The organism is Micromonospora sp. NPDC049366, assembly GCF_044466625.1.
GTDB lineage: Bacteria > Actinomycetota > Actinomycetes > Mycobacteriales > Micromonosporaceae > Micromonospora.
In genome coordinates this window covers 115,344-173,014 of record NZ_JBITMV010000018.1, presented here as the reverse complement: position 1 = coordinate 173,014, position 57,671 = coordinate 115,344, and the positions used below count along the sequence as shown (strand labels likewise).

Here is a 57,671-nt window from a genome sequence, read left to right as displayed (position 1 = left end):
GGCGGAGGGCGTGTAGACGTAATGGTTGTCGCCGAGCTTGAACCACGGTGTGTGCGGTGGAAGCTCCGACGGATTGCCATTGCTGTCGTACGTCACCCGCTTGTTGTAGTCGGCGACGAGTTTTTCGTAGCGTGCCTTGGTGCGCCTGGCGCCCTCGTGGTTGAGACGGATGATGGCGTTGATGGCATTGTGCAGCCCCAGACCGGCTTTGTTGAGCTCCTGGATCCAGCTGACGCGGCCGTTGATCAGCCGCTGGTTCGCGGTGACCATGCGACGGAGGCTACCGAGCACCCCGTCGAACTTCTTGGCCGCGTCGCCGGTCCAGGCACCGTCGGCGATGAGTTCACGCCGCTGCCGCAGCACCTCCTGGTACACCTCGTGGAGGGCGAGCCCGATGTTGAGCATCCGCTGCGCGTGGTCGAACAGGTGGCGCGGGTTGGTCGCCGACAGGGTGTTGATCTGCGTCCAGTTGTCGCGTTTGATATCGCCGATCAGGACCTCTTGGACCTTGCGCCAGTCCCACGAATCCCACTCCGGCATCGCCGCACCTAGCTCACGATCTCATTGATGTCGTCCAGCACGAACGGGTCGTTGCTCTCGTCGGCGTCGCGGAGCAGCATCTTGGCGTTGGACACCGCCCCGCCGGCGGCGACACAGGCGTCGCCCAGGTTGGCCAGCGCCAGTTCCCAGTCAGTGGTACCGCTCTCGATCACGGTCCGCAGGCTGTCCCCCGCGCTGAACGCGCCGATGCTGAACGTCAGCGGGTAGAGTTCAGCACGCGGCTTCGCCACCACGTCGAACAGACTGTCGAGGACCCGCGACGCGGCGTCCATCTTATCCGGGTCGATCTTGACCCCTTTGGCCGGCATGATCTGCTCCTTCGGGGCGGACTGCCTCAGATCTGCGCCGCGCGGCGGTCGGCGTCCTGGTAGTTGGCAACCCGCTGCAGCAATCGCTGAATGCTGGCCTCCAGGTCGGCGTGCATGACCCCGGCCTGGCGGCCCCACGTGTTCGCGACCTGGACGTAAGTGCCCTCGCTCATCGCGCTCCAGCCGGCGAAGCGGGCTCGGGCCGTCGCCTCCATCCGGTCGACGACGCCGTTGAGGCGCGCGTTCTCGGCACGCAGGCGGTTGGCCGCATCGAGCACGACGTCGTAGGTGATTCCGAAACCTTCGGGCATGGCAGTCTCCTCTGATGAACCGGCGTCAGGAGTTCGAGGCTTCGACGTCCTGCATGATCACGATCATGCTCTGGAACCAGTTGAGCAGCTGGCTCATGGGCTGCGCCACCATGGTCTGGTAGTCGGCCAGCCAGTTGTCGATCTCGGCGTTGTAGGCGGTGCGCGCCGGGCCGTACCAGTGGCTGCCGATCCCGCGCACGCCCTCGTCGACGGCCCGGCGCACCCGCTCGGCCTCCTGCTCCAGCTCGCGGAACTGCTGCAGAGCCGCCTGTAGCTCCGCCACAGGGATGTCAAGTGTGTTGGGCATGACCCCTCGCCTTCCGATAGTGACGGCGCTGCACTGACCGTGCCGAATGTAACCACGTTGTTAACATTGCCCCAGACCCAAACAGGATTAGGTCCGCAGACCTATGGGCTGTCTCATAGGGACAGTCGCGCCGAGGCGGAGCCCGGGCGGCGGTGGCGAAGCGAGACCCCGCAACCGGGGTATCCGTCCGCTGAGGACGGTGAAACAGGATGCCGAGATGCCGGAATGCAGGCGAACACGACAGTCTGCCCCGAGAAAATCTTTCCGTTCACCGGGATGCAGCCCGCGCATTTCCGCACGCTGGTCCGGCGGTCGCCGAGCGTGGCGGCGACGACACCATCATCCTCACCGGCTGCGCAACGGCCCCGCCCCAGGCAACGCCGTCACCCAGTGACGAGATGTCCCTCAGCCGGACGTCGCCTCGGCCGGATCGAGCAGCGGGCCGGACGGCACCAGCGCCAGCAGGGTCGCGGGCACCTCGACCGGCGTGACCTCCGCGTAGCCGAGCGCGGCGACCGCGGCGTCGCTCATCGGATAGCGCAACCCGACGTCGGTGACGAGCCAGCGGGCGCTGCCCGGGCGGCCGGGGGCGGTCAGCGGGCGCACCAGCACACCCCCGCCGGCCGCCACCGCCACCTGGGTGGCGGAACGCTGATCCACCGCACCCGGCGGCGGGGTGCTGACCCGCAGATGCCCGACCCGCGCGGTGACCAGCTCCAGCCGGGCGTCCGGGCCGAACGACGCGCGGGCGCACAGCACCTGGTCGCCGAGCACGTTCGGGTCCATGAGTCGGGGCGGCCGGGCCGGCACACCCTCGCCGCCGACGGTGTGCGCCGAGGCCCGAGCAGCCACCACACCGGCGGCGCTGACCGCGACGGGACCCGGCGCGCCGTCGTACGCGATCCGGCTGCGCGGATCGGCCAGGATCAGCTCGGCCATGGTGGGACTCAGCGGCGCGAGGCCGTCAGCCAGCACGACCCGAAAGCCGGTGCCGTCGTCGCCGGCACCCGACACCCGCAGCACCTGCCCCACCCTGGTGGCCCGGCCGTCGACCGGCGGCCCGGCGGTGCCCCGGCCGGCGATCTCGGGCGGGGCGAGGTCCGGCCCGGCAGGAAAGCCGTTGAGCCAGGTGTCAGCGACCGGCACGGCCCGGATGGCGTCCAGACCCAGGGCGACGGCGGCGGGGTCGGCCACCCGCATCCGACGGTGTTCCCAGATCAGGTGGCGGGTCCCGGCGGTGGTGACCACCAGCGCCGCGGCGTCCACGGCCGGGCCCGCGAGCTCGGCCGGCGCGCCCGCGACCAGCAGCGCGGCCGGTCGGGACTGGCCGGTGACCTCCGTGGTGCTGGTCGCGCACACCAGCCACGGGTCGCGGCTGAGCCGCGCGATGGCCGGCAGCGCGTCGGGCGCGCCGGTGATGCCCACGGGCAGGCCGTGCGGCACGCCGTCGAGCGAGGCGCTGGACACCGTGCGCACGGTGGCGTCCGGGCCGGCCAGCAGCAGCGCCGACGAGTGGTTGCGGACGGGCCGCAGCAGGCCGGCGGCGCTGTCGTAGACGTACGCGGTGCCGGTCTCCTTCTCCACCACGATGGAGCCCGGCTCGCGCCAGGAGGTGTTGCCGCCGGGGAAGAAGAAGCCGTACGCCCCGCAGCCGGCGACGATGAGCGCGCCGATGATCAGGCCGGCGAACGCGGCGACACTCATCCGACGGGTGGGCGTCTCCAGGGCGTCGGGTTCGCCGGTCAGTAGCGCCGAACGGAGCCGGCCGACCACGAAGTTGTGCGCCTGCAACTGGTCACGTTTGGTCTGCACGTCAACCACCCAGGCCGCGGACGAAGCCGTACACCCCGAGCACCGCCAGCACCAGCGGGATCAGCGCGACTGCCAGCGTCGTCTCCAGGATCTCGGCCGACCTTCCCCAGTACGGGCGGGGCGGCCGGTTCTCCGGGGTGCGTGCCGCGGCGAGCAGGCCGATTCCGAGCAGCAGCGCGGCCATCGGCAGGCCAAACAGCACGAATCCCGGTCCGGTCAACCGCAGCGCCAGCAGGAGCAGGCCGATCACGGCGGCGGCGGTCAGCGCCCAACGCGACCACGCGTCGGTCAGCCGGCGGGTGCGCAGCAGCAGCAGCGCGCACACGACCGCGGCCAGCGTCGGCGGCGCCCAGCCCCGGCGGTCGGCGAGCAACCACAGGCCGGCCACGGCGACGATCGCCAGGGCGACATGCCCGGCGGTCAGGTAGCGGTCGACGACAGCGGTGCGTTCGTGCAGGGCCGCGTCGGGAATCGGCTCCACGTCGCGGGTGATGTCGTCGGGCGTGGAAGGCAGGTCGGGCAGCCGCAACCCGGCCAGCCGGAACGCCAGGGACGGCAGCTGCGGGCTGAACAGCAGCACCAGCACGGTCACCACCGCGGCCGCCGACACCGCGTCGAGCAGGCCGCCGGCGGCCAGCAGCGAACCGATCGTCACCGCCGCGCTGGTCGCCACCACCACGAAGACGACCGGACGCAGGTCACCGACCGCGACGGCGACGGCGACGGTCATCGCCGCGGCCAGCGCCGTGGCGGCGGCCAGTCGTGCGGCGAGCACCGGCGGCTGGCCCGCGGTGGCGGTGACCAGGGCGGGCAGCAACACCCCGGCCGCCGCGGCGTACAGCACCGCGGCGGCGCCGAGCACGAGCCCGGCGGGCCGGTCGCCGAGGGCGCGGGCGGCGAGCCCGGCGGCCAGCAGCAGCACGGCGGCCATGGCGCCGGCGACGGCGGCCTGCGCGGGCCCGGCCGCCGCAGACAGCGGTGCGGCCAGACCCGCGGCGAGCGCCACGCCGGCCGCCGCGCGCAGGGTGGCGCGGGCGCGCTGCGGCGTCCAACGCCGGGGGCGCAGCCGCACCTCAGCGGCCACCCCCTCGATGATGTCGTCGTGGGCGAACGTCGGCACCGGATTGTCGCGGGCGTTGAGGTACACCACGTCACCGTCGCGCAGCCCGAGCGCGGCAGCGCTCAACTCGTCGTTCAGGGGCCCGCCGCCGAGCTTCTGGAGCACCACGCCGCGCCCGGCCACGTCGCGGGCGGTCTCCTCGCCGAGCAGGTCCACGATGGCCGGGATCACGTCGGCGAGCAGCATCGTGGCCGGGACGGCGAGGTCGATGCCGCCGTGCGGCCCGACGACCGTTAGCCGGCAGCGCTCGGCCGGGGTGCTCGCGTTCACGTTCACTCTCCACCTGCCACGGGCGTGGCGACGCATGCAGGCTAGCGGCGCTGACCGGGCCGAACATGGGCCCGCGGGCCCACGCCCCAAGTCGCCGTGACACGCAGAATCAGCGGGATCCGACACCCTCCACGTTCCTCTGGGAGTGCCCCTTGACCACGGTGGTCTTCCGCCGGCCGGTACGCCAGCCGGGCCCGCCGCTGCCCCGGGGCGAGATGATCCTCCAGGAGCCGCCGACCCTGCCGGAGCTCAACGGCGTCGACATGTCCTCGATGCTGACCTACCTGCCGATGGCCCTGGGCACCGGCGCGATGGCGCTGATCTTCATGCAGCCGGGCGCGTCGTCGCTGACCTACCTGGCCGGCGGCATGATGGGCCTGTCCGGCGTCGGGATGCTGGTCGCGCAGCTGGGCCGCGGCGGCGGTGACCGCAAGCAGCGGCTGCGCGGCGAGCGGCGCGACTACCTGCGCTACCTCGGGCAGATGCGCCGGCAGGTGCGTCAGCTGGCGCAGAAGCAGGCCGCGGCGCTGTTCTGGAACCATCCGGACCCGGATGTGCTGTGGTCTCTGGCGGGCAACCGGCGGATGTGGGAGCGGCGCCCCAGCGGCGGCGACTTCGCCGAGATCCGGATCGGGCTGGGCAGTCAGCGGCTCACCGTGACGCTGACGCCGCCGCAGACCAAGCCGGTGGAGGATCTGGAGCCGCTGTCGGCGCGAGCCCTGCGCCGGTTCCTGCAGGCGCACTGGACCGTCCCCGGCACCCCGATCGCCGTGCAGCTGCGCAGCTTCGCCCGGGTGCTGGTGCAGTCCGATGACGAGCCGGCCGGCGTGCTGCCGCCGGGACGGCGGCGCGCAGGCGATCACCGGCTCGATCTGGTGCGGGCGATGCTGGGGCAGCTGGTCACCTTCCACAGCCCCGACGACCTGCGCGTGGTGGTCTGCGCCCCGGCGGACCGCCAGCACCGCTGGGACTGGGTGAAGTGGCTGCCGCACGCGCAGCATCCGAGCAGCAGCGACGGCGCGGGGGCGGCGCGGCAGGTGGCCGAGTCGTTCGCCGAGCTGGAGCGGATGCTGGGCCCGAACTTCGCGGACCGACCGCGGTTCGACGACCCGGCGCTGCCGAGCCGGGACGAGCCGTTCACGGTGATCGTCGTCGACGGGGTGCCGATCTCGCCGACCTCGAGGTTCGCCATGAGCAGCGTGCGCAACTGCACGATGGTCGACGTGGCGGAGTCGCTGCGCTGGGCGGTGGACCCGCTGACCCTGCGGCTGTTGGTCCGGCCCGACGTGGTGGAGCTGGTCGGCGCCGACGCGCAGGGGCGCGACACCGCGACCGCGCTGAGCACCCCGGACCGGCTGGGCCTCGCGCACGCGCGGGCGCTGAGCCGCCGGCTGTCGCCGTACCGGCTGGGCTCGTCGGCGGAGACGGCGGACTCCCTCGCCGCGGACCTGGACCTGACGGCCCTGCTCGGCATCGGCGACGCGCAGACCTTCGACGTGGCCACGGCGCGGGGCGGCCGCTCCCGCTGGGACCACATGCGGGTGCCGATCGGGATCTCGTCGAACGGCAGCCCGGTCGAGCTGGACCTCAAGGAGGCCGCGCAGGGCGGCATGGGCCCGCACGGCATGATCATCGGGGCCACCGGCTCGGGCAAGAGCGAGTTGCTGCGCACCCTCGTGCTCGCCCTGGCGGTCACCCATTCCTCCGAGGTGCTCAACGTCATCCTGGTGGACTTCAAGGGCGGTGCCACGTTCCTGGGCCTGGAGACCCTGCCGCACGCCTCCGCGCTGATCACCAACCTCGCCGGCGAGCTGCCGCTGGTCGACCGGATGCAGGAGGCGTTGCAGGGCGAGTTGGTGCGGCGGCAGGAGCTGCTGCGCCAGGCCGGGCACAGTTCGCTGCGCGACTACGAGGCGGCCCGCGCAGGCGGCGCCCCGCTGGCACCACTGCCGACGCTGCTGGTGGTGGTCGACGAGTTCAGCGAGCTGCTCGCCACCAAGCGCGAGTTCCTCGACACCTTCGTGATGATCGGTCGGCTGGGCCGCAGCCTCGGCGTGCACCTGCTGCTGGCCTCGCAGCGGCTCGACGAGGCGCGGATTCACCAGCTCGAGTCGCACCTGTCCTACCGGATCGCGCTGCGCACGTTCTCCGCAGCGGAGAGCCGCAGCGTGATCGGCGTGCCCGACGCGTACACGCTGCCGGCCGCGCCGGGCAACGGCTACCTGCGCGTGGACACCAACACGCTGGTGCGGTTCCGGGCGGCGTACGTCTCGGCGCCGCTGAAGCAGGTCCGCCGCCTGCAGCGGCAGGAGCAGGCGCGGCTGGACCTGGCCCCGTACGTGGTAGGGCACGTGCCGCTGCCGGTGCAGGTCGCGTCGGCGGCACCGGACGAGGTCACCGACGAGGAAGCCGCCGGCAGCGGGGCACGCCTGCTCGACGTGATGGCGCGGCGGCTGCTCGGGCACGGGCCGCACGCGCACCAGGTGTGGCTGCCGCCGCTGCACGAACCGCCCACCCTGGACCAGCTGCTGCCGCCGGTGCGGATCACCGCCGAACGGGGGCTGGGCGTGCTGCCCGCCGCGGGCCTGGACGCCCCGCAGCACGGGTCGGCGGGACGGCTGCGAGTGCCGGTCGGCATCGTCGACCGCCCGGCCGAGCAGCGTCGCGACCTGCTGCTCGCCGACCTGACCGGCGCGGGCGGCCACGTCGGTGTCGGCGGGTCACCGCAGAGCGGCAAGAGCACCCTGGTGCGTACCCTGATCACCGCTCTGGCGCTCACCCACACGCCGGCCGAGGTGCAGTTCTACTGCCTGGACTTCGGCGGCGGCAGCCTGGCGGGCCTGGCCGGGCTGCCGCACGTCGGCGGGGTCGTCGGCCGGCTCGAGCGGGAGCGGGTGACCCGCACCGTGGCCGAGGTGACCGACCTGCTGGCGCACCGCGAGCTGCGATTCTCCGCGCTGGGTCTGGACAGCATCGCCGAGTACCGGCTGCGCCGCGAGCAGGGCACGCTGCCCGCGGGCACAGACGACGGCTACGGCGACGTGTTCCTGGTCGTCGACGGCTGGTCGACGCTGCACCAGGACTTCGACACGCTGGAGTCGGCGTTCTCCGAGCTGGCCACGCGCGGGCTCAACTACGGCATCCACCTGGTGGTCACCGCGTCCCGCTGGTCGGAGATCCGGCCCTGGCTGCGCGACCTGCTCGGCACCCGCTTCGAGCTGCACCTGAACGACCCGGTGGACTCCGAGGTCGGCATGCGCCAGGCGGCCAACGTGCCGGCGATCCCGGGCCGGGGCCTGTCCGGGGAGGCGCTGCACTTCATGGCGGCCCTGCCGCGCATCGACGGGGTGTCCCGCACCGGCGACCTGAACGAGACGGCCCGGGAGCTGGCCGAGCAGAGTGCCCGGTCCTGGCCCGGACCGCGCGCGCCGAAGGTGCGCCTGCTGCCCACGGTGCTTCCCGCGGCGGAGCTGCCCGCGCCGGACTCGCCGCGCCGCGTCGCGCTGGGACTGGACGAGGCCAAGCTCGAACCGGTCTGGCACGACTTCGACGCCCAGCCGCACCTGATGGTCTTCGGCGAGTCGGAGTCGGGCAAGACGAACCTGCTGCGGCTGATCGCCCGCAGCATCGTCCGCAACAACACCGCCGACCAGGCGCGCATCCTGCTGGCCGACACCCGCCGGCACCTGTACGACGCGGTTCCGCCCGACATCCAGGTCGGCTACGCGGTGTCCACCTCGGCGCTGGCCGAGCTGATCAAGCAGGCGGTGGACGCGATCACGCCGCGGCTGCCCGGCCCGGACATCACCCCCGAGCGGCTGGCCCGCCGGGACTGGTGGGCGGGCCCGCACCTGTTCGTCCTCGTCGACGACTACGACCTGCTCGCCGGCGGGTACACCAGCCCGCTGGAGCCGCTGCTGGAGGCGCTGCCGCAGGGCGCGGAGGTGGGCCTGCACCTGGTCCTGGCCCGGACCACGTCCGGGGCGTCGCGGGTGATGATGTCGGACCCGGCGCTGCGGCGGCTGTGGGACCTGGGCACCAGCGCGCTGCTGTTCTCGTACGACAAGTCCGAGGGCACGTTCCTGGGCGAGGCCAAGCCGCGCCGGCTGCCGCCCGGCCGGGCTCAGCTGGTCAGCCGACGCCTGGCGCCGTCGCTGGTGCACACGGCCCTGCAACCGCCCGGTTCGGAATGACCGTGGTGGACGTCAGCCGGTCACCCTACGCGCCTGCCCCGGATCCGCGGCGCGGCCAGTGCCACGACCACCACCAGCACGGCGAGCGCACCGGCGGCAGCGGCGACCGCCGCCGCGATCGAGAAACCCCGGCGGTCCGTCTCGTGGGGACGGGCGACGACGGCCGGTGCGACCGCGGGCGCGGACACCGCCGTGCCGTGCTCGCCGGGCAACACCGCGGTGACGGCCGCGTAGAGGTCGAGCGCGCCGTAGCCCAGCGTCGGATCGGGCAGCCGCCGCGGCACCCGGTCGCTGGTGGCCAGCAGCCGCTGCTTGACCTGCGCGGCGGTCAGTTCCGGGTGGCGGGCCCGCACCAGCGCGGCGGCGCCCGCGACGTGGGCGGCGGCGTAGCCGTTGCCATCGGCGACGACGTGGCCCGGGCCGCGGGGGCCGAGGCTCACGATGCCCGCGCCGGGCGCGACCAGGTCGACGGGCGCGACGGTCCCGGTCAACGGCCCGCCCTGCGGGTCGAAGCCGCCCACCGACACGATCCGCTCGGTCACCCACGGGTCCACCGGCGGCGGCCCGTCCGTACCGGCCCAGGACGCGACGACCACGAGCGCGTCCCGGGCCTCGGCGACCGTGAGCGCGGCACGCAGCCGCGTCCCGGCTCGCACGATCGGGGTGCCGACCAGGATCACGCGGGCGCCGCGTTCGGCGGCCGTCTGGATCGCCGTGGCCAGCGCGCCTTCGGGCGGCAGATCGTCGCGGTCGACGGTCACCCGCACCGGCAGCAGCCGCGCCTGCGGGGCCAGTCCAGCGAAGCCGACGCCGGGCTGGGCGGCCGCGGCCACGATCCCCGCGACGAACGTGCCGTGCCCGGAGCAGTCGCTGTCGGCGCGCCCGCGGCCGTCGCGTGCGTCCAGGCCGGCGTCCACCCGGCCGGCGAGCTGGCGCACCCCGGCGTCGACGCCCGAGTCCACGACCGCGACGGTGACGCCCGCGCCCTGGGTCAGCGGCCAGATCCGCTGCGGGCGCAGCCAGTCCTGGGCCCAGGGCAACTCCCGCACGACGGTGACGGCCGGCGGGGCGCACTCGGCGGCGGCCGCGGGCGCGGGGGCGGGCAGCGTCACCGCACCCGCCAGCAGCGCGGCCAGCGTCCACCGTGTCACCCGTCCCATGTGCCCTCCCGGCCGGCCACGCTGCGCATGCCGCCGCGGGCACGCGGCGGCTGGGCGCAGCGTACGAACCGGACGACACGTGGGCATGGGCCCGTGGGCCCGGCCCCGGCCCGTCTCTCGACCATCTCGCACGGAAGGGTCCTCGAGTGGAACATCGTGTGCTCACCGTCTCCGCAACCGCTCCCGACTCCTACCGCTCCATCGCGGCGGCGTTGCAGGCGGTACGGCCGGGTTGGATCATCAGCGTGCTGCCCGGCACCTATGCCGAGGCGCTGACCCTGCACGTGCCCTGCACCATCACCAGCGAGGAGGGGCCCGGCACGGTGGTGGTCACCGCGCCGGCCGGCAGCGTGGTCGTGCTGGAGGCCGGGGAGGTCACGCTGAGCGGGCTGACCCTCGCCGGCGCCGATCCCGACCTCGCGGCGATCGACGTCCCGGCGGGCCGCCTGCGCCTGCTGGAGTGCGAGATCCGCGCGCAGGCCGGCGCGGCGCTGTACGCGCGGGCGGGCGGCGACGTGACGGTGTCGTCGTGCCATGTCCGCAACACCGGCGGCGCGGGCATCATCGCCGTCGACCACTCCACCGTTCTGGTCGAGGACAGCACCCTCAGCCACGTGCGCACGTCGGCCACCGTGGCGCGCGGATCGGCGGCGGTGACGCTGCGCGACAGCACCGTGGCCGATGCGGGCGGCAACGGCATCTGCGGCATGGATCAGTCGCGCCTCACCGTCGAAAGGTGCACCGTGTCGCGGGCCGCGGGCCCGGCGATCGCCGTCGAGGGCGGCTGCGAGGCGGTCCTGCGGTCCGGCGCCGTCACCGACACCCGCGACACCGGCCTGCTGGTGACGGGTGGGGCCCGGCCGTTGGTGGACGACTGGAGGATCACCGACACGCAGGCCGCGGGCATCGTCGTCGACGGGGGCGCCGATCCGCGGGTCGTCTCCGTGGAGATCACCGCCGCCGGCACCCACGGCCTGGTCGTCACCGGCCAGGCGACCGGCACCTACCTCGATGTGAGCATCGCCGACAGCAACGCCGGAGTGGCCGTCGTCGGCGGCGCCGACCCGGTGTTCCAGCGGCTGGCGGTGACCGGCAGCCGCGGCCACGGCGTCGCCGTCTCCGGCGAGGCACGGGGGCGCTGGGAGGACTGCACGGTGTCGGACTCGCTCGGCGCCAATCTGTACACCGCCGGCGGCGGCGCGCCGCTGCTGCACCGGACCCGGCTGACCAAGGCCGGTGACACCGGTGTGGTCGCCGCCGAGCGCGGCGCGGGCGTGCTGCGGGAATGCTCCGTCGGCGAGTCGGCCCGGCACGGCGTGCTGGTGCAGGGCGACGGCGAGCTGACCCTGGAGGAGTGCACCGTGGCCTCCAACGGCGGCGGGGGCATCCTGGTCGAGGACGAGGGAACGGCCTGGATCACCCGGTGCGAGGTGTCCGGCAACACCGCCGACGGCATCCGGCTGGGACGGGTGCGCGCCTCGTCGGTGAAGGGCTGCTCGCTGCACCACAACGGCGGCAGCGGCCTGCTCCAGTCGGCCGGCGACGTCGACCTGGCGGTGGCCGACCTGGACAGCCACGACAACGCGGCCCCCGACCAGCGTGCCGAGGCGGCCGACCGGGCCACGAGCCCGGTGGCGGCCGAGCCCGACGAGCGGCCGTTGCCGACCGGGGAGTCGGTGCGGGCGGCGCCACCCCCCGCGCTGGAGGCGCTGCTGGCCGAACTGGACGGGCTGGTCGGCCTGGCCGGTGTGAAGCAGGAGGTCAACATGCTGGTCGACCTGCAACTGTTGGCCAAGCGGCGGACCGCGGTGGGGCTACCGCCACCGCCGATGAGCCGCCATCTGGTGTTCGCCGGCCCGCCCGGCACTGGCAAGACCACCATCGCCCGGCTGTACGGGCAGATCCTGCAGGCCCTGGGCACCCTGCGCAAAGGACACGTGGTCGAGGTGGCCCGCGCGGACCTGGTCGCCCAGGTCATCGGCGGTACGGCGATCAAGACGACCGAGAAGTTCGAGTCGGCGATGGGCGGGCTGCTGTTCATCGACGAGGCGTACGCGCTGACCGACGAGGGGGCCGGCACGGGGCCCTCGTTCGGGCAGGAGGCCATCGACACGCTGGTGAAGCTGATGGAGGACCACCGCGACGACATCGTCGTCGTGGCCGCGGGCTACTCGGCGCAGATGCGTGCGTTCCTGTCCTCCAACCCCGGCCTGGCCTCCCGCTTCACCAGGACCATCGAGTTCGAGAGCTACTCCGACAACGAGCTGGTCACCATCGTGGAGAGCCTGTGCCGGCGGCATCGCTACACCCTCGACTACGGCACCAGCCAGGCGCTGCGCCAGTTGTTCGCGCGCATCCCCCGGGACGCGAACTTCGGCAACGGCCGCACCGCCCGCAAGGTCTTCGAGGACGCGATCGGCCGACAGGCGCAACGGCTGTCGCGCGCCGAGGTGGCCTCCGCTCCGGACCTGACCCGGCTGCGCCCGGAGGACATCGGCCCCCCGCCGACCGGCGGCATCCGCCTCGGCGGCGCCGCCGAGCGCCCCGACCTGGCACAGCTGCGCGCGCGGCTCGACGCCATGGTCGGGCTGGCGGAGGTCAAGCGGGAGGTCAACGACACGATCAACCTGCTGGCGACCTCCCGCAAACGGGCGCAAGCCGGGTTGCCGGTGCCGTCACTGGGCCGTCACCTGGTCTTCTCGGGTGCGCCGGGCACCGGCAAGACCACCGTGGCGCGGCTCTACGGCCAGGTGCTGGCGGCGCTGGGGCTGCTGGCCATGGGGCAGATCGTCGAGGTCAGCCGGGCCGACCTAGTCGCCGAGTACGTGGGCCAGACCGCGCAGCGCACCAGGGAGGTGTTCGAGCGGGCCCGGGGCGGGGTGCTGTTCATCGACGAGGCGTACACGCTCGCGCCGGTGGAGCACCCCGGCGGCGACTTCGGCCGGGAGGCTGTCGACATGCTGGTGAAGCTGATGGAGGACCATCGCGACGACGTGGTGGTGATCGCCGCCGGGTACGAAGCGGAGATGGCGGCGTTCCTGCGGGCCTACCCCGGGCTGGCGTCGCGCTTCGCGCAGACCGTGCGCTTCGCCGACTACACACCCGCTGAGCTGGTCACCATCGTGGAGCAGCACGCGGCCACGTTGGGCTACGAACCGACCCTGGAGACGCGGGCCGCGCTGCTCAAGCACTTCACGGCGCTGCCGCCCGAGCGCGGGGCCGGCAACGGCCGCCTGGCCCGACAGGTGCTCGACAAGATGATCATGCGTCAGTCGGGGCGGCTCAGCAAGGTGACCGCGCCGTCCCGCGAGGACCTCGTCACGCTCCTGCCGCAGGACATCGGCCCGCGCTGACGCGTCGCCGCCTCCCCGCGCCCCGGGGAGGCGGCGACGGGGCGGTCAGGCTGTCGTCAGTGCGTGCAGCAGTCATAGACCGCCTGGTGGACAACGCGCGGCAGCAGACGCGGACGGCACCGCCCGCCGAGCGGCGCCGTCCACGAACGCCGTTCACCGCACGGCAAGCTCCCGGTATCGCGTGACGGCGGCCAGGTGCGCCTCCGTGGGCGCCGCGCCGTGCACCTGCTCGGCGATCGCCAGCGCCTCCCGCCACTGCCGGCGCGCCCGATCGGCCTGCCCCGCGTCGCGGGCCAACTCGGCCAGGCGGCCGTGCATCTCCGCCTGCGCCAGGGCAGCCCGCAGGTCCTGAGGATCCAGCGACACCACGCGCCGCCAGCTCGCCATCGCCTTCTTGAACATGGCGCGCGCCTCGGCCCGGTCGCCGCGATCACGCAGCCAGTCCCCCAGACGCCGTCGGCACTCGGCGAGGTCACGGTGCGGGCCACTATGGCGGGTAAGCCGGGCGACGAGGTCCTGAGCCACGTCGACGGCCTGCTCCAGCTGCCCGCGTACCTCCTCGGGCCGACCCTCGGCGACGGCGAGATCGGCCATCCGGTGCCACGCGGCGATCAGGTCGCGCTGCGCCTCGACGGCGGCCGGGTCGGCCTCGGCGAGCTGCTGCGCCACCGACAGCGCCTCGGTGAGGTGCGTGCCGGCCGCCCCGACATCCCCGGCGACCAGCGCCAGGTCACCGAGCCGCCGGCAGGCGGTGAGCCGCTTGCGATGCCACAGATGGTTGCCGCCGTCGGCCTCGGTCAGCTCGTCGGCGATCGCCGCGGCCTCCTCGGCCAGCCGCCGCACCAGTTCGGCGTCGCCGCCGGGCCGCAGCACGTCGGCCAGGGCGCCCACGACATCGAACAGGTCCTCGCGCAGCGCCACGTCGTCCGGGTCGAGCTCGACGGCGCGACGGCGCAGCACCAGCGCCTGTTCGAGCACCTGCCGCGCCTGCCCGACGTCGCCTTCGGCGTGGTGGACGGCGGCCAGCGCGGTCAGGCAGGCGCCGAGGTCCCGCTGGGCCGCGAGGTCGTCCGGGTCGGCGTCGGCCAGTCGGCACCGAATGTCCAACGACCGTTGCACCAGGTCGCGCGCCTGGTCCACGGCCGCGTCGTCGAGCGCCAGGCGGGCCAGCTTCTCATAGCTGAGCGCGAGGTTGGCGTCGAACGTCGCGTTGCCCGGCTCGGCCTGCGACAGGCTCAGGTCGATGTCCAGCGCCCGCTCGTACAGCGCCCGCGCCTCGCCGGTGCGCCCGAGCCGCAGCAGCAGCCGCCCCTGCCCGTCCAGTGCCGCGCTGAGCGCGACCTGGGCCGCGGCGTCTCGGCGCGGAGCCTCGGCCAGCCGTGCGGTCAGGTCGACGAGCTCCTGCCCCTTCTCCGCGGCGGCGGCCGTCCGGCCCGCGGCCGCCAGGGCGTCGCGCTCCCGGCTGAGCAGGCCGGCGTAGGCGGGGTGGTCGTCGGGCAGCACCGACATGACGGCGCTCAGCAGCCCGGCGACGTTCTGTGCCCCGTCGATGGTCGGCAGCACCGCATCGGTCAGCGCGGCCAGCGCGTCGAACCGGCCGGCGGCGCGCAGGTGACGTACGGTCTCCAGCAGGACACCCAGCGTGCCGCGACCGCTGTCGACGATGTGCCCGCACATGGCCGCCGCTCGGCGGTGCCGGTCGGTGCGGCGCGGGCCGTGCAGGTCGTCCAGCGCCACGCGCAGCCAGGCCTGCATCAGCACGCTCTCCGGCGTGCCGGTGAGCAGGGTGAGGTCACGCAGCCGGTCGAGGTGCGCACCGGTGGCCTTCCGGTCCTCCGCCGACGGCGGTCCGTCGTGCATGGCGAGGGCCAGATCGTCGTACGACACGGGAAGCCACATGACCGCCGCCTGCAGCAGCGTCTCCCGCTCCGCGATCGTGAGCGACTCCAGCAGTTCCGCCAGGCGCATGTCCCGGCCGGCCAGCGCGATCGCCTGACCGGCCGCCTCCTCGGCGTCCGGGGCGTCGGCGGCCGAGCGGGCCAGCGCCAGCCCTTCCCGCTTGGCCAGCCCGCGCAGCCGCTCGGTGACCTCCGGCAGCCGCGCCTTGCCCTTCTTGCCCCGCAGCAGCGCGTCGGCGAACTCCAGCAGACGCGGGTGCCCCCCGACGGCCTGCAACACCAGACCGTCGTCGTCGAGCTCGCGCAGCGCGGGCAGCCGCAGCACCAGCCGCATCATCTCGGCATCGCTGAGCACCGGCACCTCGACCCGCAGCAGCGGCACCTCACGCGGGACCGGGTACCGCCCGCTGACGAAGATCTTGCCCCGGGACGCCGCGCGGCACAGCGCCACGAACACCTCGCCGAACACGGCGTCCACGAAGTCGGTGCCGTCGCCGGTGAGGTTGTGCTCGAAGTCGTCGAAGTGGATGAGCAGACGCCGCGCCCGCAGCACCTCAGACAGCGCGATCCAGGCGGCGTCCGGTTCGGCCAGGCCCGCCAGGCCGGCACCCGCGGGGGTCGCCGCCACGTCGGCGAGCAGCCGCTGCGGGTCCCAAACACCGGAATGCACCACGATCGACCACGGGTCGTGGATGTCGTCGCGCAGCCGGGTCAGCACCCGGCCGGCCACGGCGGTCTTGCCGATCCCGGCGACGCCCGTGAGCATGACCCCGTTGACCAGTGACGACGTTCCGTCAGGAGCGATCTGGTCCCGCAGCACGGCCGACACCGTGCGCAGCAGCGCGCGCCGGCCAACCAGGTCGCCCAGCAGGAGATCACGAGCGCCCGCCCCGGCGGGCAGCTCGGTCGGGTTGCTCAGCGGCTCGGGCGCGGCATCCGGATCCCACAGGGGGCCGTCAGTGGCGGCGACCAGCGCCGCGACCGCGTACTCCGGCGGCCAGTACTCGTCGGAGTCCTGCGCCTCCCGAAACATCGCCGCTCGCGCGCGGCCCAGCGCGGCGGCGACCGAGACGTTCTCCTCGACCAGGGCCCGGTAGACGCGAGTGATCAACCCGGTGGCGTAGCGGTCGGAGATCTCGGTCTGCATCGCGATGACGCGGGCGGCACCGTGCTTCACCAGCGTCATCGCCAGGCCGGTGTCGGCGTCGGCGGCGCCGTGGCAACTCGACAGCACGATCAGCGGCACCGGCCGCCCGCCACGGCGCAGCACCCGCACCAGATCCTCGGCCTGCACGTCAACGGCGTTGCCGTCCGCGTCCTCCAACTCCACGCCGTGCGGCGAACCGTGCGCGGACAGGTGCAGCACGTGGTACGCGTCGCGGCGCAGCGCCTCGGCGATCTCGTCCAGGCCGGCGACCTCCAGGATCGTCACCTCCGCCCGCCCGAACGCGCCGACCTCCTCGACGATCGCCTGCATCTCGGCCTCGATGTCCAACGGCGTGTTGTCGGTGTGCTCCGGCGCGCCGACCGCGGCGAGGATCTTGAGCGGCCCCGGCGCGGGCGGCAGGACCTGCGGCGCGACCCCCACCACCGTGCGGGTCACGGTCACCCCGTCGACCGCGGCCAGCACCTGCTGGTCGGCGAGCCGGATCAGCTCGAACGGCAGCTCGTGAGCCGCGCTGTCGGCGTCGACGACCACGTCGAGGGCCGCGCCGTCGACGGCCTTGGTCACCAGGGTCGTCAGGTCGTCGAGCGTGTCCGGGTCGAACAGCGCGGCCGACAGCCGCAGCCCCAGCTGTGCCAGCCGCGCCTCGGCGTCCGGGTGCTCGAGCAGGGTCCACACCTCGTCCCGGCCGAACGGCAGCGGCTCGTCCCGCTCGCACAACACGGTTCCCGCCAGCGTCGCGGTGCACCGCAGGCGGCCGTCGGCGACGGCGACCTCGAGGCGCAGTTCGTGCCGGGGCGCCTGGCCGTCGGTGCCGCACCGCTCACGCAGATCGGCGGCCAGAGCGGCGACGCCGCGCGGGCCCAGTGACCTCAGCCGGTAGATCGGCCCGGGGTGCTCGACGAGGAAGTCGGGCAGGTCGTGCAGGGTATGCGCGGGAAGCACGACGGGCAGCACCGCGGTGGCGGCCGCGTCGCCGGCCTCCACCAGATCCTTGATCGCCCGCGGAACGTGCCACAGGTGCTCCTCGTCGGCGGACGCGACGTCGCGATACCGCGGCGATCCGACGAGCACCACCGCACCCGCCGATCCGATGTCCGCGACGGCGCCGGAGCTCGGCAGCAGGTGCGCGTCCACACCGGACGCCCGCAGCATGATCCACAGATCCCGGACGGCGCTGCTGTGGGCAGCGCCGTCCGGCGCGTGCGAGATGAGAACTCGAGACATCGGATCGTGACTGCTCGTTTGTGCCATGGGGACCCCTAACGACCTTCGGCTGCCCGTGATACCGGGGCCTGCGCCCAAAAGGACTTACGGATCCGGCGGCGTTCGGTTCAATCGACTCAGGAGTACGCGACGTCGCACTACTCGGTGCCACCTCGGCGGGCACCGAGCGAGTCATGGGAGCCGACACCTCCATCAGAGGACGAGCGGATCAAGCGCCTACCCACGATGTGATGATGGCAGTGCGGGCATGCCACTTCGAACGATCAACAAGGCCTAGAAGGCATCGATGATTTTCGAAATTGGTCATGCCCGCCCTGCATCTCCCCACACGGGCACATCTACACCAACCAACTCAAGCCGGAAACGCGCCACGACTTGGCCGGGTCCCTGGGGTTCATTCGGCTCCTGGAACCGCCTGGGGTCACCGGTTCGTCACCACCGCGGCGAAGATGTGCAGTGTCGGCAGACCGGCCTGCACCGGCGCACCGCCGGCGACTGGCAGACGTACGCCCGTCAGGGCCTTTCCGGATGCGAGTGGCACCTGCGCGCTGAATACCGCGCTCGGTGCGTCGTATCGGACGTTGCCCTGCCGGTTCTGGTAGCTCGCGACCACCGCCACGGTGGCCTCGGTGGTGGCGGACACGAACCAATCCGGCGAGTCCAGCCGGTACGTCTGGGTCGTCCCGTCGCTGTAGTGAATCGTGCCGGTGCCGGAGACTCCGCCGTAGCTGGCCGAGTAGAGGAACGCCAACGTGTTCCCCGAGCCCGGCACCGTGATCAGCTGGCCGGTGGCGATGGCGTTGTCCGGCTGGCCCGTTCCGGCGGTCGCCGGCCAGGTCAACGAGACACCGCCGGTCGTCACGCTGCCACCCGGCACGGCACCGCCGGCCGCGAGTGCCTGCCCGGAGAAGCTCGCGCCGCCTCCGTCGAAGTTGCCCGGGCCGGTGTTGGTGTCGCTGGTAACCCCAATGTTGTTGAAGGCCTCGGCGAGGGTGGTCGGCGCCTCCGGGATGGCGGGTCCGAACAGCCCGAGCGCGACCGCGTTAGCCATCGCCGCCATGCCGGCGTTGTTGGGGTGCAGGTGGTCGCCGGCATCGTAGGCGGGCAGGAACCGGGTGGGCGCCGCCGGGTCGTGGGTGGCCCGGTCAAAGTCGATCACCGCGTCGCAACCGGAACCAGCGCTTCGTACGAAGGCGTTGTACTCGCTGCGAGCGACCTCCCTGGCGGGACGCCAGTGCTCGTTGCCCTCGAACGGCGTAAGGGTCGCGCAGAAGAAGCTGACCCCGGCGGCGTGCGCCCGGTCGATCAGCTGGCGAAGGCCACCGATGAGCTGCTCCCCGGTCGGTTCCCGGCCGCTGGCGAGGTCGTTGATGGGGTTGTCGGCGAAGATGACCCACCTGACGCCCGAGCGGCTCAGTACGTCGCGGTCGAAGCGGTCGAGGGCGCTCTGGCCGATGCCGACGCCCAGGAGTTGGTTGCCGGCAACCCCTTCATTCGCAACCCCGACAGTACGCCCCGAGGCGTTCAACCTGGTCGCCAGCAAGTTGGTGTACCGCTGGTTCGCGTTGCCCGAGGAGTTGTGCCCCTCGGTGATCGAAGCGCCGAACGCCACCAACGTTCCGGTTGCCGCGATGTTCAGCACGTCAAGGTCGGAGATGATGATGTACCGCCAGATGGTCTCCCGCACCGCAATATCGGCTGCGCCGGCGACGTCGCCGTCCGCGAGGTAGTTCTCCTGGAACGAAAAGTCGTGGGTGGACACGCCCTGCGCGCGCTCGGGCAGGTAGAAGCTGATGACGACGTCCGACTCTGCCCGCACGGGGAACGGGACGGGGTCGCTGATCACTTCCCCATGGGCCGGGATGGTCACCGAGGTCTGCCCGCCGAAGGTCACGCTGCGATCGGTCGAGGTCACGATCGACGCGCCTGAGGCGCGCTCCGCCAGGTGGAAATCGGACAGCGTCAACGGCTGCTCGCTGAAGGCGTTGCTCAACCGGATCCGCGCCGCGGTGCCGGAAATGCTGGTGCGGACAATCTGCCGGACGGTCGTACTGGCCGGATAGTCGCCTCGCGCATTGTGGTGTGCCGTTGACCAGGTGCTGGTCCACCCATCCGCCGCCGTCGCGTGGACCGGCGCGGCCTGGGCCGGGACACCGGCAGCGGTGGCGAGTAGAGCGGCCAGTGCGGGACCGACAAGCCATCTTGTTGCTCTCATGTCTATCTACAACGGACGTCGGTCCGTATAGTTCGATGACTGTGAATCAGCTCTACTCATGCACTCCTATGTGAACGCCGCTGGCGGGATCGCGTTATAGAACCACGAGGTTCACGGTGCTGATCCATCACGATGAGCAGAGCCCTCGCCGAGACGATCACCAAACTGCCCGAGCTGCACAGGTCACCCACGTGGGACCGCGGCAAGGAGAGCCGCAGCTCAAGCGATCATCACCGCGTGCGATGCCAAGCTGGATCGCGCAGACCCAGACCGAACGCGCCCGCGCGGAAACCGAACTACCCACTATCGCGGGCACCGCCCCGCGCCGGATGAGCCAGGTAGAGATCACAGCCCTGGTGACCGCGCTCGGCGACATCACCACCGTGCTCCGTTACGCCGACCCAGCCGATAAGGCCGAGGTCTACCGGCAACTCGGACTCCGACTGAACTACCAGCCCGAAATGCAAACGGTGCGCGCTGAAGTGGATCTCAGCGCACACCGTGGGGCAATCGTTTGTGTCCGAGGGGGGACTTGAACCCCCACGCCCTATACGGGCACTAGCACCTCAAGCTAGCGCGTCTGCCATTCCGCCACCCGGACTGGGTGTGTTCAGCCTACCTCGCCGACTCCGGTGATCTCCACACCGTGAGCCGGCCCGGCGGGCCGCACGGGGAGTTACTGTACACGGCCGAGGTGGATCATGCACATCGCGCTCCCCCGCCCCAGGATCCTCGCTGGTTTGGCTGCTCAGACCGGACGTACCGCCCATCGGGGCGGGTCCGGGTAGCGTTCGCCGGGGTCCACCCGGCAGCATGACCACGTGTCCCACCCCTCCCCGCTGGCCGCCGCCGCGCACCGGGCCCTCGCCCTGCGCGACGCGGGCGATCTGAGCGCTGCCCGTGAGCTGCTGGCCGAGGCCGTCGGGGCCGCCCGTCCGACGTACGGCGAGGACCACCCGGACGTCCTCAACACCGCTCACCTGCTGTCCCGGTTCCACCGCGAGGCCGACGACCCGATGGCCGCCCGCCGGGTGCTGGAGGAGGCGTACGCGGCCGGGGAGCGCCGCTGGGACCCGTCCGACCCGCTGATGCTGGCCATCTCCTACGACCTTGCCGGCGTCGCTGAGGAGCTCGGCAATCGGCACGAGGCCCGCCGCAACTATGCCCGCGTCGCCGACGCCGGGCCCGCCGTGCTCGGCGAGGACCATCCGGCGGTACGCATCGCGCGCCGCTACCTCGGCCACCCCGACCCGGTGCCCGCAGCGACTGCCGCCGGTCCCGTCGCTCCGGACCAGGGGGCGATGGCGGCGCTGTCCGGACCGACGATGGCGTTCGCGACGTTGCCGCCGATCCGGCGACCGGCCCGACCGACGCCGCCGCCCGTCGCGGCCCCGTCCGGGCTTCCCTCCGCGGCACCGCCCGCTCCGTCATCCGCCGCTTCCCCTGCGCCCGCCCCCGCGGTGGCGCCCCGACCTGCACCTGTGGCTCCCCCCGCGCCCGTTCCTGCGGGGCCGCTCGGGCCAACGCCCATGGCTCCGCCCGCCCAGCCACCGTCGGCTCACTTCGTGCCCACACCCACGGCGTCGGCCAACCCATCGGCCGGGCAACGAGGGAATGCCGCGCCCCCGCCTGGGGCGCCCGTCTCGGCCTGGGCCGGGTCGCCCGGCGCTGCCGCTCCGGTCCCCTCGGCGCCGGCATCCCCCTGGGCCCCGCCGCAACCTCCTGCGTCCTGGACGGCCGACCCGGCGACCACCGCCCCGCCGCAGCCGTCAGCGCCCGCCACTCCCACACCGCTGGCTCGGCCGTCCGCTGCCCCGGCAGCGCCTCCCGCCTCGCCCGCGCCGCCAGCTTCGCACGTACCCGGTCCCCCGGCACCGTCTCCGACGCCGCAGGCACCGGGCTGGGACAACCCGACGGTGCAGGTCCAGCAGATCGGGCCGCTGTTGGAGGAGGAGATCGCGCGGGCCAGAGCAGGCGCCCCCGGCCACGGAGAGGCGGCCGGCGGAGAGCCGGCGGCGGCGGGATCCCCGCTGGGCACCGGCACGGGACCGCAGGTCGGCCCCGCTGCGCACCTCGGCCCGGTGAGCACGCCATCCGGTCCGGCGGCAGCCGCGACACCGTCACGCGAGGCCCCGACCAACCTGCCGTACAGCAACCCGACGCCGGTGTCGGTGCCGCCGTACCCGACGCAGCAGGTCAGTGCCCCACCCGCACCTCCGATGCCAGTCTCGGCGCCGCCGGGCCAGCCCGGGTACGGCCCGGCACAGCCGATCTCGGCCCCACCCGGCCAGCCCGGGCACGGTCCGGCTCAGCCGGTGTCCGCGCCGCCCGGGTACGGCTCGGCTCAGCCGCACCCGGTGTCGGCGCCGCCGATCAGTGCGCCGCCCGGTTACTTCCCGCCGGTCAGCGGTCCGCCCGGGCAGCCGGTGAGCGGCCCGCCGGGCTACCCGCAGCAGGTGAGCGCTCCGCCGGTGAGCGCTCCTCCGTGGGGCATGACCGCCCCGGCGTGGGCAGCGACGGCCCCGCCGCAGCCGCTGCCCACTCCGGACACGGCCGAGGCCAAGCCAGCTGAGGACGTTGCACCCGACGCGGACGAGTTGGACCAGGGGCTGGTCTCCTGGCCCGATCAGCCCGCGACGGATACGCCCGGGCGGCAAACGTTCGACGCGCGCGGCAGGTCCGAGCCGGTAACGCCCGGGTACGTCGCTCCTGGCATGACGTCCGTTGGCGAGGCCGCGCCCAGCACAGTCGCCCCGGTCGCGTCGGCACACCCGAACACTGCGGCACCCGTCGCCCATCCTGCGTCGAGCACGATGGCGCACACCCCGACGGCTCCAGCGAACCCGAACCCATCGCTCGCCCCGGGACACCACACCAACGCCGGTCAGTCCCACCCGGCCCCGGCCCACTACGACACCGTTCCGAGCCAGCCGCACCCCGCCGCGGGGCAGGCGGTCACCTACCCGCCGGTGGAGCCGTACCGGCCGCCCGCTCCGTCCGCCTACCCGGGGCAGATGGCGCCGTCGCCCGCGTACCCCCTGATGGAGGAGCCGGCGTCGCGCGGCCGGAGCCGGGCGGCGGTGGCCGTGGCGGTGACGGCGATCGGGGTGGCGGTCGCGGCGGTGGCCGGGGTCGGTGCGCTGGTGTTGAGCCGCGACGGTACGCCGGCGGCGGGTCCGGGGTCCTCGCCGGTGCCGGCGGGGCCGACGGCGAGCGGCCCACCTCCGGGTGATCTGGAGCTGCGGGACGACTCGGCGACGATCACGCTGTCGTGGACGGATCCGTCGGGTGGGACGGTGCCGTTCATGGTGGCCGGTGGGCGGACCGGTAAGGCGCTGGGTGTGATGGCCACCGTGGATCCGGGGCAGACGAGCTACACGGTCAACGGGTTGAGCGCCCGGGTGGACTACTGCTTCACGGTGTTGGCGGTCTGGTCGACGGACACGTTCGCCACCTCGGGGCAGGTGTGCACCGATCGTGAGCGGCGCACTCCGTCGGGCTGACCTGCGCGTCCATCGCGGACACGCTGGGTGTCCACAGCCGGACGGTACGGGTTCCCCCCGCGCGGCGCGGGCCCCTATGATGGCACCCGGCTCAGGGGAGGGGTCGCCGGCAGGGCGCGCCACCTGCCACGACGACACGGGAGGCAGCCGGTTGTGGCCACCATCGATGATGCCGTGAGCACCGGGCCCGACAATCCCCGTCCCCGTTCGCGGCGGCTGCGGGGTGGGCTGGTCACGATCGGCACGGTGACCGCGCTGCTCGCCGCGATGGGTCTGACCGTGTTGGGTCTGGGCGCGGCGGACAACGCGGTGGCCAGCTACGACGCGAGTTCGTGGCTGTGGAGCGCGGTGCGCGGTGAGCTGGCCCGGGTCAACGGGGTCACCGCGCGGGTGGACACCCGCACGGAGGTGCCGGGCGCGCGTCGGCACCCGATGCAGGTCACCCAGACCGACCGGCTGCTGGTGCTGCGGGACCTGAACACCGGTCAGGTCAGCTCCCTGGACCTGGCGACGTTGCAGATCACGGCGACCACGCGGACCACCCCCGGGTTGGGGGTGAACGTGGCGTTGCATGAGGACGCGGCGTTCGTGGTCGACGCGGTGCAGGGTGTGGTGCGCCAGCTCGACCCGCGGTCGCTGTCGCCGGTGGGTGAGCCGATCCGCTATCCCCCGGGCATCACCGGCGGGTCGTTCGACGGCACGGGCCGGCTGTGGATCGCGGTGCCCAGCGAGGGCACCGTCTCGGCGATCACCGCCGCGGCGCTGCCGGCCAAGCCCGCCTCACCGGGCACCGCGGGCGGGTTGAGCCCGAAGCAGGTGGAGACGTACGACGTGGCGCAGCCCAGCCACGAGTTGGTGGTGTCCACCCTGGATGACGGGGTGGCGGTGCTGGACCGCACGGCCGGTGCGCTGGTGACGGTGCAGCAGGGCACGGTGCGCCCGACGAAGCTGACGATGGCCTCACCGGGTGCGCTTCCGGCGCGTACGAGCGGGCCGAAGGTGCCGGTGACGCTGCCCGGTGAGCGGCGGGTGCTGGTGGTCGGTGAGGCCGGCGGTGAGGAGCGCGCGTTCGCGGTGCCGGGCACCGGTGACCGGTTGAGCCCGGCGGTGGCGTGGGCGGGCCGGTTCTACTGCGCCGACGAGGCGACGGGAGCCCTCTACGCGTTCGACGCGGACGGCACGCTCGTCGACACGGTCAAGGGGAAGGCGACCGGGCCGCTGGAGCTGGAGGTGCGGGAGAACCACCTGTTCATCAACGCCCCGGACTCGTCGACCGCCCGGGTGGTGGACGACAAGCACCAGGTGCGTGAGGTGAACAAGTACGCCAACGACGTGCTCGGTGGTGACCCGCCGCCGGTGGCTCCGCCGCCGCCCCCGCCGAAGAGGCCTCGCGTGGGTAAGCCGAGCGCGCCGCGCAGCGTGACGGCCGCGGCCGGCAACGCGCAGGCGCGGGTGAGCTGGCGGCCGGCGGCCGCGAACGGCGCGGAGATCACCAAGTACGTGGTGGAGGGCGCCGGCCAGAAGCGTGAGGTGGGCGCGAACCAGCGGGCCGTGGAGATCACGGGCCTGACCAACGGGGAGACGTACCGGTTCTCGGTGCACGCGGTCAACGCCAAGGGCGCGGGGCCGTCGCGGACCAGTAACCCGGTGACGCCGACGGCGGCGGTGCCGGACCCGCCGGCGAGCGTCACCGCGCAGGAGCGCCCTGACGGGACGGTGCTGGTGCGGTGGCCCGCGGCGAACGGGCAGGGCAACACGATCGCCAAGTACGCGGTGACGGCGACGTCGGCGGGCACGAACGCCCCGGTGGGTGAGTCGCCGAAGACGGAGCTGGTGGTGCCGGCCGGTGAGCTGGAGTACGGCACCCAGTACGCGTTCACGGTGGTGTCGGTCAACGACAAGGGCGCGGGCTCGGCGGCCTCCCCGGTGAGCAACACGGTGGTGCCGTTCGCGGCGCCGGGTCGGCCGGCCGAGCTGCGGGCGAGCACGGTGGCCAACCAGCCGGGCACGGTGGCGGTGCAGTGGGCGCCGGCCGAGCCGAACGGGCGCCCGGTCACCACATACCAGGTGGAGGTGGGTGGGCGCACCAGCGAGGTGACCGACACCCGCACGACGCTGACCGGCCTGGGCAACGGCCAGAACGTGACCGTGAAGGTGAAGGCGGTCAACGAGGCCGGGGCGGGCCCGGAGGCCACCGCCACCGCGCGGACGGTCGCGGAGCCGCGGGTGACGGTGACCGGGTCGTCGGCGACGGCGACCGCGGCGACGGTGACGTTCACCGTGGACGCCGGCGGCGGGCAGGCCACCTGCACGCTGACCACGCCCGGTGAGCCGGCGAAGAGCGGCGCGTGTTCCAGCATCACGATGAGCGGGTTGACGCCGGGCACGGCGTACACGTTCACGGTGACCGCCAGCAACGCCGCCGGCAAGGGCACCGTCACCCGCGCGCAGAGCACCGACGCGCTCTACGGCATCGCGACCTGCCACAACGGCGCCGAGGGCGAGACCGCCACCTACTGCGACAAGGACGTGAGCGGCCGCAACGGCAACGAGATCTTCTCGGTGACCCGGCAGGACAACGACCGGCAGGTCGGCTGGGCGAAGCCCGGCACCCGGCTCAAGGCGTACTGCAAGAAGTCCGGTGACGAGGTGTACGCCTACATCTACAACAACGACAAGCGCAGCACCTGGTGGGTGCAGGTCGAGTACGACGGGAAGAACTACATTCCCTGGGCCTGGCTGAACCTGGAGGGCGGCGACAACATCAACGTCCTGCCCACCTGCTGAACCACCCAGGCAAGGAGCACCACCACGTGAACACCCACGAGCCGCTCACCCAGCCGGAGGTGCAGGGCTTCGCCGCGCTGGCCGCCCGGCTGGCCGAGAACGTCAACTCGGTCGTGCTCGGCAAGCCGGAGGTCGTCCGGTTGGCGCTCACCGCGCTGTTCGCCCAGGGTCACGTGCTGTTGGAGGATGTGCCGGGCGTGGGGAAGACCACCCTCGCCCGGGCCATCGCCGCGACCGTGAAGGGCAAGTGGCGGCGCATCCAGTTCACCCCGGACCTGCTGCCCTCCGACGTGTCCGGGGTGACCATCTTCAACCAGGCCACCCGCGGCTTCGAGTTCCACCCCGGGCCGGTGTTCGCCAACATCGTCATCGCCGACGAGATCAACCGGGCCTCCCCGAAGACCCAGTCGGCGCTGCTGGAGGTGATGGAGGAGCGCACGGTCACCGTGGACGGCGTCCGGCACCCGGTGCCGCAGCCGTTCCTCGTGGTCGCCACGCAGAACCCGGTGGAGATGGACGGCACCTACCGGCTGCCGGAGGCGCAGCTCGACCGGTTCCTGGTGAAGCTGTCCGTCGGCTACCCCGACGAGGCCGTCGAGGTGGAGGTGCTGCGCGGCGCCACCGTCCGCTCCCCCGAGGCGCTGACCGCGATCACCGACACCGCCACCGTCGGGGAGATGGTGAAGATGGCCCGCCGGGTGCACATCGCCGAGCCGCTCTACGCGTACGCGGTGCGTCTGGCAGCCGCCACCCGCAGCCACCCGCAGGTCCGCGTCGGGGTCAGCCCCCGCGGGGTGATCGCGTTGACCCGCGCGGCGTGCGCGTACGCGCTCATCGACGGGCGGGGCTGGATCATGCCGGAGGACCTGAAGGCCCTCGCCGAGCCGGTCTTCGCGCACCGGCTGCTGCTCAGCCCCGACGCGCAGGTGCGCGGGGTGACCGCCGCCGAGGTGCTGCGCCAGGCGGTCGCGTCGGTGCCGGTGCCGCTGCCGTCGGGGCAGCCCGCCCCGGTGCAGGGCTGACCGGCCGCACCGCCGTGGGGATCACCGCCCGGGGTGTCGGGCTGCTCGCCGCCGCCGTGCTGCTGCTCGGGGTGGGTATCCGCTACGCGTACCCGGAGTTGGCGCTGCTCGGCGCGGCGGCGGCCACCGCCGTCGGCTACGCCGCCGTGGTCGCGGCGTGGCGGCCCCGCCTGGCCGTCACCCGGCACGCCGACCCGGACCGCGTCGGTCGCGGCGAGCCGGCCAGCATGAGCCTGACCGTGCGCAACACCGCCCGGCTGCGGGCGGCGAACCTGCTCGCCGAGGACCGCTGCGCCGAGCGGGCCGTGCCGGTGCCCCTGCTGCGGCTGCGCCCCGGCACCGACACGACCGTCCGCTACGACGTGCCGACCCGCCGACGCGGGGTGGTGCGGGTCGGGCCGCTGCGGGTGACCCGCCGCGACCCGCTGGGCCTGGTGTCGCTGTCGCGCTCCTACGGGGCGACCGTGCCGGTGTGGGTGTACCCGCGCGTGCATGCGATGGCCGCGGTGCCGACCGGCGCGGGGCGCAGCCTGGACGGGCGGGTCGACGCGGTGGCGCACGGGTCGATCACCTTCGACTCGCTGCGGGAGTACGTGGTCGGCGACGAGCTGCGCCGGGTGCACTGGCGCACCAGCGCGCGGGTGGGTGAGCTGATGGTGCGGGAGAATGTGGACACCAGCCTGCCCCGGATCGTGGTGCTGCTCGACAACCGGGCCTCCGCGCACCCGGACCGCCGCGACGGGGTGGCCGCGTCGTTCGAGTCGGCGTGTGAGGCGGCCGCGTCGGTGCTGACCGCCGCGCACCGGGCGGACCTGCCGGCGCACCTGCTGATGACCGTCCCCGACACTCTGACGGCGAGCACCGACGATGGCGACGCCGGCCCGGCCGGGCGCGGCGCGGCGGCGCGCACGTGGGCGGTGCTGCGCGGTCGGCGGCGGGCCGACACCGACGACACCGCCGGCCCGGACACCACCACCGGTCCGGGCGGGCCGCTGGACCGGCTCGCCGCCGTGGACCTCGTCGACGGCGCACCGGTCGACGACGAGGACCCGCTGCGGGCGGCCGCGGCCCGGCTGCGCCGCGACCGGCTCGGCGACACCCTCGTCGTGCTCACCGGCCCCGGCGGGCGCGACGACCTCGGACACGTCGGCGCGCTGCGCGGCGCGTACCCGTCGGTGGTGGTCGGGGTGTTCGGCGCGACCGAACCGACGCCGCCGGGCACCGCGGGCCTGGTGGTCATCGACGCGGCAGACGGCGCGGAGTTCGCCGCCGAGTGGGACGGGGTCCGCCGGTGGTGACCGTCCGCGACGCCCGACCCGCCCCTATGGACGACGCCGCCCCCGACCCGGGTGCCCGTCCCGGCCGGGCCGCCGCCGTGCTGCGGGCCCTGCCGGTGCCCCTCGCGCTGGTCACGATGACCGCGCTGGCCGGGGTGGTGCTCGGCCGCGTCTACGCCGGGCCGCTGCTGCCGCAACTGGTAGCCGGCGCGGCCGCCGGCGCGGTGCTGGTCAGCGTCGCCGCCCGACGCCTGCCGTCCTGGCTGGTCGCCCCCCTGTCGGTGCTGGCCATGGCCGGCTACACCGCCTGGTCGCTGCGGATCGCCGCCACCCACGCCGCCCTGCCCGGCAGCCTCGCCGAGGTCGCCGGGGACGCCGCCCGCAACGGCATCCCCCGCCTGCTCACCGCGATGATCCCCGTCGAACCGGCCCCCGACACCGTGCTGGTGCCGCTGGTGGCCGCCTGGCTGGCCGGGTTGACCGGGACCGAGGTCGCGGTCCGCGCCGGCCGGGTCCTCGCCGGCTACCTGCCACCGGCGCTGCTCTACGCGGGCACCCTCTACGTCGTCGGCCCCAACGCCGGACCCGCGCTGTGGCCCACGGTCGCGTTCGTCGCCGCCGCGGCGCTGGGCCTGGCCGCCTCCAACCGGCCCGCCCGCGGCGGCGGCGACCCGGTCGCCGGGCTGGCCCCCCGCGTCCGGGTCGCGGTGCGGGCCCGCCTCGCCGCCGGCGCGACGGTCGGCGTCGCCGTCGTCGTCGCGCTGGTGGCGCTGCTCGGGCCGGCGATCGTCGGACGGGTCGACGGGCGGCCGGTGGACCCCCGCCGCTACGTCGAGCCCCCGCAGGTGGAGACCCTCGACGAGAACCCGCTGATCCGCATCTCCGGATGGGCGCTGCACCCGGAACAGCAGCTCCTGCAGGTGACGACACAGCGCGACGGCGCCGCTCCGACCGCGCCCGCCGACCCGTCGGCGGAACCGTCGGGTGATCCCGGCGACGAGACCAGTGACGGTGACCCGGCCGACGGCAACGCCGTGCGGATCCGGCTGGCGGTGCTCAGCGACTACGACGGCGTCACCTGGCGGGTCGGCGCCACCTACCGCAACGCCGGGCGGATCCTGCCCACCACCGACCCGGCCCGCGACAGCACCGTGGAGACCGTCCGGCAGGACATCACCGTCGCCGAACTGACCGGGCGGCTGCTGCCCGCCGTCGCCACCCCCCGCGAGGTCAGCGGCGCACGGGTCGCGTATGACCCGGCCACCGGAACCCTGATCCGACCCGAAGGGCTCACCCCCGGGTTGCGGTACACGGTCACCTCGGCGCGGGAGAAGCCGGACGCCAACCTCCTCGCCACCGCAAACGTGCCCGCCGGCGAGGCGGTGGCCCGGGTGCTGCGCGTCGCCGACGGGGCGCCCGAGCCGCTGACCCGGCTGGCCGCCCAACTCGCCGAGGACAACGGCGCCCCGTACGCGCGCGCCGCCGCCATCGAACAGTTCCTCGCCGAGCACTACCGGGTGGTCGCCGACGCGCCCAGCGGCCACGCCTACCCGAACCTCGCCTTCTTCCTCTTCGGCCCTCGTAACGGCGGCGGGCAGCGCGGCACGTCCGAGCAGTTCGCCGCCGCGTTCGCGGTGCTGGGCCGGCTGACCGGGCTGCCGACGCGGGTGGTGGTCGGGTTCCGGTCCAGCGGGGACGGCCCGGTGCGCGCCGGTGACGCGTACGCCTGGCCGGAGGTGCTCTTCGACGGCCTGGGCTGGGTGCCGTTCGACCCGATGCCCCGCCCCGACCGGGAGCCCCGCCCGGTGGAGGAGGACTTCCGGCCGAAGCCGGAGGACCCGCCCCCGTCGGAAGCGCCGGCGCCCACCCTGGAGCCGACCGCGTCCCCCGAGCCGGCGGCCGACGCGACCGGACCGGACACCGACGGCGGCCTGTCGACGCCGGTGCTCGTCGGCGGCGGCACGGGTGGCCTGCTGCTGCTGGTCGGGGCGGTGCTGCTGACCCTGCTGGCGATGCGCCGCTCGCTGACCCGCGCCCGCCTCGGGCGGGGCGACCCCGGCGAGCGCATCGCCGGCGCCTGGCGGGAGGTCACCGACGCGCTGCGCCTGGCCGGCCACCCGGCCGGCACCGACCTGGCCGCCACCGAGGTCGCCCGGCACGCCCGCCGCGCCGTCACGCCGCCCGGGGCCGACGATTCGAGCGGTGACCCGCCCGCCGGTGGCCAACCCGACGGTCGCGAGGCAGGTCGCGGCGGCGCGCCGGACGCCGTGCAGGACCTGGCCGACCTGCTGAACCAGGTCACGTTCGCGCCCGGCACCGCCACCGTCGCGCAAGCCGACCGGGCCGTCGGGGCCGCCACCGCCTACGTGACGGCCCTGCGCGCCACTCGTTCCCGGTGGCGCCGCCTGCTCTGGTCCGTCCACCCCGGGCCGCTCCGCTGGCCCCGCTGACCGGGCACGACGCCGGGGCTCGGCCTCGCGGACGCCGTCGGCGGCAACCGGGGAGTGCCACCCCGACTCAAACGCGATTGAAGAGCTGGTACTCGGCCACCGTGCGGAAACCCATCCGCTCATAGATCGGCCGGCCCATGGAACTCGCCTGCAGCGTCGCCACGCGCAGCCCGCGGCGTCGGCCCTCCGCGATCGCCGCCCAGGTGAGCGCTGCGCCAATGCCGCGACGGCGGAACTGCTCCTGAGCGGCCACCAGGTAGATGCCGGCGACCCCACCCCGGTCGAGCAGGGCGGACGTGGCCACGACGCGGCCCTCCACCACACCTGCGAAACGAATCAGATGATCCGGCGCGTCCGGGTAGTCGGTCTCGATCAGCAGCGCGGCGCCCTCCTGGTCCGCGGGCACGCCCATCGGGCCCGCGTAAGCCGCGACCCACTCACCCAGCCGCCCGGGCGACACGACCTTCTCGATCGACAGGCCGACCGGCACCGGCGGCTCGACCAGCTGATCGATCCGGGCAGCCATCACCGGCAGAACGCCCGCCTCGGCCGCACCCGCCGCGCGCAGGTCGTCGGCCAGACCGCGATAGCTGTCCGGGCCGACCCACCACACCCACGGAAGCTCACCGAAGCCCTTCGCGATCGACAGCGCCTCGTCGAACCGGTCCTCGCCGACCCGCAGGATGCCGTTCAACAGCCCGTGCCGAACCCCGCTGCGATACCACGTGAGCCCGTCGTCATCCATCCGCTCCTCCCGACCGTAGCCGAGCCAGTAGTAGCGGTTATTGATCAGTTGGGGCGCAAGATCCTGGACGGACCCGGAGATACTCATACCAGTCCTGACGCATGAAGAGTCGAATCTGTCAGATTGCTCGTGGGCCCTCCGACACAGGCGCCTCCCGGTGAGCCCCGGGTCGATCCGTGCCCCGACCCCCCGCTCGCCGATCGCCCGCAGGTCCGCCTCGCGGGGTGTGACGGCGGCCACGAACCGTCTGTTCCGTCCCGGGTTACGCCATCGGGGCATGACGTCTCCACTCGTGCTCCCGCTCGGGCTCACCTTCGACCGGCGGCACTGGGCTCCTCAACGGTCCTCCACACTGACCTCCAGCCGCGGAACGTCGTGGATGAACTCCGCCCGTCGGGGGCCGTTGTAGGAGGTGGTGACTGCTTCGGGGCTCCCCTCCGACAGCGGTCAGCGCGCGACTCGCTGGGGAAGAAAGCCGCCGGCACGTACGGCGGCCTACGCGCCGACCGCTCGGCGACCTCAGGCAGAGCGCGTCAGCACCGAGTCATCGGTGGCCGGTGTCCTTCCGCGCACCTCCAGGCGCGGAAGGACACCGGCGGGGCGCCCCGGGACGGCCGCGACGTGCCGAACAGCGCCAGCGCGCCGGACAGACCGATGACCAGGCGATGCCGCGGTGACGGATCGCCCAGATGGTTCGCGCACGCCGTGACGTGGCCGGCGCGGGTCGGGACCTCGAACACGGGTCCCTGAACGGGAACTCGTCGGGACGTCAGCCGGATCCGTAGACAGTACGGGGTCCGTCGCGTCCACCGCGGCGAGCAGAGATTCACGATTGGCAGGGGCAGCGGAATGTCGGAGTCGATGGACACGTCGGCCGGGAAGCGGGAACGTGCGACGGCATCGGCCACCGCGACGGACACACCGAAAGACGGCGTTGCCGCAGCCTCGCCGGATCTCCGACCCCGCGACGCCCGCGGCGGCTTCGTCGGCGCCTTCGCACGCACCGTCCGTCGCACCCGCCCCCACTCGGCTGTCGGCACGGTCGCCGTCAGCGCCCTGACCGTCGTGGTGGTCGCGGCGGTGGTCGTGGCCGGCGGCGCACTGCTGAACAGGTCCAGTGGCACCGGCCAGACCTCCACCGCCGGCAGGACCGAGGCTTCCGTCCCCAGCGTCGGGACGTCCGCGACCGCCCCTGGCTCGGGCCCGGCCGGCCGGCCCGGGGCCCCCGGACCGGCCGGCCCTCCTGGACCGCCCGGACCCGCCGGCCCGCCCGGACCGTCCGGCCCGACGGTTCAGTCGGGGTCGACCGGCACGGTAGCCCGGTCGGGTTCGACCGCCGGCACCGATTCAGCTGCCCAGCGGGCCACCACGGCCGAGAAGAAGCAGTCGCCGTCCCCCACCGTCACGTACACCGGCGTCGCCGGACGTGGCTGTGCCAGCGCCGGCACCACGTATGCGGAGTACGGCTGGTACACCAAGGGCGACGCCGGCTGGTGGACCCTCGCCAACGGCAGCTACACCGGTGACGGCTGCAACGGACAGTTCACGGACATGCCGATGTCCGGCGACGCGAACTGGGACCAGCCGGGGCAGGCGATCGTCTGGGGCTTCAACGTCGGTAGCCGCCGACAGTCCTGCACCCTGTCGCTCTACGTCCCGACCAGCAACAGCCCGCGCGACGTGGCTGCCACCAGGGCACACTTCTTCATCGTCCACGACACGAGTGACAACGTCAGCTACTCGAACCCGACCGGGCAGGTGTTCGTCAACCAGGGCGCGAACCACCGGCGTTGGGTGACGCTCGGCACCTGGCCCGCCGAGAACGGCAAGATCGCGGTCAAGCTCACCAGCCGGGGAAACCCGAACGGCTACTCGATGACCTACCCGCACCTTGCCGGAGGTGCGGTCAGAGCACGCTGCGTGGCCGCGTGACGTGAAGGCAGCCTGGGAGCGGGTGGCACCCCGCGGCTGGGGTGCCCACCGCACCATCGGCGCGGCGGTACGCAAGGCGTCGCCCGGCGCCACGATCTGCGTCGAACCGGGCGAGTACGTCGAGCAGGTGGTTGTCGACAAGCCCGTGGTGATCCGCGCGGAGGGCGGTTCGGGCAGTGTTCGGCTGGTCGGTACGAACGGTCCGGCGCTGGTTCTCCTGGCCGACTCCGGCACCGTCCAGGGACTGTCCATAGCGGGAGGCGCCAGGGCCGCGGCGGTGGTCGCCGAGCGGGGCGCCGTCGCGTTGGAGGCCTGCCAGATCCGGGGCGAGGTCCGCGTCGTCGGGAACGCGGCTCCGGTGCTCCGTGACTGCCGGGTGTCCGACGGCGGCATCGTCCTGGACGAGACGAGCGAGGCGTTGTTGACCGACTGCTCTGTCACCGCGGCGCCGAAGGACGCCATCCTGGTGCAGGGCGATGCCGCACCCCGGTTGAGCGGAGTCCGCGTCAGCCGCGCCGCCGGTGACGCGATGGTCTTTGCCGGGGCGGCGCGCGGGCTCGTCGAGGGCTGCGAGGTGAGCAGCCCGGCCGGCGCCGGGCTGGTGCTGCGGGAGCAGGCCGCGCCGACCGTACGCGGGCTGCGCATCCGCGACTCCCGGGGCGACGGGATCCGTGTCGAGGGAGCGCCCGCGCCGGCCCGCGCCGCGCAGAGCGCCGCCGCCGCGGCGGGCGCGAGCACCGGAGGGCCGCTGCTGGAGGAGGTCCAGGTGGCCCGGGCCGCCCGATCGGGCATCGCCGTGTCCGGCGCGGTCAGCGTGGTCGTGCGCGCCGGCACGATCACCGAGCCAGCCGGCGCCGGAGTGTTGGTGACCGGAGACGCGCGGGTGCGGATCGAGAACACCTCGGTCGCCCGATCCGGCGGTTCCGGCTATGTGGTCCGGGACGGCTCGGACGTGGCGGGCGACCGGATCAGCGTGGATCGGGCCGGTGCCAACGGGGTGCTGGTCCGCGACGATGCCGGCGCGAGGCTGACCGACGTGCGGCTCACCGGCACCCGCTACACCGGGGTGCACGTGGGTGGCCGGGCAGAGGTTCGCCTCACCCGTGGTGAGGTCCACGAGACCCCCGAGTTCGGCGTACGCGTCGTGGATCTGGCTCTGGCCGAGCTGCACCAGGTGCGGATCCAGGCGGCCGCGATGGGCGGCCTGGCCGTGGAGAACCGCGGTGACCTCACCGCGATCGGCTGCGTTGTCGCCGGCGCGGCGACCGGAGTGACGTTGGCGAGCAGGCACCTACCGCAGGTGCGCGACTGCGAGATCCGGGACAGCGGACGGACCGGGATCCTGGTGTCCGAGGGGACGGCCGGGTTGCTCTCCGGCTGCCTCATCAGCGGTACCGGCGACGCGGGCGTCCGCCTGGCCGATCGGGCCATGGCCGTCATCGAGGGCTGCACGATCTCCCACACCGGCGGGACCGGCCTGGTGGTGGGTGGCGAGGCACGGCCGGACGTGCGGTCCAGCTCGATCTCCGACACGCAGATGAACGGCATGTACCTGCACGACGGCGCGCAGGGCAGGTTCGTCGACTGCCTCGTCACCCGCACCCGCTATCCGGCGCTGCACGTCGGCGCGGGCGCGCGTCCGCTGTTTCAGCGACTGCGGCTGGTGGACGCCGCGCGCGGGCTGAGCCTCGATCCGCGCGCCGAGCCGGTGTGGCAGGAGTGCAGCTCCTCGGGGATCGACGCGGATGACCTGCCGGCGTCTCGCCCCGCTCCGCTGACGGTCGGCGCCGCGCCCGGTGGAGCCGGACAACCTCGCACCGCGGGCGCCGAGTCGCTGGTGGACCTGCTGGCCGAGTTGGACGCCCTGGTGGGGCTCGCCGGCGTGAAACAGGACGTCGGTCGCCTCGTGAATGTCATGCAGATGGTCCGGCAACGGCAGGACGCGGGACTGCAACCACCACCCCTCGGGCGGCACCTCGTGTTCGCCGGAAACCCGGGGACCGGCAAGACCACGGTCGCGCGCCTCTACGGCCGGCTCCTCGCGGCGATCGGACTGCTGGACTCCGGACACCTGGTGGAGGCCGACCGCTCCACGCTGGTGGGTGAGTACGTCGGCCACACCGCGCCGCGCACCCAGGCCGTGTTCCGGCGCGCTCTCGGCGGCGTGCTGTTCATCGACGAGGCGTACTCGCTGGTGCCGGCCGGTCACCAGAGCGGCGACTTCGGCCAGGAGGCGATCGTGACGCTGGTGAAGCTGATGGAGGACCACCGTGACGAGGTCGTGGTGATCGCCGCCGGCTACCCGTCGGACATGGCCCGCTTCGTCGGTTCCAACCCGGGCCTGGCCTCCCGGTTCACCCGCACGCTCACCTTCGCCGACTACGACGACGCGGAACTGGTCCAGATCGTCGGGCGGCAGGCGAACGCCCACCAGTACCGGCTCGCCGACGAGACCGTCGCCGCGCTCCTGCGGTTCTTCTCGACGCTCGACCGCGAGGTGCCGTTCGGCAACGGACGCACCGCACGGCAGGTGTTCCAGGACATGACGGAACGCCACGCCCAGCGAGTTGCCGAGGTGCCCGACCCGACGGAGGAGCATCTGACGCTCCTCACCCCGGCGGACCTGCCCTGAGCGTGGTCGACCCGACGCTCACGCCATGATCCGGTGTTCGATCGCTCCGACCTGGTCGACGGCGAGGCGGAGGGTGTCGCCGGGTCTGAGCCACCGATTGATCTCGATACCCGACCCGTTGACGTAGGTGCCGGTCGCGAAGACCTCCCCCGGAAGGAGCCGCTCGCCGGACGAGGCGTGGGCCAGCATCTCGCCGAGCGTCCACCGGGCGTGGGTCGGATCCGGCTTCGCGACCACCTCTCCGTTGATCTCCACCGTGGCCGCCAGTTCCCGCCATCGCGGGAGAATGTCGCCCGCGGTGACGGCGGTCGCCGACAGCGATGTCAGGAAGTGCTTCGCCTTCTGTGGGCCGAAGTTGCTGCCCATCTCGGCGACCTGCACGTCCCGTGCGCTGAAGTCGCACAACACGGCGAAAGCGCCGATCGCCTGTTCGGCCTCGGCTGGCGACGCGTCGAGCAGCGGCGCGTTGAGCACGAAGGCCAGTTCGAGCTCGTAGTCCAGCGCCGTCGTGTAGCTCGGGCCACGAACCGGGGTTCCGCTGGGCACGACCGTCGCGGCGTTGCCCATGTAGTAGATCGGCTGCTGGTACCACAGCCGACGAGGCCGGAACAGCGGGAACGTCCTGCGGGTGGTGAACTCGAACGCCGTGGCCAGCCGGGCCACCGCCGGTCGGAATCGGCGCACCCACCCCCGGGCGACGCCGACGTTGTGCTCCTCGTAGAGCAGGAAGTCCCGAAACGACAGCGGTTGGAACGGCAGCACCACGTCGCCCTCGGCGGCGTGTTCCGCGGCACGAGCCGCCTCCCACTCGGGGGCGAACGGCGAGACGTACCCGAGCGCGGCATCCGGCTCGGCGAACCGCCACTCCTCCTCGTGCGGCTGGCGCACCTCGGTGATCAGGCGCTGACCGGCGCCGAGGCGACGACGTACGTACATGGTGTCCTCTCAGGAGTGGATGGCGCTGCTACACGGAAGGGCCCGGCACCCTTCAGGTGAGAACGACGTACACGAGATCCCATGGTTCGCGCCGCACGCGGTCCGTCAGAACGCGGCCGCCGCGGCACCGCCCGAGACGCGTCACCCGAGCTCACCGATCAGCTTCTCCATCGCCTCCGTCATGGGACCCGTGCTCCGACCGAGCATCTGGGTGGAGTTCGCCTCACAGTCCCGCACGGCACCCAGGATCTCCTCCGCGAGCCGGGTGGGCGCCTGCTCCATCGCGGCAGGGTCGATCCAGAGCGCGTCCAGCTTGCCGGCGCGCATGGTCACCCGCACCCTGCCGCCCGGTGAGCTGCCGTGCACCTCGATCGACTCGAACTCCTCCCGGACGCGCTCCAGGTCGACGGTGAGCTTCTTCATCTGCTCGGTCATCTGCCGGAAGTCAGGCATGGTCATGGTTCGTTTCTAACCGCCGGTAACGCGAACCGACAGTTACCTTTCCGGGACATCGCCTCGGCCGGTCATCGGCGCCGACCTGCCGGCCGCCTCGGCCCGGCCCGAGGGCGCACGCCCGCTCAGGTGCGGTGAATCTCGCACGTTCGACGCGGCACCGAACAAACGTGCTCCGCCTCCGTCACATCAATCGGGACATCAATTCGGGGTCCCACTCGGGTAGCCGGCGGGACGAGTCGAGCTCCACCGGCGTGACGAGCCGGACAGCGATGCTCGGGAACAGGAACGGAACGATGAGCAGCAGCGACGCGTCGCAGAGCAGGATGGGACAGGCCGACGGGGAGGCATCGGGACTGGCCGTGGTGTCCGAGAACGCCATCCTCCGCAACGGCCTCGCCCAGGTCCTGGCCAGTGCTCCGCATCTCGTCGTACGACACGTGGTGGACACGCTCACCGCACTACCCGCCGGCGACGACGCACCGGCGCTGGTGGTGCTGGATCTGCGGCACCGCGGGGCACGGGTCGGCGCAAGCTTCTGGAGGCTGCTCCCGACGACGAGCCGCACCGTCGCCCTCTGCCGGCCGGACGACCCACCCAACCTGCCCACCGCCATCCAGGGTGGCGCCCGAGCCTTCCTCAGCCGCGATTCGGATGCCGCGGAGCTGCTCCACGCGATCGACACCGTGCTCCACGGCGGACTGCACGTCTCCGCCGACCTTCTCCACCACCTGCTGCACCAGACCGCACCCGAGCCGACCGGCCGGGAGTCGCAGTTGGCGGCCAGGGAAGTCGAGACCCTGCGCCTGTTGGCCGAAGGATTGACGCACGGCCAGATCAGCCGCCGCATGGGGCTGACCGAGTCGACCGTCAGCACCTACGTCAAGCGGATCCGCAGCAAGCTCAACGCGGGCAACAAGGCGGAGCTGACCCGGCGGGCTATCGAGCTGGGCTACGTCACGCCCCGCTGAGCGGACCCGATGGGGACGTCCGTTTGGTAACTCGCGGTGGTCCCGGCGCACTGGAAGCCTGGTGCGCGAATGTCGATCTACCGCCTCCGACGGGAGAAGCCATGACGATGCCAGGCTTCCGGGTCACACCGGAGATGGTCCACAGTGCCTCGATCAGCTGCAGTCAGACGGCCGAGCAGGTGTCGCAGCAGCTCGCGGTGTTGCGCAACTACGTGGTCGGGTTGGAGGCGACGTGGCACGGCATCGCCCAGGACACCTTCCAGCAGCTCATGATCGACTGGGACACCTACGCCCGGATGATGCACGATGCGTTGACCGATATCAGCCTCGGCTTGCAGGGCAACTATGCCAACTACACCGACGCGGAGGCGAGGAACGTCCGCAACCTGCAACCGATCAACGACCTCGCGACCGGTTCCGCCGGCGTCAATCTGCCGCCGGCACGTTTCTGAGCGCCGGCCACCCGAAGATTCCCTCGCCCCGAAAGAGAGACAGCAATGGCCGTCGGAGGCATCGACTCCCGCGAGATCGCCGTGCCGGTGGACCTGGATCAGGCCGGGCCCTTCCTCAACAACATGGCTCAGACGATCGAGGATGAGCTGATCAAGTTGCGGAACCTGCTTCAGCCGGTGCTCGACAGCTGGGACGGCGAGAACAAGCGGTACTACGAGGGCCTGCAACTGGAGTGGAACGTCGCCGCCGAAGGGCTGCTCGGCCCGCAGGGCGTGCTCGGACAGATCGCGCACGCCATGAACGTCACCTGGCAGAACTACACCGACTGCGAATGGACCAATGTCCAGACCTGGAAGCACTGAGGCGCAGCCCCGCTGCCTCGTCACCGTCGTCGGGGCCCGCAAGCGGGTCGACCTGGCCGTTCCCGCCGACGCGCCGATCGCCGAGTACGCGGACCTGTTGGCCCGCCTCGTCGGCCAGGAGTCGGACGAGGCGCTGCCACCGGCGTGGACCCTGGCTCCCCTCGGTGCGCCCCCTCTTCCCCTGACCTCGTCGCTGTCCAGCGCCGGAGTCGTCGACGGAGCCGTGCTCTATCTGCGCGACGTACTCGACGGTGAGGCGGACGAACCGGTGGTTCGCAGCGTCTGGGAGGTGGTCTCCGAGCTCGGCAAGGCCGGGCGGGGATCACGCTGGGACCTGCCGGCCAAAGGCCGCAGCGCGATTCTGCTCGGCGCGGCCTGGCTGCTCTTCGCCCTGGGATACCTGACGATCGCCGACCGCGGCCGGGTCCTCGTCGGGGTGTCGGCGGCGACGATCGGGGTCGGGTTCGCCGTCGCCGCCCGACTGCTTCGACCGTACCCGCGGGTCCTGCCGGGCGGGCTGCGGACGCTGCTGGGCTGCGCCGTGATCCCCTGCATGGCGCTGGTCGCGATCCTCAGCCTCGGACCGGTGCGCTGGGACGTTCCACACCTCGTCTACGGGCAGGTCGGCGTGACGCTCGGCCTGCTCATCGCCCTGGTCGCGGTACCCGGAGTGCTGCTCGCCGCGGTGACGCTGCTGGTGGTGGTCACCGGGTCCATGACGACGATCGCACTCGCGCTCGGCGCCAGCCCGGCAGCCACCGCCGCGACCGCCGCGGCCGCCGGGACCCTCTTCCTCGCCGTCGCTCCCCGCGTCGCCGGCCTGCTCACCGCCGCCTCATGGCTGCGAATGTCCTCGCCGACAGTCGAGCCGGCGGCCGACGCCGACAAACTCGGCGCACGGGTGGCCCAGGCCCGGCACACTCTGGTGCTGCTGATGAGCACCACCTCGGCGATCGTCGCCGTGGCACTGCTGGTCCTGACCCGGGACACCTCCGCCTTCTCGCTCGTCCTGGCGGCGGTAGCCACGGTCGCGCTGCTCGTCCGCGCGGGGACCTTCGAATTCGCGACCGAGGCGATCGGGCCGGTCGTGGCCGGGACGGCCGGAACGTTCGGACTGATCGGCGCGCTCGGTCACTGGAGCGCGACCCGACCACTGGTGCTGCCACTGATGCTGCTCGCCGGCGTCGCGGCGGTCTGCGCCGGGCTGCCGGTGGTGCTGTGGCGCTCCGGCGTGAGCGGCGCCGACCTCGGCCGGGAGCGACAGCCTCCCCGGTTCGGCGCCTTGCTGACGACGTGTCAGGTCGTGCTGCCCGCCCTCCTGCTCGGTGTCTACGGGGTCTACGGCCTGCTCTGGGGGCTCGGCCGCAGCTTCTGACGGACCGGTGCCGGACGAGGGCGGCAACTCACGGAAAGGGAACCATGAACTGCGCGTGCCGCACCAACACGGCGGTGATCCGATGAGCGAGCCTCTGTCCGCGCCGGCCGGGAACTCCCCAGCCGGCGATGGTGGATTCACGCCACGGCGAATGTCGAACCGGCATGGGCGAACCGTTGGTGTCTCCTTCGGTGGGCTGGATGGCGGGCTGGCCGACCTGGTCGCCCAGTGGATCGCCGACTGCGACCGCGCGTACGCACGCCACTACGAGTTGGCGCCCGGCGGTGCGGCGCGTTTCCGCGATCTCACGGTGCCGTGGGTCGCCGACACCAGCACCTTCGCGATCGTCGCTCCGCCGCCGGTCGACGGGGAGATCCTCGCCCGCCTGGTGCGCGACGAGGGTGCCTTCACCCAGCGGTACGAGGACACCGAGCTGCCGGTACGGTCGATCGTGGTGATCGGCGGCGGCGTCGGGGCCGACTTCGGCACCGCGCTGCGGCGGCACTTCCCCGACGTGACGGTCTACCAGTCCGCCACGACGAGCGAGGTTGTCCGCCCGGGCACTGACGCCACCTACCCGCGCGGTGGCTTCGCCGTCGACGGCGGCGGCCACTTCGACGTCCTCGGCGGATTGACCCGCCTGCAGGTCGACATCATCACGCGGGAGCTCGTCCAGGCCCATCACCTGGACTGGCGCTACGCCGGCGCCGCGACCGGCGACGGGCTGCCCGTGCCGCTCGCCGACCGGGCGGGCACGCTCGCGCTCGTCCGCAACGCGCACGCCGCCGCCCAGGCGGCGCTGTCCCAGGACCCCACCCGGCTTGACCTCGCCGAGCTCACCCGGGCGGCGGCCCGGCACGAGCGCCCCGACATCGTCGTTCGGGTCGTCGTGGAACGGCTGCGCGCGGCGTCGCTGCTCGCGCGGGTCGACAGCGTCGTCGACCTGTACCGCGACGATTCCGGATCGTGGCGGGCGGCTCCGGTCCCGCCGCACGTGCGGCGGATGTACACGGCGGTCGGTCATCACAACCCTCACGGCGAACGTCCGGTGCGTTTCGGTTCCGGGTTGCCGCTGCTCTCCGGCGACGCGACCCGGCTGCCGGCGCGCCTGACCGTGCCCGGCACCCACACGCAGGCCGATCCGCGTTCCCTGGTCGATCTGGTCGCCGTGGCGTCGTGGCTGGCGGAGAGCGCCCTGGACCGGTCACGGCCAGGCGAGGGCCGGCGACCACCGGTCGTGCGGATCGGCGGAAGTGACCATCTCGCGGTCGTCACGCGGGACTCGCTGCGCGGGCTGGTCTCGGAGAACCTGCGCGGGCTCGGCGCCGCGCCGTCTGACGCCGAGCGGCTGACCCGACGAATCGTCACTGCCGTCCCGCCCGCGACGCCGACCCTGCCGGTCCCCACCGATGTCGGCCCCGGCGGTCACACCGAGGTCGAGGTGTCAGAGGATGCCGTGCCGCCGGTGGCCGGCTTCGGCCGCTCCGCGCCGGCGACCGACCCGCCCACCGGCGACACCGCGAGACAGGCGGCGTTGGCGCTGTTCCGTGCCGCCGTCCGGCACGAGCTGACCGCCCGGGATCCGGCCGGATACGCCGGTGACCGTCCGTCAGCGCTGCGCGCACGAGCCCAGGCGGCCCGCACCCACCAGTTGACCCGGATGGACCGGCAGTCGCTGACCGAGACGGTGCGCAGGTTCGGCAGCGACATCGCCGCCGGCCACGCGGCGCTGCTGGCCCTGGGGGCGGTCGAGGCGTCGAGCCCGGCCCACGATCACCTCCTCGCCGTCGATGACCTGCGGGCGGTGGTCACCTCGATTCCGAGCCTGCCGCCGGTCGACCACGGGGACACGCCAACTCTGGCCGACCACCTGGCCGCCGGTGGCAGCCTCGTCACGGCGCTGCACGGCGACGGACCAGGCTCGACATCGCTGGTGGCCGCCGGGGACAGCGGCTGGGCCCCGGTAGGGTCGCTGGCCGCGCTGGCCCGTGACGTGGCTCGGCCCTCCGCCGCCACGCCCGACGGCGGCTCCGCCCCGACCGGCCCCCGGCTCGCGCTGGTGCGGTTGCGGCTGCCAGACGGCCAGGGTGAACAGGTCATGGCGGTGGTCGCCACCGCGGCGCCGCGGCCCACCGAAGGGTCCCGGCGGGCCGGCGTGCACTGGGTCCACCCGTTGCGCCGCACGGTCCATCCGGCCGGCGCCATCCCCGACGAGGTGCGGGTAGCCGTCGCCGCTGAGGCGGTTCTCATCGGAGCCGACGGCAGGATCCAGCCGGCCGGGCCCGAGACCTGGTCATCGCCCGGGCTCGCCAACACCACACCGCCGCCGCTCAGCCCCGCGCGAGCGCACCGGCTCGACGCCCCGCTCGGCGGCGGCATGCTGCGGGCACTCGACGACCTCGTCAGGAACGCCGAGCCGGAGGATCGCGACCAGGTCGACGCGGCCCGGCGGTTCGGCTTCGTGGTCGCGACCCACCTGGTGACGGCGAGGACCGGCACGAGAACTTCACTGGGGCGCATTCCGGCCCTCGCCGCCGAGGACGCGTCGGTGGCCACCACCGTCGAGCTGATGGCTCTGCTGTATCTCCGTCTCGCCGGCGTACTGGCGGCCCAGGCGAACCCGGGCGGCTCGCCAGGACCCGTCACGACCATGGTCGCCGGGCAGCCGTTGTTCGCTCACTGGGAGGCCGCCGGCCACGAGTTGCAGGACTTCTTCGGCCAACACGCCACCGTCATCCGCGGCCTCCTCGCGAAGTCGTTCGCTCGCCGCCTGCGCCATGTCACCGCCGATCTGCGCGCGGAACGCAACCTGCCGGACAGCGCCGACGTGGACCTGTGGGCCGTGCCGCTCCTGGACCAGCGCACCGGCCTGCCCCTCACCACCGCCGGTGCGATCGTCTCCGAGCTGCTGCACCCCGACCCGACCGCCCCCGGCATCGACCTACGGCCGTTGGGCATCGCGCTGCCCGGGCACGCTGACGAGGCCGTCTCCGCCGCGGCACCCGCCGTCGCACCGACCGTGTCCCCGCCCACCACGGCCGACCGGACGCGCGACGCGGTCGCCCGAGGTGCCCGCGCGTTGCCGCCGGCGGACTTCGGCCGTGACCTGCGGGTTGACGCGCCGCCCCGGCCGTGGACCTTCGACGAGTTGCCAGCCCTCGTCACCCGCGCCCGGGCAGGGGTCGATGTCACTGATCCGGAGCTGTGCCTGGTCCTGCTCGGGAGAGTCTGGTCGGAGCTGCATCCACGGGCCCGGACCCGTCTCGCGCTGACCGGTCCCACCCTCGTCGATCCACGGACACTGGTGCGGCCTCCCAGCTATGCGGCCGTCGCGGACGTACTGCGGGCGCGGCCGGGACGAAGCGCCGGCTTCTACATCGAGCGGTTCGGGACAGGCCACACCTGGGCCATGTACTCCACGCACGACGGCAGGCTCCTCATGATCGACGCGAGCGCCGCCGAGCCGGATCGGCTCGTCGAACTCCCCGCCGACCCGGATCAGTTCAGCCCACGCCGGCTCGGTCCGCTGGAGTCCGTGATCTCCGCCCGGGTGCAGATCAGGGAACCGGACGGGGTGGTCGTCGAGAACCCCTTCGAACCGGCGATCGAATCACAGTCCACCGCGCGGGCCATGGTCGACCTCGGCGTCGACCGCCGATTCGGCGCCCCGCTGCCCGCCTCCTGGGGGTCCCCCGCCGACCGGCTCATCGCCAGACTCGACCGGAACGCCCGGCTGGTCCAGGAGCGCAGGGGCGCACAGCCTGCTCGGCACCCGCAGACCGCCGCACTCGCCGGGCCTGATCTCTTCGGTCTGCGCGACATTCCCCCAGCGCCGCCGTTTGCCATCGACTTCCCCGAGCTTCCGACGTCGGCGCTGGTCGGAGCGTTGCGTCGGCTGGACCTGAGACATGGCGAGGCCGTGACCACCACCGGCATCGAAGAGAATCCAGCCCACTCCTGGGAGGTGACGACAGAGGGCAGGTCCTGGGTCGGGCCCGACCGGCACGACCTGTACGACGGGGACGTGATCATTCCGGACGGGGAGATGCCGGCGCTGGTACACACCATCTGGTTCGGCGGCTCGCCCCCGCGCCAGGTGACCGAGAACGTCGGCAGGATGGCCGAGACCCTCCGCGGGACGATGACCGTCGTCCTCTGGACCGACATGTCGCGGGCCGACTTCGCGGCACATCGCGAGTTCGCGGACTGGGCACGCCGGCACGACATCAGCGTGGTCAACGTGTTCGACGTCTTCCACGCCGAACACCCCATGGACAACTTCGAAGAGTTCATGCTGGAGTGGGCCAAGGGCCTCCCGGGCGCCTTTGGCGCCGCGAGCGACATCCTGCGGTACGAACTCATGGCCTTCGGCGGGATCTACACGGACGGCGACAATGTCTTCAAGAGCCTGCGCGGCATCAGAGAACGACTACGAGCGCACGGCTTCGCCGTCCATCAGGAGGTGTCGGCGGAAGATACCGGGGTAGGCAATTCAGCGCTAGCGGGGACCCGGGACCATCCCGCTTTCGCCATCTTGCGCAGTATCGTCGCGGACCAGTACTCACTCCACCAATCCGAACTGGACCCAGCGTTCCATGACGTCGGCGATCAGCGGCGTGATCACGAACGTGCTTACGTCCTGGAGTTTGTGGGAAGGGCGCGGGCTCAGTCGGTGATGGAGCGCACCGGCCCGGACCTGCTACATGTCCTTGCCGAGGCGGCCGGCTTCGAATCGGCCGAGGCGCTGCCGGGCATCGATCAGTCCAACATCGAGATGGGCTTCGCTCACGCGTGGCTTGACGGGCACACCCCGGCCGCACCTGCGGCGCGACACCTGTCCGCCGACGAGGAGATACGTCTGCTCGAACGCGCCGTCACGTATCTGATCCGCGACCTGCTCAATCGTGCGGGTGACCTCAACCTGTACGCGGTGCAGCCCCTCATCGACAGGCTGCGTGACCCTCGATCCGGGTGGGAAGCGGTCGTGGGCTTCCTGCGACAGATACCCGATGTGCGGGCGCGGGTCAACACGGTCACCTACCAGCGTCTGGTAGAGACTACCGACTCAGCTAGCGCCGACAGCGACTCCGATAGCGCCCACAGCGACTCGGATAGCGCCGACAGCGACTCGGAGTACAGAGGCCGGACGGTCGTCGACCTCGTCGCGATCGACCTTCCGCGCTCGGTGCTCGACAGCTTCCGGCTACCGTCCGACATCCAGAGCCTGGCACCCGGCTTCTGGCGTCGTGGCGCCTACTCCGCCTACGTACGCAGCCCTGACTGGTCCTGGCTTTCCGTGCCGTTCGCGAGTCAACAGGACTGGCAGCAGCCGCCCAGGGAACTGCGGTCCTTCGTCTCGCACGCGCTCGAACTGGTCCGCTTCGGGTTCGAACTTGAGGTCAACATCGAGGGTGGCAGGAATGGCAGCAGGTTCTTCAGCACCGGCGAGCGCAACCGTGGGCTCCACCGCGCCGAGGCGGTCCGTGACTACCTTCGCAGCGAGTTCGACTGGTACGGCGCCGCACCCCACATCCGCCTGAATCCCGCCACCGACCGCGCCAGTGGATCCGAGTCCGCCGCCCCCGTTCGGCAGCCCCTCGACACCCCCGAGCAGAGGCGACAGGTGATCGTGTGGTGGACGGTCAACGTCAGTCCCGCCACCCAATCCAGGAACATCGCGGACGGCCTGGCCGGTAGCGAACTCCCCACCAGGGACGGACCACTGCGGATCCGCGGCAGTGACCTCGCTTCGGGGTCGGTCGGGCTGCGGATCGACGCGCGCGAGATCGGCCGCGTGGTCGCCAGTCGGGGCGCCGTGGAGATCGTTGTCGAGGCGCCGGAACCAGGCCCGGCACGTGCCGCGCTGAACCTGCTGGTGCCCGCGATCCGACAACAGGTCCCGGCGCGCGACAACGCGATAACCGTCAGGCACGTTGTCGATCCGGCCAGGGAGAGGGTTCACCTCTACGTTGACCGGCCCACACCGGTGATCGTGGGTCGGCAGGCACACCAGCTCGTTCGAGACGTCAACGCGATCCTGACCCCACGCCACCTCACCGCCTCCGCGGCCAGCGTGCTCGCGGCACAGGCCGCCCTCGCCACGCGACCGAACCAGCACGTGTCCGCCGGCCAGATCGCCGACTACATCCAGAGCGGAGGTCAGATCGGTAGGCTGCCCGGCGGATCGTCCAGAGGCGAGCCCGCCTCCGGCCTCGACGACGAGTTCGTTAAGGATCTGCGGAGCTGGGTGGAAGAAGACACTCCGGTTCGCCGGCGAGACCAGGAATTGCGCCATGTCGACCAGGTCCTCGCCTGGTGGCGTGAGGGTGAGTCGGTCGAATTCCGCGAATTCGTCACCGCAGTGAGCCAACTCGGTGCACGATTCGGTCTGACGGTCGCCAGCGATCGCCCGATGCAACCGGAAGACTCTGAAGGCGACCGGTCAGCCGACCCGCAGCCAGCGGACCCTGACGAACGCCGGACTGGTCTCTTCTCGTGGGCGGCGTACTGGAGGATCCTGAACGGCGCCCACACGGCAGCGACGCTGACAGGTTCACCCACCGGTAGGCAACGTGACCGCATCGACCAGGCCACCAGGGAGCTCGACGGGTTCCGCACCTGGATCGACCCGGTGGGTGCGACCGACGAACAGCGCAGGCACGCCATCGATACCGCCCGTCTGCGTGCGCGCCAACTCCGCTCAGCCCTGGCGAGAAGGCTCAGGCAAGACCGTCTGCCTCCGTTGGACATTGCCGCCGCCAACGACGTCGCCACCCGACTCCGGGATAGACGTCCGTCTGCGTTGGGATCCCACTCTTCCCAGCCCTTGGCCAGTTCCGCCGGCGACTTGTCACCGCTGCCCCCACCGCCATCTTCGATATACGACCGGCGCTTCTCGTTGCCCGGGACGCTCGCGCCAGCCTGGCCGGGCAGCGGGCAGATAAATTACGCATCACGTCGTTCCTCGTTGGTGGAGGGGCTGAGCGCCTCTGGCCGCGGCGACCGCCGCCGCGGCACCTCCCTGCATGGGCCCGGGTCCCCGTGGTCGGGTCAGCATCACACTGGTCCCCGCCCGGTCGCCGGTGATCTCGTCGGCGGACTCCGCCTGCCGTCCAGCCCTCGGGACGTCGACCTGACCAGTCCGGTGTCACCATTGGGCGACCGCTTCCGCGCACGGCTCGGGCAGCGGATTCAGCAGCGGGTGCCGGCCCACCGGGACCTCCTGGCAGGGGCAGTCTCGTGGTGGATCGGCAATCCGCTGGGTCTGACACTCGAAATGTTCCTCGCCGAGTTACTCGGTTCCCGACCGTTGACCGTGGGGGGCGCATCGTTGCTCACAGAGCAGGAGGCTGCCGTCCTGCTCACGGCTCTGCACGCCGCGGAGACACGCACCGACCTCCGCAACTCGAGCGAGGCGAGTTCCGCGGTCCAGGTGCTCGAGAGGGTCGCGAGTCGTCTCAGCGTGCTGTTGGCCGATTCGGACGCGGTGACAAGGGGTCGCGCCGAGACGGTGGACGAGGCGGCACGGCAGCTCATCGAACGCCTGCGTATTCCTGAACTCAGGGGTCAGCTCGCCCGGTCCATCGCCAACATTGAGGCGTCAGGAGACTTCAGCCGATGGCTTCAGCGGTTGGCTGAACGCGCGTGGTTGGTTCACTCCACGGCTGCGGAGCTTGAGCGTTGGCGCGCGATCATCGGCGGCATCGCCATCCCCCCTGGTGTGGTGCTGGTGGCCGGCACGCTGCACGAGTCGCACGCCCGCGGGCAGAGCCTCATCCTCACCACCGAGAACGGCGATCGGCTGACAGTCGAAACGCTGATCGACCTGGTGAGCACCGAAGCTATCGGACACGGTGTGCTCGATCCTGGTCGAGAAGACCGTGGTGCCGCAGGTGGCCCACTGTTGGCCCTGCTGCTGGAACCACCGGTCCCGGCTCCCAATCCGGGTATTACGCCCGAGGCAAGAACCCTCCCGTTCGCACGTCGTGTCGCCCAAGAGATCGAGGGACGGCTGTACCTGGGAGAGCCGTCGCCATCGGGTGTCGTCTTCTCCGTCTCGACGGACAACGCCCAGAACATCTGGCATCGCCCGTTGGACGACGAGGTGCTACACCTGACCCTTGCTTCGGCGCTGCGGGAGGAACAACAACGCGAGTCGGAATTGTCGCTTCCCGATCAGATCCGCCTGGCTCTGGCAGATCCATTCGAGATCGAATTTGGCCGAGACGTCGCCTACAACGTGACGCGGCTCGCCCTAGAAGAGGAGCAGCTCGATCGGCTCGACGCCGAAGATTCAGGAGGCCAAGGCACATCTTCCGGAGAAACCGATCCCCCAGCTTATGAAAGCCCGACGCTCGCCCGAGAGGAAGAACAGCTCGACGCCGAAGATTCAGGAGGCCAAGGCACATCTTCCGGGGAAACTGACCCCCCAGCTTATCAAAGCCCGACGCTCCTACCCCCAGGGTATGAATCGAGGTTCGTCTCCCGGCCCCTCGTGCCCGGCCTCCCCCAGAGAATTCTGGTCCGGGACACCGGCCTACGCCAGACCGACCTGTCACGGGTGCGAAACCTGCTGCGCCCGGGAGTCATCCCATTCGACCCAGAAAATTCCGCCGGCCTACCGGTCCGGATCGGAAACAACCTGGCAGCATCCAGGCACACCGCGGTCGCCACTTTTCGAGCGCCCGACCACGGTATCGGCCCCACCTTGGCAATCTGGACGGATGGCCAACACGACCTCTGGGTCAACCAGTACGCCGACGGTATGGCCGTGGTGGCAGTACCAACACACGTCGGGCCCGACCTCGTCGACTCCCTACTCCTTCGTGTCCCACAGGAGGCCGCAGAGAACCTCGTCGTCGAGCCCGGTCGCATCGACGAATCCGGGGCCGAAATCCACTCCGCCGTGGACAGTCAACTAAGGTCGGCCGCGGAGTTTCGCGCACAACGCCCGCCGGACCGAGGCGCAGGAGACCGCCAGGTAGTCATCCTGACCTCTCCGACCACCACCCTCGGCTCGCGGGTGCCATTCATCCGCGAGCTGGCCCTGGCCGGTGATCGCGTGATCTACGCCACCGAAGCCAAGATCTACTGGGAGACCATCGAACTCGACCCAGCCGACAAGAAAGCCCTTCGGCGGGCCAGGTTCTTTACTCGGGCCGAGGCGGTGAGGCGCCTGGCCGATCTGACCCCCGAACCCGTTCAAGAGAACACTGTCATCGAGATCGGTCGCCTGAACGAGGAAGGCAACAAAATCTACTCCGCCCTGGACGACCAATTTAGGTCAGCCGAGGAGTATCGCGCGCAACGCCCATTGGACCAAGGTGCACAAAACCACCAGGTGGTCGTGCTGACCTCTCCCATCCGTGCCGATATCGGCTGGGCACCATTCATCCGCGAGCTAGCCCTGGCCGGTGATCGCGTGATCTACGCTGTCGCGCCGCATGACGAAGAAATACACTGGGGCACCATCGACGTCGACCCCGCCGACGGGACAGCCCTCCGGGAGGGCAGGTTCTTTACTCTGAGCGAGGCGGTAGGGCACCTGGTTGATCTGGCCCCGCAACCGGATGCCGCGATCCGCCAACTCGCGGAGTGGGGCCCACCGTATCCCGAGGCTGGCGACCCCACCGCTGCGGCAGTGCGGGCAATCTTTAATATGCGCCCTCCGCAAGTCGGCGCCGATACCCTGATCCACGTCGTCGTCCCCGTAGCGAATTGGGTCGAGTTCAAGGACTGGATCCTGCAACCTGCAGGCGTCGCCGTCCTCGACCGGACCGCGACGGTGGGCAACATAGTCGAAGTGCCACTGCGGTATCTCCGACCCTACGACGAACGGTACGTGATCGTAAATACGCAGGATCTCGCCGAGCACCTCGGCATCGGCACCGACACCGACACCGACACCGACACCGACACCGACGGTAGCGAGACCGACACCAACAGCGGCGGCAGCGGCAGCGGTGATGGGACGGACTCCGAGGATGAGGGTCGCGCGCCCAGGATCACCGTCCTGGACCCGCCGTCTGAAGACGACAGCTATTACGGGAGCGAAGACGAGTACGAGGACGACGAGAGCGGCGGCGGCAGCCCTCAAATCTGGATCTCGGATGCCGTCTACGAAGGCCAGAGCGACGGCGGCAGCCCTCAAATCTGGATCTCGGATCCCATCTACGAAGGCCAGAGCGACGGCGGCAGCCCTCGAAGCCACGAAGACGGCCACAACGACGGCGAACCATTGAGGGTGCCGCATTCGGCGCGCAGCCTACAAGGCGGGATACGCCCCCAAGGCCGCACAACCATCCAATGGACGCCCGACAACGCGGAGCAGGCCAGTTCATCGAGTCAGGTCAGCGGTCATCGCGAACCACCCAGGGATCACCATGAGGACAGGCACGCCGTCGGTGGCGTGGAGGCCGAACTCCCGGTGCCAGTGCAGAGACTGGTCGAGCTGGCGAGGAACGCCGCGAGGACGTCGCAGGACGCCGATCCCTTGGTGGGCTTCCTCGAGGAACGGTTCCTGGAGGTCCGCTACCAGGGCCAACCGCAGGCGGAGGCGGGAGCCGCGGTCGCCGACTGGGTCGACCAGGCGCGGAGCGGACAGACGGAGGGACTGCAGCGGCCCGTCTCGCCGGCGGCGGTGAGCGTCGCACTGGAACTGGCCGGGACGGACGGTCTCGTGGTGCTGTTGCGCGACGGCGAGCCCGACGCCGTCCTCATGCAGACCGAGGCCACGCCACCGACGGGCAACGCGGACACGCCGCCGCACATGGCGACCTATCAGATCAACCTGACCGAGGACGGTCCGGTCGTCACGCTCCCCAGCACGCATTCCGCGGCAGCACCTCAGGGGCTCATCATCCTCAACAGGTGCAGCGAGTTCCGACTGCTTCCACCCACGCTGGTCCACCAGGGGCGATAGGCCGACGACGCCACCGCCCCTCGGCCGGACGACGGCCGAGGGGCGGTAGCCAGGACTCTGGTCTAGAGGCTCGCTCGCCCGGCCAGGTCACGCTCCAGACGCTCCTCCTCGACCTGCCAGTAACCGTGCTCTCTCCCGTCGAGCAGGATCACGGGTACCCGCAGGCCGTACTCCTCCTCCAACTCGGCGTCGCCGGTGATGTCGATCTCGACCCACGCATGACCGGTACGCCGCTCCACCCGCGCCATCGCCTCCTTGGCCACCTCGCACAGCCGACAACCGGCCCGGACCATCAACGTCAACCGCGTCATTGGCGTTCCTTCCGCATCACAGAACCTCCGGCCCAACAGGCGTGCACGTCGGTGCGACATCAGGTGTGCACGTCGGCACATCTGTCGATCACCGCGACCCGAACCGGGTCACCCAGTCCCTCCACCGGGCGGGACTCGTCGAACCGCTCGTACCGCGGCGTCGTCCCGTGCCGGGCGTGGACGATCCAGAGCGACCTGGCCTCGTCCGATCCGACATGCAGTCCCACGGCGTCCGGACCCGCATCCTGAAGACGGACCAGGGCGAAGGCGCCACTTCCCGCCTGCCGCGCGAGAGCGGCAACCTCGGCCCACGAGACGGCCTGCCGCCAACCCGGGCCCGTCATGTCCGGCCGCCACGGCATCGCCGGACCATTACCGGCATCGGCGGGCAGGAATGCGCCGACGGGGAACCTCGCCGTGAACAGAGCCGGCGCCACGTCATCGCCGCCGGACCCGATCGCCGCCTCGATCCGGTCGCGAAGCCTGTTCAAGACCCGTTCGTCGGGAGTCTCCGGCAGCCGTCGCCTGCTCGCTCCGTCGGGGACCGTGCCGGTCGCGTACCACTGCGCCACTCGTCGCGCCTCCTCCGCCCCGAACCGATGCAGGGCATAGGCGATGTTTCGCACCTGCTGCGCGACCTGGACGCTCGGCGGCGCGACATGAAGCTCCCGCGCCTGCTCCAGCAACGCCACGTACCTCCCGGCCGGGAGCTCCCGGAGGCTGCTGTTGATCACGTCACTGCCCACCAGTCGCGGACCGGACGCGAACCACTCGAGCCTCTCGGGCTCTTCTGGGATGACCGATGGGCCAGCCGGACGGCCGCCCAGCCCGCCTCCTACCGTCGTGGTGGTGAGGGGCGGTGCTGTCCGGGCCGGGGCGGGGGGTGGCGGCGGGACGGCTCCACCCGAGGCGCTGCCGGTGGTGGTGGGCTGCTCAGGCAACTGGTGATCGGTTGTTCGCCGCGGTGCGGTCCGGACCTGCTCCGGCTCTGCGACGTGTCGGAGCGGGTGCGGCAGGGGTGTCAGGGCCGCACGGTCTCGCGCCTCCCCAGCTTCCGTCGTACCACTGGCGGGCGTCGGTGTGGCGGGGGCCGGGGTCCGCTGCGGGTGCTGATCGCGGAGGTCGGGTTCGGTCGGCGCGGACGCGGCAGCGGCAGCGGCAGCGGCAGCGGCGGCGGACGGTGAGAGAGGCGACGACGGTGGCACTGAGGTGTCGAGTGACGGCCGGCGCGGTGGTGCGGGTCGCAGCGAGCCGTCCGGGCCGATGATGACGACGCGCAGGTCGCTCGGTTGTCCCGCGCCGGGCACCCGGAGTGGGGCGCCTCCCGTCGAGGCGTCCGTGACCCGCGTCAGCCGGGCGTCCGGCGCGGCCTGCGGGTCGATCCAGTGGATCTCACCCTCGGCGGTGTGGTAGGCGATGTAGCCGGCGGACCCGTCCGTGTGGAGGATGAGGGCGCTGCTGCCCGGGGGTGACGACCGGACCAACGCCACGGCCGCCTCCCGCGAGGGAGGGGTCTGCCAGCGATCGGGGGCTGGCAGGTAAGTGGCTGCGTCGCCGTTGACCGGGTGGCCGCCGACGCCGGCCGGATACAGGTGCGCGGTGAGCGCGGCGAGCACTCTCGGCCCGTCGGTGATCAGGCCGGCCGCTCCGACGGCCCGGTCGACGGTTCGCGCCAGGCGCTCGCGGGTGAGCACCCGACCGTTGACCAGGCGGTCACTCAGCGTGGGGTTGGCCGCCATCAGGTCTTCGGGGGAACGTCGGCTCAGCCCGTAGAGGCCGTCCGCAGACGGGAACGACACCGTCCGCCCACCCGGCAGGTGCGCGACCACCGTCAGGCGGTACCGGTAATACGTGTGGTTCGCGCTGGATTCCGTGTTGTATTCGCTGGTTTCGGCGAGTTCCGCGGTGGCGTCCCGGCCACCGTCGCGGGTTCCCTTCCATCCGCCGCGACCGCCGATGAGGGTCGCCGGCCCGATGTCGCGTCCGGCGATCTCGGGGATGACACCCCCGTGTGCTCCGCTGGCGGTGCCGCGTCCCGTTACCGGTGTGGTTTCGTCCTGCGTGTACTGGCGGCTCTTGTAGGTGGGGGTGAGCGGGAGGCCGTTGTCGTCGAGCAGCTGCGCGGCCTCGGTGAGGACGATGCCGAGGCGGACGGGGGTGCCTGGCACCTGGTACTGGTGGGCGAGGAGCTGCCGCACCCGGGGGCGAAGGTTCGACTCGGCGACGAACTGGTCGGCATCGACGAGCGGGGCACCGACGCTGAACGCGGTGAGCCCGCGCAGATAGTCGGTGAGCCCAGTCCAGGCCCGACCCGGCAACCTTGTCACGGACAAGCCCTGCGCGGCGGTGAGGCCGCGCAGATAGTCGGCGAGCCCGGTGCCGGTCCGAGCGGGCGTTCCTGTTGTGGTGAGGGCCTGTGCGAGGTCTCGGCGGAGGGTTTCGCTGAGTGGGAGGGCGAGGGGGATGAAGGTGGGATCGTCGGCGACGAGTCGGTTGAGGCCGGCCTCCAGTTGCGGTGAGTCGTGCCGCCGAGATACGTCGGTGGGCTGGCCGACGCGCGCCACGGGCTCCCACTGCGGTCCACGGCTACCGGCCGGAGGGCCGGCCGGGGCGGTCAGGGTGTGTGGCACCAGCCGGCGCACGCTACCCGACGTGGACCGCCGATCCTCCCAGGTCCCGGTCCGCAGCGTGTAGCGGAGGTCGATCGTGAAATGCACGTCGTTGACGAATTCGTGGGACTTCTTCGTGCCGTGGCGGAAGATCGTTGTGACGGAGTGTTCCTGTCCTTGGCTGCGGGACGTGTCCCAGGTGTGTTCGTAGCGCCCCGCGGCACCGGCGACGCCGGTGGCGAAGGAGCCACGGCCACGGACCGCGGCGGCGAGGGCGGTGGAGGTGCCGGTCGAGGTGTCCCTGTCGTCGGACTCGATCGACTCGCCGCGCAGGGTCAGGTTCGTCTCGGGGCGCTCCCGGTCGGAGCGCACGGTGCCGAGGGCCGCGCTGACCCGCACGAAGAGGTATCCGGTGCCGAACGGGCCGGGAACCGTGAACCATTCCCCGACGCCGCTGCCGAACAGCGCGAACGCCTGAAGCTCGAGGGCGGCCATCGAGAAGGTGCGGCTCAGCGATTCACGCAGCGGGTCAGGAGGTCCCTGACCTTCCCGCGCGAGGACGCCTCGATCGGCGAGCGTGTCGAGGATGAGTGTGAGCGGGCTGGTGTCGCTTCGTAGTTGCTCGACGTGGCTGGAGGCGCGGCCGAGGTGCGGATCCAGCTCACGCCGCAGCGGGCCGGCAGCCGGGGCCGAGGGCGACGTGCCTGTGTCTGTCGCGTGTGGCAGGCCGAGTCCCCAGGCGATGCGGTTGGGCACGTGGAACTCGAGGCCGTTGTGGAGGTCCAGCGTCCCACTACGTCGCGTCGGTGCCTTCCCGCCCGCCCACGTCGTGACGGTCACTTCGAACCGGACCCGGCCGGCGCGGTAGGTGTGCACCTGGCCCTTGTAGGTGGCGCGGGTGATGTCGATGCTGCCGGAACCCGTGGCGGTCGAACTGCTCCACGACCGCGAGTAGCGGGGGGCGCCGTACCCGCCGGCGGTGTGGCCCGACGACTCGTCGTCGCCGCCCTGCCCGGCGCGGCCGAGGCGAGCCATGGGGCCGAGGCCGACGGCGGCCCGCCCCGACCACTCGGACTCGGTTCCACTGTCGAACTGTGAGCTCGCCTGCGCGTACTGCTCGACCTCGACGCCGGTGCTGTCGCCCAGGTGCGTGACGTCGTAGACCCGCGCCGAGATCTCCACCACGGTGGTCCGGTCGGCCCGCCCGTCGAGGGTGATGCGCCAGCGATGGTCCCCGGCCGTCAGATCGGCGAAGAACGCACCGAGCTCCGTGGGCACGGCGAGGCCCGCGTCCCACAACTCGGCGGGCCAGTTCCGCGGGTTACGGTGCCAACCCCCGTCCCGTCCGGTCACCTCTCCGTAGAGACGCGCCACCAGCGCCGGTAGTTCGGGCAACTCCACGAACCGCGGGTAAACCCCGGAAACACCCTGCGAGTGGAACGGCACCGGCTCCTGGCTGTTCGGCACGGCGGGCGGACGCCGACCCGACGGGAACACCTCGACACGAATCTCACCCGCCGCCGCGGACGGCGAAGCCTTCGGCAGGAGTTCGTCGGAGACGACAACCTGCTGCTGGAACTCCTCCCCGACCAACTGCCACCGGTGCGGCGTGGCCGGGTCGGTCCACACCGTGATCTCGTAGGCGAGCGTGTAGTCGAACTGCACGACCTCGCCGTCGGTCTCGAAACGGCGATAACTCTTCACACTCCGCGAGCGGGAGCGTTCGGCGCCCTGCTCGTATCCGACACCGACCTGCACGGGGATCTGCAGCTGAACCGGCCAGTCCTGACCCAGAATGACGCTGCCGGCCAGCCCCAGATAACCGCCGACGCTCGTCGTCACACCGGTACCCGTGTCGACGGTCGACAAGGCCCGGTCGTTGACCCGCAACCGGTACCGCCGCTCACCGACGAGGTCGAGCGTGCGGGCCGTCACCAACACATGGAACGACCGGCCGTGGATGTCGAACGTCGAGTGAATACCCGTCTTCAGCCGCCCCGCATCAGCCTCGAGCGCCATCAGGCCGTACCGCAGCCCCACCCGGAACTGCACCTGCGCCCAACTCGGCGTGCCCGGCGAAAAGTCATCCACCCCCACGTGCTCACGGACCGTGACCTGCCAACCGGCGGCCTCCCGCAGCGCCGCCATCACGTACGGCGCGACCAGATGGCCGCCCGGCAGGCCGATCGTGGTGCCCACCCCGTCACCGCGCCGTGCGGCCAACGCCAGCGGCTCCCGGTTCGGCCCTCCCGCCTTCGACGGTGCGGACGGTCGGTACGGCTCGCGCACCTGCGGCGCGTTCTGTCGTTCCCTGCCCAACTGTGACGCGTCGTCGGTGACCGCCCGGTCCCTCAGGGCGGCCGGTGTGACCGCCATCGACGGGACGACCGCGTCGTGCCACGTGCCCGGCGCGGTAATGGGTTGACCGAGGTGCCGGACCTCGAACGCGGTCCGTTCGTCCTTGGGCACCCCGAACTCGGCCCAGACCAGCTCGCTCTGCCAACCGACCCGGTGGGTTTCTGAGGTGAACTTGAGGTTCACCTGTATCTCGGCCGCATGCCGTTCGTGGTCCGACGTCCGCACCAGGATGGGATGGTTCATCCCCTGACTGCCGACCTGGCCGTCGACGGCACGGCCGAAGTTCATCTCGACGGCAGGCCCACCCCCGCCGTGACGCTTCCTGCTCCCGCTGACGCGGGGCAGCGGAACCGACGCGGAGCGGGCCGTCGTGCTGCTCGTGGACGTCCCCCGCACCACCCCGAGGTCGTCCCGGATGCTGACCTCCGACGCCGTGTCCAGATACTGGAGCCGCTTGACGGCGAACTCGACCGTCAGGTGGCCCCGGAAATCCCGACCCGCATCGATCGGAACAATCAGCTCCTCGCTCGAGTCGCCGTGATGAAGCAGCCACCGACTACGGGCCAACGCGGTCCGCTCGTTGAGCAGCATCCGGGTGAACCGCTCCGCCACCACCGCGGCGGCGGCCGGCGGCAGATTACTCGCGCGCAACGCGCGGTGCAGGGACGCGACGG

At 72.2% G+C, this 57,671-nt stretch carries 29 protein-coding genes and 1 tRNA gene (2 of these 30 cut by a window edge); 15 read left to right on the top strand and 15 right to left on the bottom strand.

All coding sequences use genetic code 11. The features are described 5' to 3' along the window. The 6 genes from ACIBTV_RS24590 to eccD all read right to left on the bottom strand — a co-directional run. Positions 1-540, bottom strand: partial view of a hypothetical protein gene (locus tag ACIBTV_RS24590; RefSeq protein WP_396708471.1) — the 5' end (the start) only. The gene continues 1,116 nt to the left of window position 1, outside the view; 540 of the gene's 1,656 nt are visible here — the first part of the coding sequence; it begins with the start codon at positions 538-540; its stop codon lies off the left edge, out of view. A gap of 8 nt (positions 541-548) precedes the next feature. Then, the gene (locus ACIBTV_RS24585) at positions 549-869 is read right to left on the bottom strand and encodes a hypothetical protein (protein ID WP_396708469.1); all 321 of its coding nucleotides are present in this window, start codon (positions 867-869) and stop codon (positions 549-551) included. 26 nt (positions 870-895) lie between these two features. Further along, positions 896-1,180: a WXG100 family type VII secretion target gene (locus ACIBTV_RS24580; RefSeq protein ID WP_396708467.1), complete on the bottom strand. Its 285-nt coding sequence runs from the start codon at positions 1,178-1,180 to the stop codon at positions 896-898. Between the two features lie 25 nt (positions 1,181-1,205). Continuing rightward, positions 1,206-1,487, bottom strand: coding sequence for a WXG100 family type VII secretion target (locus ACIBTV_RS24575; RefSeq protein WP_396708466.1), 282 nt, complete (start codon positions 1,485-1,487; stop codon positions 1,206-1,208). Between the two features lie 405 nt (positions 1,488-1,892). Next, entirely contained in the window at positions 1,893-3,299 is a 1,407-nt protein-coding gene (gene eccB, locus ACIBTV_RS24570; protein ID WP_396708464.1) for a type VII secretion protein EccB, read from the bottom strand. Between the two features lies 1 nt (position 3,300). Next, positions 3,301-4,689, bottom strand: coding sequence for a type VII secretion integral membrane protein EccD (gene eccD, locus ACIBTV_RS24565; RefSeq protein WP_396708463.1), 1,389 nt, complete (start codon positions 4,687-4,689; stop codon positions 3,301-3,303). 152 nt (positions 4,690-4,841) lie between these two features. Between eccD and eccCa the strand changes: the two genes are divergently transcribed. Beyond that, positions 4,842-8,882, top strand: a complete 4,041-nt coding sequence (gene eccCa / locus ACIBTV_RS24560; RefSeq protein WP_396708461.1) for a type VII secretion protein EccCa — start codon at positions 4,842-4,844, stop codon at positions 8,880-8,882. Between the two features lie 20 nt (positions 8,883-8,902). Here the strand turns inward: eccCa and ACIBTV_RS24555 are convergent, their stop codons facing one another. Then, the gene (locus ACIBTV_RS24555; RefSeq protein ID WP_396708460.1) at positions 8,903-10,042 is read right to left on the bottom strand and encodes a S8 family serine peptidase; all 1,140 of its coding nucleotides are present in this window, start codon (positions 10,040-10,042) and stop codon (positions 8,903-8,905) included. A 146-nt stretch (positions 10,043-10,188) separates the two neighbouring features. Between ACIBTV_RS24555 and ACIBTV_RS24550 the strand changes: the two genes are divergently transcribed. After that, positions 10,189-13,395 (top strand): right-handed parallel beta-helix repeat-containing protein, encoded by a 3,207-nt coding sequence (locus ACIBTV_RS24550; RefSeq protein ID WP_396708458.1) that lies wholly within the window; start codon positions 10,189-10,191, stop codon positions 13,393-13,395. A 153-nt stretch (positions 13,396-13,548) separates the two neighbouring features. On the opposite strand, the gene ACIBTV_RS24545 is transcribed toward ACIBTV_RS24550, so the two are convergent. Then, positions 13,549-17,685, bottom strand: coding sequence for a CHAT domain-containing protein (locus ACIBTV_RS24545; protein WP_396708457.1), 4,137 nt, complete (start codon positions 17,683-17,685; stop codon positions 13,549-13,551). 421 nt (positions 17,686-18,106) lie between these two features. Further along, entirely contained in the window at positions 18,107-19,678 is a 1,572-nt protein-coding gene (locus ACIBTV_RS24540; RefSeq protein ID WP_396708455.1) for a GDSL-type esterase/lipase family protein, read from the bottom strand. A gap of 464 nt (positions 19,679-20,142) precedes the next feature. Between ACIBTV_RS24540 and ACIBTV_RS24535 the strand changes: the two genes are divergently transcribed. Next, a complete protein-coding gene (locus tag ACIBTV_RS24535; protein WP_396708453.1) occupies positions 20,143-20,436 on the top strand; it encodes a hypothetical protein in 294 nt (97 codons plus the stop codon). Here ACIBTV_RS24535 and ACIBTV_RS24530 read toward each other — a convergent pair. Beyond that, positions 20,418-20,501 (bottom strand) — tRNA-Leu (locus ACIBTV_RS24530). The genes ACIBTV_RS24535 and ACIBTV_RS24530 overlap by 19 nt on opposite strands. 220 nt (positions 20,502-20,721) lie before the next feature. Between ACIBTV_RS24530 and ACIBTV_RS24525 the strand changes: the two genes are divergently transcribed. The 5 genes from ACIBTV_RS24525 (at position 20,722) to ACIBTV_RS24505 (ending at position 30,939) form a co-directional block, all read left to right on the top strand. Further along, positions 20,722-23,403 (top strand): tetratricopeptide repeat protein, encoded by a 2,682-nt coding sequence (locus ACIBTV_RS24525; protein ID WP_396708451.1) that lies wholly within the window; start codon positions 20,722-20,724, stop codon positions 23,401-23,403. 153 nt (positions 23,404-23,556) lie between these two features. Then, the gene (locus ACIBTV_RS24520) at positions 23,557-26,190 is read left to right on the top strand and encodes a fibronectin type III domain-containing protein (protein ID WP_396708449.1); all 2,634 of its coding nucleotides are present in this window, start codon (positions 23,557-23,559) and stop codon (positions 26,188-26,190) included. A gap of 26 nt (positions 26,191-26,216) precedes the next feature. Continuing rightward, entirely contained in the window at positions 26,217-27,212 is a 996-nt protein-coding gene (locus ACIBTV_RS24515; protein WP_396708447.1) for an AAA family ATPase, read from the top strand. Positions 27,213-27,226: 14 nt separating this feature from the next. Then, positions 27,227-28,510 (top strand): DUF58 domain-containing protein, encoded by a 1,284-nt coding sequence (locus tag ACIBTV_RS24510; protein WP_396708445.1) that lies wholly within the window; start codon positions 27,227-27,229, stop codon positions 28,508-28,510. After that, positions 28,486-30,939, top strand: coding sequence for a transglutaminaseTgpA domain-containing protein (locus ACIBTV_RS24505; protein WP_396708443.1), 2,454 nt, complete (start codon positions 28,486-28,488; stop codon positions 30,937-30,939). The genes ACIBTV_RS24510 and ACIBTV_RS24505 overlap by 25 nt, the downstream gene beginning before the upstream one ends. Before the next feature lie 67 nt (positions 30,940-31,006). Here the strand turns inward: ACIBTV_RS24505 and ACIBTV_RS24500 are convergent, their stop codons facing one another. After that, positions 31,007-31,771 carry a GNAT family N-acetyltransferase gene (locus tag ACIBTV_RS24500; RefSeq protein ID WP_396708441.1) on the bottom strand — a complete coding sequence of 255 codons (765 nt, stop codon included), beginning with the start codon at positions 31,769-31,771 and terminating at the stop codon, positions 31,007-31,009. Positions 31,772-32,533: 762 nt separating this feature from the next. Between ACIBTV_RS24500 and ACIBTV_RS24495 the strand changes: the two genes are divergently transcribed. Next, on the top strand, positions 32,534-33,616 hold the full coding sequence (locus ACIBTV_RS24495; protein ID WP_396708439.1) for a hypothetical protein: 1,083 nt from the start codon (positions 32,534-32,536) through the stop codon (positions 33,614-33,616). 22 nt (positions 33,617-33,638) lie between these two features. After that, positions 33,639-36,248: a right-handed parallel beta-helix repeat-containing protein gene (locus ACIBTV_RS24490; protein ID WP_396708438.1), complete on the top strand. Its 2,610-nt coding sequence runs from the start codon at positions 33,639-33,641 to the stop codon at positions 36,246-36,248. Between the two features lie 18 nt (positions 36,249-36,266). Here the strand turns inward: ACIBTV_RS24490 and ACIBTV_RS24485 are convergent, their stop codons facing one another. Together ACIBTV_RS24485 and ACIBTV_RS24480 are read right to left on the bottom strand one after the other, a co-directional pair. Beyond that, positions 36,267-37,184 (bottom strand): fumarylacetoacetate hydrolase family protein, encoded by a 918-nt coding sequence (locus ACIBTV_RS24485; RefSeq protein ID WP_396708436.1) that lies wholly within the window; start codon positions 37,182-37,184, stop codon positions 36,267-36,269. A gap of 141 nt (positions 37,185-37,325) precedes the next feature. Further along, positions 37,326-37,643 (bottom strand): YbaB/EbfC family nucleoid-associated protein, encoded by a 318-nt coding sequence (locus ACIBTV_RS24480; protein ID WP_396708434.1) that lies wholly within the window; start codon positions 37,641-37,643, stop codon positions 37,326-37,328. A 290-nt stretch (positions 37,644-37,933) separates the two neighbouring features. Here ACIBTV_RS24480 and ACIBTV_RS24475 point away from each other — a divergent pair, with 290 nt between their 5' ends. From ACIBTV_RS24475 to ACIBTV_RS24455, 5 genes are all read left to right on the top strand, one after another. Beyond that, complete coding sequence (locus tag ACIBTV_RS24475; RefSeq protein ID WP_396708432.1) at positions 37,934-38,608, top strand: LuxR C-terminal-related transcriptional regulator; 675 nt, start codon at positions 37,934-37,936, stop codon at positions 38,606-38,608. A gap of 101 nt (positions 38,609-38,709) precedes the next feature. Continuing rightward, positions 38,710-39,060, top strand: a complete 351-nt coding sequence (locus tag ACIBTV_RS24470) for a WXG100 family type VII secretion target (RefSeq protein WP_396708430.1) — start codon at positions 38,710-38,712, stop codon at positions 39,058-39,060. A gap of 45 nt (positions 39,061-39,105) precedes the next feature. Next, positions 39,106-39,423 carry a WXG100 family type VII secretion target gene (locus ACIBTV_RS24465; protein ID WP_396708428.1) on the top strand — a complete coding sequence of 106 codons (318 nt, stop codon included), beginning with the start codon at positions 39,106-39,108 and terminating at the stop codon, positions 39,421-39,423. Continuing rightward, positions 39,401-40,798 carry an EsaB/YukD family protein gene (locus ACIBTV_RS24460; RefSeq protein ID WP_396708427.1) on the top strand — a complete coding sequence of 466 codons (1,398 nt, stop codon included), beginning with the start codon at positions 39,401-39,403 and terminating at the stop codon, positions 40,796-40,798. The genes ACIBTV_RS24465 and ACIBTV_RS24460 overlap by 23 nt, the downstream gene beginning before the upstream one ends. Before the next feature lie 82 nt (positions 40,799-40,880). After that, complete coding sequence (locus ACIBTV_RS24455; protein WP_396708425.1) at positions 40,881-51,719, top strand: hypothetical protein; 10,839 nt, start codon at positions 40,881-40,883, stop codon at positions 51,717-51,719. A gap of 62 nt (positions 51,720-51,781) precedes the next feature. On the opposite strand, the gene ACIBTV_RS24450 is transcribed toward ACIBTV_RS24455, so the two are convergent. Further along, positions 51,782-52,030, bottom strand: coding sequence for a glutaredoxin family protein (locus tag ACIBTV_RS24450; RefSeq protein ID WP_396708423.1), 249 nt, complete (start codon positions 52,028-52,030; stop codon positions 51,782-51,784). 59 nt (positions 52,031-52,089) lie between these two features. After that, positions 52,090-57,671, bottom strand: partial view of a hypothetical protein gene (locus tag ACIBTV_RS24445; protein WP_396708421.1) — the end only. The gene runs 6,907 nt beyond the window's last position; only the last 5,582 of its 12,489 coding nucleotides appear in the window; its start codon lies off the right edge, out of view; its stop codon occupies positions 52,090-52,092.

Bases quoted from the DNA above. Each gene is read 5' to 3' on its own strand.
- ACIBTV_RS24585 (WP_396708469.1), bottom strand. From the start codon at position 869: ATGCCGGCCAAAGGGGTCAAGATCGACCCGGATAAGATGGACGCCGCG.
- ACIBTV_RS24580 (WP_396708467.1), bottom strand. From the start codon at position 1,180: ATGCCCGAAGGTTTCGGAATCACCTACGACGTCGTGCTCGATGCGGCC.
- ACIBTV_RS24575 (WP_396708466.1), bottom strand. From the start codon at position 1,487: ATGCCCAACACACTTGACATCCCTGTGGCGGAGCTACAGGCGGCTCTG.
- ACIBTV_RS24555 (WP_396708460.1), bottom strand. From the start codon at position 10,042: ATGGGACGGGTGACACGGTGGACGCTGGCCGCGCTGCTGGCGGGTGCG.
- ACIBTV_RS24545 (WP_396708457.1), bottom strand. From the start codon at position 17,685: ATGTCTCGAGTTCTCATCTCGCACGCGCCGGACGGCGCTGCCCACAGC.
- ACIBTV_RS24535 (WP_396708453.1), top strand. From the start codon at position 20,143: ATGCCAAGCTGGATCGCGCAGACCCAGACCGAACGCGCCCGCGCGGAA.
- ACIBTV_RS24500 (WP_396708441.1), bottom strand. From the start codon at position 31,771: ATGAGTATCTCCGGGTCCGTCCAGGATCTTGCGCCCCAACTGATCAAT.
- ACIBTV_RS24495 (WP_396708439.1), top strand. From the start codon at position 32,534: ATGTCGGAGTCGATGGACACGTCGGCCGGGAAGCGGGAACGTGCGACG.
- ACIBTV_RS24485 (WP_396708436.1), bottom strand. From the start codon at position 37,184: ATGTACGTACGTCGTCGCCTCGGCGCCGGTCAGCGCCTGATCACCGAG.
- ACIBTV_RS24480 (WP_396708434.1), bottom strand. From the start codon at position 37,643: ATGACCATGCCTGACTTCCGGCAGATGACCGAGCAGATGAAGAAGCTC.
- ACIBTV_RS24475 (WP_396708432.1), top strand. From the start codon at position 37,934: ATGAGCAGCAGCGACGCGTCGCAGAGCAGGATGGGACAGGCCGACGGG.
- ACIBTV_RS24470 (WP_396708430.1), top strand. From the start codon at position 38,710: ATGACGATGCCAGGCTTCCGGGTCACACCGGAGATGGTCCACAGTGCC.
- ACIBTV_RS24465 (WP_396708428.1), top strand. From the start codon at position 39,106: ATGGCCGTCGGAGGCATCGACTCCCGCGAGATCGCCGTGCCGGTGGAC.
- ACIBTV_RS24460 (WP_396708427.1), top strand. From the start codon at position 39,401: ATGTCCAGACCTGGAAGCACTGAGGCGCAGCCCCGCTGCCTCGTCACC.
- ACIBTV_RS24455 (WP_396708425.1), top strand. From the start codon at position 40,881: ATGAGCGAGCCTCTGTCCGCGCCGGCCGGGAACTCCCCAGCCGGCGAT.
- ACIBTV_RS24450 (WP_396708423.1), bottom strand. From the start codon at position 52,030: ATGACGCGGTTGACGTTGATGGTCCGGGCCGGTTGTCGGCTGTGCGAG.